Annotated in this window: 48 protein-coding genes and 2 pseudogenes (1 of these 50 running past the window's edge); 21 read left to right on the forward strand and 29 right to left on the reverse strand. The window is 53.6% G+C overall.

Annotation, left to right across the window (positions count from 1 at the left end):
* Together ABWV33_RS00005 and ABWV33_RS00010 are read right to left on the reverse strand one after the other, a co-directional pair.
* The coding region (locus tag ABWV33_RS00005; RefSeq protein ID WP_353328423.1) for a hypothetical protein at positions 1-889 on the reverse strand (889 nt) is incomplete at its 3' end.
* A 1964-nt stretch (positions 890-2853) separates the two neighbouring features.
* A pseudogene (locus tag ABWV33_RS00010) lies at positions 2854-3579 on the reverse strand (site-specific integrase); the annotation flags it as partial.
* Between the two features lie 396 nt (positions 3580-3975).
* Between ABWV33_RS00010 and ABWV33_RS00015 the strand changes: the two are divergent.
* Complete coding sequence (locus ABWV33_RS00015) at positions 3976-5634, forward strand: AMP-binding protein (RefSeq protein ID WP_353328425.1); 1659 nt, start codon at positions 3976-3978, stop codon at positions 5632-5634.
* Positions 5635-5888: 254 nt separating this feature from the next.
* Here ABWV33_RS00015 and ABWV33_RS00020 read toward each other — a convergent pair whose 3' ends face one another.
* Entirely contained in the window at positions 5889-6074 is a 186-nt protein-coding gene (locus ABWV33_RS00020) for a hypothetical protein (RefSeq protein ID WP_353328427.1), read from the reverse strand.
* 593 nt (positions 6075-6667) lie between these two features.
* On the opposite strand from ABWV33_RS00020, the pseudogene ABWV33_RS00025 reads away from it, so the two are divergent.
* Positions 6668-6966, forward strand: a pseudogene (locus ABWV33_RS00025) (transposase); the annotation flags it as partial.
* Positions 6967-7048: 82 nt separating this feature from the next.
* Here the strand turns inward: ABWV33_RS00025 and ABWV33_RS00030 are convergent.
* Genes ABWV33_RS00030 through ABWV33_RS00045 form a run of 4 tightly spaced genes read right to left on the reverse strand, consistent with a single transcriptional unit; the run spans position 7049 to position 12106 of the window.
* Positions 7049-8197, reverse strand: a complete 1149-nt coding sequence (locus ABWV33_RS00030) for an acetyl-CoA acetyltransferase (RefSeq protein WP_353328429.1) — start codon at positions 8195-8197, stop codon at positions 7049-7051.
* Positions 8198-8208: 11 nt separating this feature from the next.
* On the reverse strand, positions 8209-8619 hold the full coding sequence (locus tag ABWV33_RS00035; protein WP_353328431.1) for a Zn-ribbon domain-containing OB-fold protein: 411 nt from the start codon (positions 8617-8619) through the stop codon (positions 8209-8211).
* A gap of 17 nt (positions 8620-8636) precedes the next feature.
* Entirely contained in the window at positions 8637-10265 is a 1629-nt protein-coding gene (locus ABWV33_RS00040; protein WP_353328433.1) for an acyl-CoA dehydrogenase family protein, read from the reverse strand.
* Positions 10262-12106: a feruloyl-CoA synthase gene (locus ABWV33_RS00045; RefSeq protein WP_353328435.1), complete on the reverse strand. Its 1845-nt coding sequence runs from the start codon at positions 12104-12106 to the stop codon at positions 10262-10264. The genes ABWV33_RS00040 and ABWV33_RS00045 overlap by 4 nt, the downstream gene beginning before the upstream one ends.
* 206 nt (positions 12107-12312) lie before the next feature.
* Here ABWV33_RS00045 and ABWV33_RS00050 point away from each other — a divergent pair, with 206 nt between their 5' ends.
* Both ABWV33_RS00050 and ABWV33_RS00055 read left to right on the forward strand, forming a co-directional pair.
* Positions 12313-13074 carry an SDR family NAD(P)-dependent oxidoreductase gene (locus ABWV33_RS00050; RefSeq protein ID WP_353328437.1) on the forward strand — a complete coding sequence of 254 codons (762 nt, stop codon included), beginning with the start codon at positions 12313-12315 and terminating at the stop codon, positions 13072-13074.
* A gap of 11 nt (positions 13075-13085) precedes the next feature.
* The gene (locus ABWV33_RS00055) at positions 13086-13856 is read left to right on the forward strand and encodes a crotonase/enoyl-CoA hydratase family protein (RefSeq protein WP_353328439.1); all 771 of its coding nucleotides are present in this window, start codon (positions 13086-13088) and stop codon (positions 13854-13856) included.
* A 272-nt stretch (positions 13857-14128) separates the two neighbouring features.
* Here ABWV33_RS00055 and ABWV33_RS00060 read toward each other — a convergent pair whose 3' ends face one another.
* Positions 14129-14935, reverse strand: a complete 807-nt coding sequence (locus ABWV33_RS00060; protein ID WP_353328441.1) for a ferredoxin--NADP reductase — start codon at positions 14933-14935, stop codon at positions 14129-14131.
* Between the two features lie 17 nt (positions 14936-14952).
* Positions 14953-15285, reverse strand: coding sequence for a ferredoxin FdxA (gene fdxA / locus ABWV33_RS00065; RefSeq protein ID WP_353328443.1), 333 nt, complete (start codon positions 15283-15285; stop codon positions 14953-14955).
* A gap of 166 nt (positions 15286-15451) precedes the next feature.
* Here fdxA and ABWV33_RS00070 point away from each other — a divergent pair, with 166 nt between their 5' ends.
* Together ABWV33_RS00070 and ABWV33_RS00075 are read left to right on the forward strand one after the other, a co-directional pair.
* Positions 15452-16618 carry an amidohydrolase family protein gene (locus ABWV33_RS00070; protein WP_113822706.1) on the forward strand — a complete coding sequence of 389 codons (1167 nt, stop codon included), beginning with the start codon at positions 15452-15454 and terminating at the stop codon, positions 16616-16618.
* Positions 16619-16691: 73 nt separating this feature from the next.
* Complete coding sequence (locus ABWV33_RS00075; protein ID WP_353328445.1) at positions 16692-17804, forward strand: CaiB/BaiF CoA transferase family protein; 1113 nt, start codon at positions 16692-16694, stop codon at positions 17802-17804.
* Here ABWV33_RS00075 and ABWV33_RS00080 read toward each other — a convergent pair.
* From ABWV33_RS00080 to ABWV33_RS00130, 11 genes are all read right to left on the reverse strand, one after another.
* Positions 17799-18236 carry a MarR family winged helix-turn-helix transcriptional regulator gene (locus ABWV33_RS00080; RefSeq protein WP_113822708.1) on the reverse strand — a complete coding sequence of 146 codons (438 nt, stop codon included), beginning with the start codon at positions 18234-18236 and terminating at the stop codon, positions 17799-17801. The two genes, ABWV33_RS00075 and ABWV33_RS00080, sit on opposite strands and share 6 nt — an antisense overlap.
* A gap of 94 nt (positions 18237-18330) precedes the next feature.
* Positions 18331-19032 (reverse strand): ABC transporter ATP-binding protein, encoded by a 702-nt coding sequence (locus tag ABWV33_RS00085; protein ID WP_353328447.1) that lies wholly within the window; start codon positions 19030-19032, stop codon positions 18331-18333.
* On the reverse strand, positions 19025-19798 hold the full coding sequence (locus tag ABWV33_RS00090; RefSeq protein ID WP_353328449.1) for an ABC transporter ATP-binding protein: 774 nt from the start codon (positions 19796-19798) through the stop codon (positions 19025-19027). Before ABWV33_RS00090 ends, ABWV33_RS00085 begins: the two co-directional genes overlap by 8 nt.
* Positions 19795-21651, reverse strand: a complete 1857-nt coding sequence (locus ABWV33_RS00095; protein WP_353328451.1) for an ABC transporter permease — start codon at positions 21649-21651, stop codon at positions 19795-19797. Before ABWV33_RS00095 ends, ABWV33_RS00090 begins: the two co-directional genes overlap by 4 nt.
* 80 nt (positions 21652-21731) lie before the next feature.
* Positions 21732-22946, reverse strand: a complete 1215-nt coding sequence (locus ABWV33_RS00100; protein WP_353328453.1) for an ABC transporter substrate-binding protein — start codon at positions 22944-22946, stop codon at positions 21732-21734.
* 97 nt (positions 22947-23043) lie between these two features.
* The gene (locus tag ABWV33_RS00105) at positions 23044-23628 is read right to left on the reverse strand and encodes an amino acid synthesis family protein (RefSeq protein WP_113822713.1); all 585 of its coding nucleotides are present in this window, start codon (positions 23626-23628) and stop codon (positions 23044-23046) included.
* Positions 23625-24206, reverse strand: a complete 582-nt coding sequence (locus tag ABWV33_RS00110; protein WP_353328455.1) for an amino acid synthesis family protein — start codon at positions 24204-24206, stop codon at positions 23625-23627. Before ABWV33_RS00110 ends, ABWV33_RS00105 begins: the two co-directional genes overlap by 4 nt.
* Positions 24199-25062, reverse strand: a complete 864-nt coding sequence (locus ABWV33_RS00115; protein ID WP_353328457.1) for a UPF0280 family protein — start codon at positions 25060-25062, stop codon at positions 24199-24201. Before ABWV33_RS00115 ends, ABWV33_RS00110 begins: the two co-directional genes overlap by 8 nt.
* Positions 25059-26543 (reverse strand): 6-hydroxynicotinate reductase, encoded by a 1485-nt coding sequence (locus tag ABWV33_RS00120; RefSeq protein WP_353328459.1) that lies wholly within the window; start codon positions 26541-26543, stop codon positions 25059-25061. The genes ABWV33_RS00115 and ABWV33_RS00120 overlap by 4 nt, the downstream gene beginning before the upstream one ends.
* The gene (locus tag ABWV33_RS00125; RefSeq protein WP_502930885.1) at positions 26533-29280 is read right to left on the reverse strand and encodes a molybdopterin-dependent oxidoreductase; all 2748 of its coding nucleotides are present in this window, start codon (positions 29278-29280) and stop codon (positions 26533-26535) included. Before ABWV33_RS00125 ends, ABWV33_RS00120 begins: the two co-directional genes overlap by 11 nt.
* A complete protein-coding gene (locus ABWV33_RS00130; protein WP_353328463.1) occupies positions 29273-30094 on the reverse strand; it encodes an FAD binding domain-containing protein in 822 nt (273 codons plus the stop codon). Before ABWV33_RS00130 ends, ABWV33_RS00125 begins: the two co-directional genes overlap by 8 nt.
* Before the next feature lie 443 nt (positions 30095-30537).
* On the opposite strand from ABWV33_RS00130, the gene ABWV33_RS00135 reads away from it, so the two are divergent.
* The 5 genes from ABWV33_RS00135 to ABWV33_RS00155 all read left to right on the forward strand — a co-directional run bounded on the left by ABWV33_RS00135 (position 30538) and on the right by ABWV33_RS00155 (position 35594).
* Positions 30538-31785: a branched-chain amino acid ABC transporter substrate-binding protein gene (locus tag ABWV33_RS00135; protein ID WP_113822719.1), complete on the forward strand. Its 1248-nt coding sequence runs from the start codon at positions 30538-30540 to the stop codon at positions 31783-31785.
* Between the two features lie 102 nt (positions 31786-31887).
* Positions 31888-32844 carry a branched-chain amino acid ABC transporter permease gene (locus ABWV33_RS00140; protein WP_113822720.1) on the forward strand — a complete coding sequence of 319 codons (957 nt, stop codon included), beginning with the start codon at positions 31888-31890 and terminating at the stop codon, positions 32842-32844.
* On the forward strand, positions 32841-34130 hold the full coding sequence (locus ABWV33_RS00145) for a branched-chain amino acid ABC transporter permease (protein WP_353328466.1): 1290 nt from the start codon (positions 32841-32843) through the stop codon (positions 34128-34130). Before ABWV33_RS00140 ends, ABWV33_RS00145 begins: the two co-directional genes overlap by 4 nt.
* The gene (locus ABWV33_RS00150) at positions 34127-34891 is read left to right on the forward strand and encodes an ABC transporter ATP-binding protein (protein WP_113822722.1); all 765 of its coding nucleotides are present in this window, start codon (positions 34127-34129) and stop codon (positions 34889-34891) included. The genes ABWV33_RS00145 and ABWV33_RS00150 overlap by 4 nt, the downstream gene beginning before the upstream one ends.
* Before the next feature lies 1 nt (position 34892).
* Entirely contained in the window at positions 34893-35594 is a 702-nt protein-coding gene (locus ABWV33_RS00155; RefSeq protein WP_113822723.1) for an ABC transporter ATP-binding protein, read from the forward strand.
* A 48-nt stretch (positions 35595-35642) separates the two neighbouring features.
* Here the strand turns inward: ABWV33_RS00155 and ABWV33_RS00160 are convergent, their stop codons facing one another.
* Complete coding sequence (locus ABWV33_RS00160; RefSeq protein ID WP_353328468.1) at positions 35643-36230, reverse strand: TetR/AcrR family transcriptional regulator; 588 nt, start codon at positions 36228-36230, stop codon at positions 35643-35645.
* A gap of 91 nt (positions 36231-36321) precedes the next feature.
* A complete protein-coding gene (locus tag ABWV33_RS00165; RefSeq protein ID WP_353328470.1) occupies positions 36322-37056 on the reverse strand; it encodes a TetR/AcrR family transcriptional regulator in 735 nt (244 codons plus the stop codon).
* A 451-nt stretch (positions 37057-37507) separates the two neighbouring features.
* On the opposite strand from ABWV33_RS00165, the gene ABWV33_RS00170 reads away from it, so the two are divergent.
* The 9 genes from ABWV33_RS00170 (at position 37508) to ABWV33_RS00210 (ending at position 48366) form a co-directional block, all read left to right on the forward strand.
* Entirely contained in the window at positions 37508-38641 is a 1134-nt protein-coding gene (locus ABWV33_RS00170) for an LLM class flavin-dependent oxidoreductase (protein WP_353328472.1), read from the forward strand.
* A 53-nt stretch (positions 38642-38694) separates the two neighbouring features.
* Complete coding sequence (locus tag ABWV33_RS00175; RefSeq protein WP_353328474.1) at positions 38695-39192, forward strand: flavin reductase family protein; 498 nt, start codon at positions 38695-38697, stop codon at positions 39190-39192.
* A gap of 18 nt (positions 39193-39210) precedes the next feature.
* On the forward strand, positions 39211-39588 hold the full coding sequence (locus tag ABWV33_RS00180; RefSeq protein ID WP_113822728.1) for a nuclear transport factor 2 family protein: 378 nt from the start codon (positions 39211-39213) through the stop codon (positions 39586-39588).
* Between the two features lie 27 nt (positions 39589-39615).
* Positions 39616-41004, forward strand: coding sequence for an amidase family protein (locus ABWV33_RS00185; RefSeq protein ID WP_353328476.1), 1389 nt, complete (start codon positions 39616-39618; stop codon positions 41002-41004).
* Positions 41005-41079: 75 nt separating this feature from the next.
* Positions 41080-42723: a long-chain-fatty-acid--CoA ligase gene (locus tag ABWV33_RS00190; RefSeq protein WP_353328477.1), complete on the forward strand. Its 1644-nt coding sequence runs from the start codon at positions 41080-41082 to the stop codon at positions 42721-42723.
* A 69-nt stretch (positions 42724-42792) separates the two neighbouring features.
* Positions 42793-43974 carry an acetyl-CoA C-acyltransferase gene (locus ABWV33_RS00195; protein WP_353328479.1) on the forward strand — a complete coding sequence of 394 codons (1182 nt, stop codon included), beginning with the start codon at positions 42793-42795 and terminating at the stop codon, positions 43972-43974.
* A complete protein-coding gene (locus tag ABWV33_RS00200) occupies positions 43975-46272 on the forward strand; it encodes a 3-hydroxyacyl-CoA dehydrogenase/enoyl-CoA hydratase family protein (protein WP_353328480.1) in 2298 nt (765 codons plus the stop codon).
* A gap of 11 nt (positions 46273-46283) precedes the next feature.
* Complete coding sequence (locus ABWV33_RS00205) at positions 46284-48053, forward strand: acyl-CoA dehydrogenase family protein (RefSeq protein WP_353328482.1); 1770 nt, start codon at positions 46284-46286, stop codon at positions 48051-48053.
* A 133-nt stretch (positions 48054-48186) separates the two neighbouring features.
* Entirely contained in the window at positions 48187-48366 is a 180-nt protein-coding gene (locus ABWV33_RS00210) for a hypothetical protein (protein WP_113822734.1), read from the forward strand.
* 4 nt (positions 48367-48370) lie between these two features.
* On the opposite strand, the gene ABWV33_RS00215 is transcribed toward ABWV33_RS00210, so the two are convergent.
* The 7 genes from ABWV33_RS00215 to ABWV33_RS00245 form a co-directional block, all read right to left on the reverse strand.
* Positions 48371-49621, reverse strand: a complete 1251-nt coding sequence (locus tag ABWV33_RS00215; RefSeq protein WP_353328483.1) for an Hsp70 family protein — start codon at positions 49619-49621, stop codon at positions 48371-48373.
* A 186-nt stretch (positions 49622-49807) separates the two neighbouring features.
* Positions 49808-51196 carry a DUF1501 domain-containing protein gene (locus ABWV33_RS00220; protein WP_353328485.1) on the reverse strand — a complete coding sequence of 463 codons (1389 nt, stop codon included), beginning with the start codon at positions 51194-51196 and terminating at the stop codon, positions 49808-49810.
* Positions 51197-51199: 3 nt separating this feature from the next.
* Positions 51200-52972, reverse strand: a complete 1773-nt coding sequence (locus ABWV33_RS00225) for a DUF1800 family protein (protein ID WP_353328486.1) — start codon at positions 52970-52972, stop codon at positions 51200-51202.
* Between the two features lie 185 nt (positions 52973-53157).
* Entirely contained in the window at positions 53158-53589 is a 432-nt protein-coding gene (locus ABWV33_RS00230) for a DUF2141 domain-containing protein (protein WP_164620278.1), read from the reverse strand.
* A gap of 34 nt (positions 53590-53623) precedes the next feature.
* Positions 53624-53932: a hypothetical protein gene (locus ABWV33_RS00235; protein WP_353328488.1), complete on the reverse strand. Its 309-nt coding sequence runs from the start codon at positions 53930-53932 to the stop codon at positions 53624-53626.
* A gap of 9 nt (positions 53933-53941) precedes the next feature.
* Complete coding sequence (locus tag ABWV33_RS00240; RefSeq protein WP_353328490.1) at positions 53942-55375, reverse strand: coniferyl aldehyde dehydrogenase; 1434 nt, start codon at positions 55373-55375, stop codon at positions 53942-53944.
* A 65-nt stretch (positions 55376-55440) separates the two neighbouring features.
* The gene (locus ABWV33_RS00245) at positions 55441-56871 is read right to left on the reverse strand and encodes an MFS transporter (RefSeq protein WP_353328491.1); all 1431 of its coding nucleotides are present in this window, start codon (positions 56869-56871) and stop codon (positions 55441-55443) included.
* Between the two features lie 182 nt (positions 56872-57053).
* On the opposite strand from ABWV33_RS00245, the gene ABWV33_RS00250 reads away from it, so the two are divergent.
* Positions 57054-57671: the 5' portion of an aromatic ring-hydroxylating oxygenase subunit alpha gene (locus ABWV33_RS00250; protein WP_353328493.1), read on the forward strand. It continues 573 nt past the right edge of the window; the window shows 618 of its 1191 coding nt (coding positions 1-618); the start codon lies at positions 57054-57056; its stop codon lies off the right edge, out of view.

The raw sequence follows: 57671 nt of genomic DNA on the forward strand, positions 1-57671 counted from the left end.
TTGGGAAATCAAGAGCTTCAGTTTCACCGGTATTGGAAACAACCTCTATAGTTCCAGAAAGTGGACCACTCGCAATATCCGTACGGGACGCTGTCGAGAAATCGGTCGGGAAGGACAATGTAAGAGCCTGAAATTCCGCGTAGGATCCGATGAAGATCAGAGTATTGGTTCCGTCCGGCTGTGCGACGAGCCCACCGTGACTGGCAATTGCCCCAATTGGCAGGCCCGAAACTTCGATCCGTATCTCGGAAACCGAGGAAGCAGAACTAGCTGTATCAAAGCGAATCTCAATTTGATCAGCGGGGCGGATACTGGTGATCGCGTCCGTTTCTGCCGTAACCAGCTGGCCTTTTAGAACAATCTGTAGGCCAGCGGGCGGCGTCCCATCGTCCTTATCTCCAGCGTAGCGACGTTCTAACTCATCTCCGAATTCATAGTCCGTTGGCGGAAGCAATGGGTTGATTTCGAGACCGAGAAGCGGGTCGCCGACGACCAGTTCCAGATCATCTGCAGACCCCTGATGTGGGGTCCCAAGACTGAGGATGAAATGAAGTGGAACCCTAGGCACATCGCTGAGCGTGGTCCATTCGTTTTCTGGTGTTGCCACGTTCCAGAGACGACTGAAAGGAACAAGGGCCATCCCAGTATCGACCAGCAGCGAGGTTTCAGTAGCATTTGGAAAGACGATCAGCGTGCCATCAGGTTGCACTAGGATCAGGTAACCATCTAACAGCAGTGGGTATTCAACAATAGCTCCTTCCGGAAGTTTGACAGAAGCGAGTAGGTTGGTGTCGACAACGAGAATGTTGGGTGCCCCGGTCTCGAGCATATGCCGGAGAACAGCTTGGGAAAGCTGTTCGGTGGTGAGTTGATCCTGACTAGTCGACATATGCTGATAACCTTAGAACAGATAGGAAGCCGTTAACCTGTGATAATCTTAGCCGGAGTATTGCGCGGATCAACAAATAAGCCAACTGCGATGTGTGGTTTCAAACACAGTGTTCTTGGCTTTCCATTGGCTATCTTGAACCTTCCCGAGACTGTTGCATTAAGCGTTTCGCTTGGTCACTTTACGACTTTTGAGGTTGATCATGCCGCGCAAATGGCCGTTCAACCGCCATTGTTTTCCGCACAACTTCAATCCTTTTTGTTGTGCGTTGATACCTGCGCTAACCTCTGTCTTATCTGGAAGTTGTAGATTTGCTTGCTGAATGCGGTAACACCGTTGACCGATCCACCGGGGTTTGCTGGGTTCAAAAGTTCAGTCCCGATTTGACCAAACGAACCGAGAAACACCTGCACCGGACGAGTATAGATTGGCACGCAAGCGAGGCCTAGATCGGTGTTGGTGGGAAGTAAGTGGTGCTACTTTTGACGCGCGATCGATGCGAAAGAGTAGATGGTTGATTTCCACCTGACCGCGCGGCGGGATACGAAGGCTGCAAGAGCTTTTCTTAACAAGGCTATCGAACGCGTTCGGCCCTAACAGCCCGTCACGATCTGCACGGTCAAGGCATACACCTATCGCAGCGTCATTCGTGCGATCAGTCAGCGGTTAAAGCTGCATTCCGAAAGCTTCCGGTACATCAACCGAAAATGGTGCAACAACTGAATGGAAAACGACCACGCCTCTATGGGACGGCTCCTCGGACACCGACAGAGCTTCCGTTCCTTGCGGAATGCAAAAGGTACCCTTAACAGCATAGAGACAATCCGCACGATCAAACGCGGACACGTCCATCAAACCCTACCAGGCATCAGCGGCGAGCTCTAGTTCATCGCTTGGTGTACGAAGCGGATGCATAAACAAGAAGCGGTATTTGACGTAAGTTCAGTTGCTCGAGTACAAGGCAGTAGCCCCTTTTGGCTTGACGCCACTTGGCAAGCTTCCGGCGTTCTTCCAAGCTCAGGTAAGGGTAGCAGCGTGCCATCCGCATCCCCAGTGCAACGTCCTGTTTTGATGGGAATTTGCGCTTCGGATGTGGTTCTATCATGGCTACATTTCGGAGCCGTCTATTCATCATAATGTTAATTTTAGGAATTGTAGGGAGACCGGATGATGCAACATTGCATTCCGCGAAAACCACGGTTGCTCAGCCAACTTAGTAACCCTGCATGAGCATCTGAACAGGGATGGTGATTTTCTCGAAATCACTGTCTAGGTTGCCAATGGGTGCATTTGGAATACCGATGGGAACTGGTGCCAGTAATTGTTCATCATGACACCCAGTTCGCCTTCCACTTCAAGTTCAGGTTTGAGTGGGTAGCGGGCTTTGCTACGCTCGATTTCGGCAGAAGAGTCGGGGCAAAGTGCGTGTTCAGATCGCACAGAAGATCGGTTTGAACGTCATGAACGTAGCCGTTGCCCGAAGATTTCGGAAAAACAACATACTCGGACTTTAAAACTGGGTGAAACCATCAAGCGGCAACCTGCACTCCCTCTTCCGCTGCTCTGGAGAGGTTCACCTTCACTACCGGTGCAGAATAATAACTCTGGCGAGGCCGCTCTTCTCCATTTCAAGACTTTTCGAAATCGAAGGAGCCGAGCATTTGTTGGACATCAAGCTGCTTCGTCCGGAAGAGCAAACCGATGCTTCGATTATCTTACCCATACCCAAACACGAGAAATCTTAGAACTGCAATTACCACCCCGCCCGATCGGCGAAGTAGAATTTCCTATCATTTGGTGCCTTACTCGACGAATTCAAAGTCTCCGAGTTTCCAGCTTTTGTTGAAACTTGGCTACAGTGGGCCTTAGAGCGGCATCATCAACTTAAAGCTTCTACACGGAGCGGTTTTCACCCAGTTGTAATCTAGGGTAACTGCATCTCGAGCGTAGTTTCTATGGTAGGTTCAGCGGACAGGCGCTGTGATGGGGCTGGGGGTCAAGGTCCCGCGGAACCGGTTTCGGCGGCGTTGATAGCGGCGGGTCATCTCAGCCGAAGCGGGCCCGAGTTGTTTCTGGACATGGTGTTCGTCAACTAATGCCGATTAGACGAGGCCCCGCGCGCAGGGAATGGCCCGAGAACAGGGCGAGCCGGTTTTCTCGGATAGTTCCGGTTGAATGCCGCGTTTTAGAATGGTTTGCTGAATGAAGCGGGCAATGTGTTTGTCACTTAATCGTGCTTCCAAGGCCTTTTTTCCGTCCCGCGATGTGCGCACAAAGACTGGACTGACATCAATCTTTACGAAGTGCACCTATTGTTCGAGAGCATGGATTGGGCAGATTGGCTTCGAAGGTTGGCGCCCAATCTCTACTGAAGGCCATCCAATCTTAGCGTTCAAGGTGAGAATTTCGCTATCGTCGAAGATATCGATCTATCCACCGGATTTTGGGGGGACATTCTTGCCGACATCCAAGCTGACGATCTGGGAACGGTGCAAACCGCCTCCGTATCCCAGAAGCAGGATCGCTTTCTTTTACCCCGGCGGGCGGGCATGTTTGTGTCGGACCCGGGCCAACACGATTGCGATTTGCCGGTTTTGATGATTAAGGGAGAACCAGCACTGCGCGTGTTTCCAGCCGAGCCCGAAGAGGTGACGGTCTTTCGTCGATAGCGATAGGGTAGGGAATCCGTCCCCTTCAACCACCACCACCAGCATCAGCGTGCAAAGTGCTTCCTATCTGCGGCATGGCGTGGGGGTGAACATGCTGGCCGACTGACTGGCGCTGAAAGCGGTCACACCAACATCAAAACGGGAAAGTCGTTTGGCAAGAGAGGTAGATACGCGCTGCAAAAGGAAACAGGGTATCTCGGATACACCAAGGCTGACCTTTAAGTGGGCAAAAATCGATTAAGTAGGCAAAAATCGATTTTGGGTAACAATGTCGGCTCAGAGCCCAGAGCGGGCTTTGCCTATGAGAGCAACCGGTCCACTTTCTGGCGCGCCGGTGCTTGGGTAATCTCTAACGTGGAATTTCAATCCGTTTAGGTGCAAGGTAATTGCGGATTGCAATTGCAGGAGATGATTTCAATGGCATCGCATTTTGGCACTGGAAGTTCCCCCGACTACTCCAAAGCGGTGGATAGCTTCGATCTGGACGCCGAAAGGTCCCTGTTGTCCGGCAGTTTCAGCGACGGGATCAACGCATGCGTGGAATGCTGCGATGCTCATTTGCAAGGCGCTTCCCTAGCTTTGGACTGGATTAGGCTGGACGGGCATCATGAGACTCGCAGCTTCGCCAAGTTGCGCGATGAAGCTTCCCGCTTCGCTAACCTGCTCAAGAAACAGGGCATTCAACCGGGCGACATCGTGGCGGGACTGTTGCCGCGCACCCCTGATCTAGTGGCGGTTGTGCTGGGCGCGTTCCGCGCTGGTGCGGCTTATCAGCCTTTATTTACAGCCTTTGGCCCCAAGGCTATCCAGGACCGTTTGACTATGAGCGGCGCGAAGCTGGTTGTGACCGACCTTGCCAACCGCGAAAAGCTCAAGGATGTGAAAGGTTACCCGCCTGTCGCATTGATTGCGGATACCTCACAAGAGCTTGTTACAGGCGACATTGATTTCCGCCGGATAATGGCCGCTCAATCAACTGAGTTTGTCCCAGTTTTGCGAAACGGCGATGATCTGATGCTCATGATGGCCACCTCTGGAACTACAGGGCCCGCCAAGGGTGTGCCTATCCCGCTAAAAGCCTTGCCTGCCTTTCGATCCTACATGGTCGAAGGTATCGACCTACGGCCTGAGGATGTTTTTTGGAACATTGCCGACCCTGGCTGGGCCTATGGGCTCTACTATGCAGTGATCGGTCCATTGCTACTGGGTCATGCAACCACTCTGGTCGAAGGGCCATTCACGGTGGACAGCACTTATGATGTGATTTCAAGGTTGAGCGTAACTAACTTTGCTGGTGCGCCCACTGCGTTTCGACTAATTATCGCCTCCGGAACCGAACGTGCAGTTCAGCTGCGTGATCAACTCCGCTGTATCAGTAGCGCGGGCGAGCCGCTGAACCCCGAAGTCATCCGTTGGTTTGAGGCAGAACTGAATGCACCGATCAAGGATCACTACGGGCAGACCGAAACGGGCATGCTAGTTAATAACCATCACGGGCTCGAACACCCCGTGCGCCCGGGATCGGCAGGTTATGTCATGCCGGGATACAGAGTCGAGGTTTTGGCCGAGGATGGCAGCATTGCCAATCTCGATGAACCGGGCCAACTGGCCGTGAAAATCGCGGAATCGCCTCTCATGTTTTTCGGTGGTTATCTGAACAAGGGCAAAAACTCGATCGAGAACGGTTACTATCTTACTGGGGACACGGTGGAGCGGGATGAGCACGGGTGCATAACTTTCGTAGGACGTAACGACGACGTTATCACCTCTTCGGGCTATCGCATCGGACCGTTTGATGTAGAAAGCGCCCTAATCGAGCATCCCGCAGTGACAGAGGCTGCGGTTGTTGGCGTGCCGGATAAAGAACGGACCGAAATCGTGAAAGCGGTGATCGTTCTAGCAGAGGGCAGAGAGGGCAATGAAGAGCTTGCCGCGGAACTAAAGGAATATGTCAAACAGCGCCTCTCGGCACACGCATACCCTCGGATTTGCGAATTCGTGACCGAACTACCGAAAACACCCAGCGGGAAAATCCAACGGTTCCTGCTGCGAAAAGCGAGTGTTGGTGCTACTTGATCCGGCTTCTCGAAGTCGAATGCGTCATTCAAATTCTGGAGGGCGGAGAACGGTCGCTCAATCCGCTGAGCGGTCATCCAGAACGAAAAAATGCTGCACCTATTATCAATGTCCGATGTTTGCGCTGCATCGCCGCGAGTTCGTACCCAGCCGTAAGCTTGACGGGGTGACTTTGCAAAGGTCGCTCTCTGCGCATTGCTGCCGTTGAAGCGCTCCGTAATGAAGGGTCTCAATTTGCCCTATTGAGCAGATTGTTAAGTCAGGCCGTATTTCGCGCGCGCTTTTGCGATCCGATCGATTGCGATTTGATGCTCAGACACAAGTTGTGACAACGTTTCCACATGGTTTTCCATCACGTCGTCGAAGCCCTTAAACGAAATTTCGGCAATGGCAGCGTGGGCGGATGAAAGCCCAACCAGTTGTGCATCCAACTCGAGCATTTTCGCTGCTCGGTTGCGTCGTGGACGTTCACCAATATATCCGCAGGCATTTTGTGGAGAAGCGTTGCAAAGTCCCGCATGGCTGCCATCAAACGCGAACTAACTATGATTTGATTAACCAAATAGTCAGGTTTCAGCGAATGACCACAAACCCAGCCACGACCAATGGAAGAGTGATTGCGACGTAGTCAGCTATCACTGCATGTTTATACATTGCATGTGCAAGCAGAGGCATATCATCCGCTCGCAAGGGTAACTCAATAACGGAAATGATCCGGACTGAGATTGTGAATTATTGGTCATTGGTCACGTATCGCCCTGTGTGGTATAGCCGAGTAAATAGAACCATGATCCCCGGAAACTATTTCGGAAAGCCAATTCTCCAAAGGGCTTGATTTGGCTTAATGGCTACTAGGATCAGGACACATTGATTTAAGGTCCGTTGCATGGTTCAAGGTTCCAAAAATGACGCGATGACATGTTTTATCCTATGGGTTTGAGCGACGCACCGGAGGCGTGTCTTGCATCATATGCTTGAAGGTCCAAATCAAAGCGCATCGAATATCGACTAGCATGGGCATTAAAAAGAGGGGCGGGCTTTGTTCGGCTACCTGCCGCACTTTGACAGATTGCTCGCGGACCGCGGCTATGATGCTAGTTTGTTTCCGGGAAGCCTTGCAAGACAAGGGGAAGCGCACTTGAATACCCAGAGGAAGACGGGGCAAAACGCGAGTGAAGTATGTCAAGCGCTGCTAAAAGCGACGTAACCGCATCGAGAAGGTATTTGGCCGTCTCAAAGATTGCCGGCGTATAAGGACCATATATGACCGATGCTCAGAAGGTCTTCCTCTCAGCTATCGCTCTCATCGCAATCGTCATTTACTGGTTTTGAAACTCGATGGGTTCGACCCCTAAGGATCTGGGCGGCAAGATCGTACTTTTTGCGATGACTCACTGCCCAGATGGTTAATGTCTTAAAGGGTGGCGTCACTGCCTAGCACGGTAGTAAACTCATTTGAGAATGTCCCACCGTTCCCGTGTGCTATGGCAATATTGGCGTCCTTGATTTGACGTTCGCCACCGGCACCTCGCAATTGGGTTGCTGCTTCGATCAAGCAGAACAGGCCATACATGCCGGGGTGTACACAGCTTAGCCCGCCCCCATTGGTGTTCACGGGCAAAGATCCCCCCGGAGCAATGTGCCCTTCAGCGACAAAAGCGCCTGCTTCGCCCTTTTTCACAAAACCCATGTCTTCAAGGAACAGAAGGGTATTGATCGTAAAGGCGTCATAGAGCTCAACAACGTCGACGTCTTTGGTGGTAACCCCAGCCATCTCAAATGCTCGCTTTGAGCTTTCGGTTGCGCATGTCGTTGTCAATGAGCCCGTTTGGCTGATTTCGCGGTGTGAGATGGCATTGCCGCCGCCTAGGAAATAGGCGGGCTTTTGCTGGTAATCTTGGGCGCGTTCCGCAGATGTAACAATGATGGCTGCGCCGCCGTCTGACATCAGGCAGCAATCCAATACGGTGAGGGGATCTGCCACTTTGGGGGAGGCGAGGTATTCTTCCATCGTCAAGTCCGCACGCATTGTTGCATCCGGATTGAGTTGTGCCCATTTGCGCGCCGAAATTGCGACGTGACCCAAGTGCTCTTTGGGGACGTTGAATTCGTGCATATAGCGCTGTGCGGTAAAAGCATAACCGGGTACGGGAACCATTGGCTCATATGCCCGTTCCCATTGTGGTGTTTCGATGATGCCGTTCAAATTCCGCGATGATTTCGCGTTCGAGCCATAGCAGATCAGAACGTTTTTGCAGAGACCGGACTGAATCGCCATGGTGGCCTCGAGCAGGTAAGACATGAACGACGAACCGCCCACCATGTCAGAGTTTGCCCAAGTGGGTTTAATACCCAGATACTCAGCGATCGAAAGGGTGGGGAAGAAGTGGTAAAATGTACCGCCGCAGATCCCGTCGATTTCTGACAAGTTCATGCCGGCGTCAGCTAAAGCGTTTTGTGTCGCCTTCGCCAAAAGCTCAAGCGGAGAGGTGTTGGGTGACTTGCCTAGACCGTAATAGCCGGTGCCTACAATTGCGGATTTGCCGCGTAATGGATGTGACATGTAGAGGTTCCTTACGCAGGTTTGAAGAATACAGCAGGTTCACCGGATTTGGCGTTCGGGCCAAAGTCGGGAACTGTGACAACGGCCTGAACTTGCATGCCGATTTGGATCGCCTCGTTGTCCACATCTAGGATACGGCTGAAAATACGGGGACCTTCGGCGAGATCGATCAACACGTTATTGTAATCGCCACCGTATTTGGCAGGACGGCGAATGATGGTGCTGGCGTAAACGGTTCCGGCACCAGAGGCTTCGACCCATTGCAGATCATCTGCGCCTGTCGTTGGGGCAATTGCTCGTGGATAGAAGACATATGCGCCAGTGCTGGCAGAGCGTTGAATTAAGAATTTCCCATCTGTCAAACCGGTGCGAAACGTCGCGTCGGCTTGTGGGCTTGCTTCGGGGGGGACAAAGTCAGTCATGACATTTTCCTTTCTGATTAAAGAGCGAATATTTCTGCAGCATGAGTTGGTTCTGAGACCTCGACCCGTCGACGTAACAAGCTTGCTTCAGGCAAAAGCCGCGCGCGCACATGAGAGGCTGCAGCCCGTAAAAGGGCAGGCTCAGGGGCATGATCCGCAACGGTTTCAAGATCGGCCCAAACCCGGCCGAAATAGACCAAACCAGTCAAACGCATGTAATCTGTAACAGCAGGCCCGATATCGGTGCCGTTCTGCATGGCTGTTGTGGATGCACGCCAATCTTCGATTGCATCTGCCAGTTCCATCGAGGTCGGGCCCGTTGAAACCAGTTCTGCAAAGGCATCGGCGGCGGCGCCGTTGTTTGTGCGAATGGCACGACGGGCAAGCCCAGTTGCGAGAACGCCATTGGTTCCTTCGTATATTGCCATGATCCGGGCATCGCGCATGATTTGCTCGACCCGGTATTCTTTACAAAAGCCATAGCCGCCGTGGATTTGTACGGCTTGGCTGGAGACGATGTTGACTGCATCTGTTGCAAAGGCTTTGCAGGTTGGGGTGAGGATGTCCAAAAGCCCTTGATCGGCCCCTAGGTCCATATCGACGAATGTCCGATAGACCATGGCACGGCACCCCATGGTGTGGGCATAGATATCGAGAAGCATCCGCTGAACGTCGCCATGTTGCGTGATCATGGCGGTTTCGCCGGCTGTTGTGCCTTGGCGTCGTGCCGAGGCGTGACTGCGCGACCGCTGAAAGGCTGCATCCATTTGTCCAACAGCTTGCAGTGAGACATCCAGCCGTTCAGCGTTCATCATCGTGAACATCGCGGCCAAACCTTGACCAATAGTGCCCAATAATTCTGCCCGCGCACCGTCAAAGGCCATCTGGCAGGTGGGGGAGCCATGCATCCCCATCTTTTCTTCGATCCGTACCGTTTGAACGGTGTTGCGTGTGCCATCAGGTAAGGTCGCGGGGCAGGCAAAAAGGCTCAGCCCGCGCACGCCCGCAGGGGCGTCTGGGGTTCGTGCAAGCACCAGATGCAGCACATTGTCGGTGTAATCATGATCCCCACCAGAAATGAAAATCTTGGCGCCGCTCAGGGCATATCCATCTTCGTCACGGGTCGCGATTGTCTTGATGAGGCCAAGATCCGATCCTGCATCAGGTTCTGTCAGGCACATCGATGCCATCCATTCCCCCGAGATCAACTGCGGCAGGTACCGGGCCTTTTGGTCGTCACTGCCGCATGCGGTTAGGGTTCGGATACAGCCCTGTGCAAGGCTAAGTACCATTTCGTATGAGATGCAGGCGCCTGCCAACATGTCAGCCAAAACTGCGCCAAAGATATGGGGCAATTCTTGCCCCCCAAAATCTTCGGGGGCGGTAAGGCCGGTCCAACCCGCCTGCCGGTAGCGATCATAAGCGGCAACCATTTCTGGGGGCATTTTGACCCGGCCGTCTTCCAGTTTTGCACCAACCTCATCCCCAATCAGATCAAGGGGCGAGATTTCGGCGTTGATGAATTTGCCCAAAGCGGGGATCAAATCATCTGCCAGATCGTCGCTCCAATCGGGCAGGCGATCCGGTCGGCCGATGTGCTTCAGAACAAAGGCGATTTCTGCTTCTGAGGCAGTATAGTCGATCATGTGTGAACCTCCCCAGGAAGGATTACTGCAGCGGAACCTTTGTAGAGGCCAGCAATACTGTCTGCCCGAAGCTCCAAGGCAAGCCGTTGATTGATATACCCTTTGTCGGTGATCTCATTTTTCTCAACTGAGGGGGTATCGCCTTGGATCAGGACGCGTTTTACACGCGTGGCGCTGCCCGTTTGGGATTTGTTGTAAGCGGCCAACTGTTCAGAAACATATGCACGCACGGCCGGGTCAGCGGCATAGCTTGCAAGCGTATCAACACGACCTGCACGAGTTTTGCATTCATCCGCGTTTAGGAACAAAAGTGCTCCGATTTCGCTCTTGTCATGGCCGGTGATCACCGCGTCTGACACCAACGGTTTCAGTGCCTCCAGCAAGGCCAAACGCAGATTGCCCACGGCGACCCAGGTTCCTGTCATCAGTTTGAAGTTTTCGGACGTGCGCCCGTCAAAAACAATGCCTTCAGAGGGGTCTTCGGGGTTCTGGAGACGTCCGGCATCGCCAATCAAGTAATACCCCTCGTCGTCAAAGGCCTCGCTCGTTTTTGCAGGGTTGTTAAGGTAGCCGGGGGTCACGTGTGGTCCGCGCACACGCATTTCCAATTTGCCACCGTTGGGAACAAATTTGATTTCATTTCCGGGAGTCGGCAAACCCACCACATCCGCGCTGGCAATGGGAAAGTGGACGCAGGTGATCATCATCGCCTCGGTCGCGCCCCAAGCAGAGACAAACGGGATTTTATCGCCACGTTCGTTTACGCCCAATTCTTCGAGCCCCTCCCACAGGTGATCTGGCAAACCAGCGCCTGAGAAAAAGATCAACTGAAGCCGGGCAAAGAAGGCACGGCGCAGCTCAGGGTCATCCCGCAGGAGGGGAAGCATCATGTCAAAGCCACGCGGGACATTAAAAAAAAGAGTGGGCGAGATTTCGCGAATATTGCGCAGAGTTTTTTCAATCTCACCAGGCACGGGTTTGCCGTCATCAATATAAAACGAGCCGCCGTTCCACAGGATTTGATTGAAGTTGAAGTTGCCGCCAAATGTGTGGTTCCACGGCAACCAGTCGACGATCACAGGTGGGTCTGTCTTCAGGAACGGCCAGATCTGAACCAACGCTTGCTGGTTAGCCAGCATCATACGTTGTGTCACAATCACGCCCTTGGGTAGGCCTGTGGAGCCTGAGGTAAACAGGATTTTGCCTACGGTGTCATGTCCCACAGCTTGGCGCGCTTGGCTGACGGCTTCGGACGACTTGGTTCGCAAGGCGGTATCATAGCTCAACGCGCCGTTGTCGGAGAACAATTTAATGTTTTCGCCTGCCAAATATGTAAACGCGTGGTCAAACGCGAGGGCATCATCGGCATAGGCCATGCCGGGGTTTGTCGTTTCGACGATGTGGCGCAGTTTGGTCAGTTCGCCGTCGTAGAGAGAATAGGGGACCGAAACGGGAACCACCGGAATGCCAACGTGCATTGCTGCTAGCATCAGGACGCCGTGGCGGACGGAGTTACCAGACAGGATCAACAGCGGACGGTCCGGACCTAGCCCCTGAAGAAGTAAGAAGGCGGCAAGGGACTGAACCTGTTCGTACGTTTCAGAAAATGTGACGCCTTGCCACTGATCATCAGCCCCGCGTTGCATCAGAAAGGGTCGATCTGGCGCGGCCTCCGCCCAGTGGTCCAGCAGGTCCGATAGGCAGTCGTGTGGCAGGTCCAAGGGCAGGGGGCTTTCCAAGGTGAACGCTCCGTCGCCCAAATCATGACGCCTAACTTTGGCGGGGGCAAATTTGGCGGTGGGCTCTATCCCTGTTTTGGTCTGGTGAACATCTTTGTTCATCGTTTTCTCCCTGGCGTCGTTCTTCGGAATCATCATTCGCGAACCGGTTTTGGTAGAAATAGACTACCCAAGAGATTGTTAGTGTGCAAATGTATTATCGAACGTTCACTTAATTTACTACTTGAGTAGGTTGCCGAAGCGTTTGGGGCAAGAGGAGAGGAACTTTCCGCTGCGTAGCGACGGGTTTGGCAACAAGGAGAAACAAAATGAAGATCGAGAATGCATCAGCAATTGTGACCGGCGGGGCTTCGGGCTTAGGGTTTGCGACTGCACAAATGCTGGCGTCGCGCGGGGCTAAAGTGGCTTTGTTTGACCTGTCTGGTGCGCAATTGGATGCTGCAGCCAAAGATCTAGGTGCCGTAGCTGCGCCTTGTGATGTGACCTGCCCAGAAGCCGTCGCCGAGGCGTTGAACACGGCAATCGAAGCAAATGGATTACCACGCATTGTCGTGAATTGTGCAGGTGTCACACATGGGGAACGGATCGTTGGTCGCACCGGGGCTGCGCCGCTCGAGGGGTTTTCACGGACGGTTCAGGTGAATCTGATTGGAACATTCAACGTTCTGCGATTGGCCGCTGAAAAAATGTCCCAAGCCGAACCCCAAAACGATAATGAGCGCGGCGTGATTATCAACACCTCATCCGCGGCCGCATTCGAAGGCCAGATTGGGCAGGCGGCCTATGCAGCGTCCAAAGGGGGGGTGGCCAGTCTGACCCTACCGGCGGCACGGGAATTAGCGCGATCTGGCATTCGGGTCCTGGCCATTGCACCGGGGATTTTTTCGACTCCGATGATGGAAACCCTCCCCCAAGAGATCCAGGATAGTCTGGGTGCTAAGGTTCCTTTTCCATCGCGTCTTGGCAAACCCGGCGAATTCGCCCAGCTTGCAGGACATATGATCGAGAACACGATGCTAAATGGTGAATGCGTGCGTTTGGACGGCGCCATCCGGCTTGAGCCCAAGTAAGGAAGATTGCGATGGAATATACCAACATAACGAGCGAAACAGATGGCAATGTCGGTATTCTGACATTGAACCGTCCTGCCAAGTTCAATGCCATCAACCATGGGCTGCTTTACGAGATTGAGCACTACTTTGACAATCTGCCCGACGCGATTGGGGCGGTTGTTATGCGCAGCTCTGGCGAACATTTCTGTGCCGGGCTTGATTTGCTGGAGCATTCCATGCGGGATGCAGCTGGGGCTATGCATGAATGCCGTCTTTGGCATCGGATTTTCGACAAGATCGAATATGGGCGTGTTCCTGTCGTGGCTGCAATGAATGGCGGTGTCTTGGGCGGCGGGATGGAGTTGGCGATGACTGCTCATATCCGGGTAAGTCAGCAAGATACGTTTTATGAGCTTCCTGAAGGGCGTCGCGCCATTTTTGTTGGTGGCGGGGCCACGGTTCGGATTGGCCGGATCATCGGTGCCGGACGTATGATGGAAATGATGCTGACCGGACGCCGCTATAAAGCTGACGATGGATTAAGCCTTGGTCTTGCGCATTACGTTGAACCAAACGGAACGATTTTTGACAAAGCGATGGAGCTCGCGCGGCGCGTAACTGAGAATGCGCCGCTTTCAAACTATATGATGATGCAGGCCATCACCCGGATCAACGACATGTCAGCCAGCGATGGGCTTTTTACTGAAAGCCTGGCTGCAGCGATTGCACAATCGTCCCCCGAAGCGCGCGCGGGGATGGAGGCATTTTTGGCGAAGACGGGCAAACGGGACAATCAATAACCCAAACGGCAACGAACAAGAGGGGGTGGTACAGACATCTGTACCAGCCCTTTTTGCATTGCGCGCTAGGGGCGCAGATCCATTTGAGCAGGTGATAGCAGGGATAGAGCGGGGAAAGCGTTTTGGAGGATCGGCTTTCCCCTGACGCGATCCGAAAAAATGAGGGAGCTTCGGATCGGTATGTCGTATCTTGGCAGGCCGGGGTCTGAAGGTGAGAGCGAGGAGATCAGACCCCGGTGCCATCTCTGGGGCAGGTGGGCCGCCCCGGAAATTCAGTCAACAAAAGCGCGTTCGACTACAAAGGTGGCGGGTTTGTTGTTCGCACCTTCGATCAACCCAAACCCTTCGAGGGAGGCTTTGGTGTCGCGCAGCATGTCCATGGAGCCGCAGATCATGCCCCGATCTACTTCTGGCGATATAGGCGGAATGCCAAGATCGTCGAAAACTTTACCACTGGCCATCAAATCTGTGATCCGACCTTTGAAAGGGTAATCTTCGCGAGTGGTTGTACAGTAGTGGCGCAAGTTCTGGGCCATTTCTCCGACCAGAGGGTCTTCTTTCAAGGCTTTGACAAGCTGCTTGCCATAATCCAACTCTGCCACTTCTCGGCAAGTGTGGGTTAGGATGACCTCGTCGAATTTCTCATATGTTTCGGGGTCGCGGATCAGAGAAGCAAACGGGGCGATGCCAGTGCCTGTTGAAAACATCCACAACCGTTTACCCGGCAGTAGCGCGTCATTAACCAGCGTTCCCGTGGGCTTCTTGCGCATCAAAACGGTGTCTCCGACTTTGATTTTTTGTAGGTGTTCTGTCAGCGGGCCATTGGGGACTTTGATGGAGTAAAATTCGATTTCTTCGTCCCAACTGGGCGAGGCGATAGAATAGGCACGAAAAACCGGCTTTTCCGCATTTGGGAGCCCAATCATCACAAACTCACCGGAGCGGAACCGGAATGTCGACGGGCGAGTAATCCGAAATTTAAATAGACGGTTAGTGAAATGTTCAACAGATGTCACGGTTTGAGCGAACACGCCTGCAGGGGCAGGGAAGTCAGTTTTGGGGGAGCTATCTAGCGGCATTGGTGTCTCCTTGTCGATTATGCGGCGGCAGGGGTTAAGGACAACAGAGCGAGTTTCCCGTCTTTGCCATTCCAGTCGTCGGCATCAGGCATCGGATCTTTTTTCTCAACGATGACGGGCCAGAGTTCGGCGTATTTTTGATTGAGCTCAACCCAAGGCTCCATTCCAGCCTCTGTATCGGGACGAATGGCATCAGCCGGGCATTCGGGTTCACAAACGCCGCAGTCAATGCATTCGTCAGGGTGGATGACCAGAGTGTTTTCACCTTCGTAGAAGCAATCGACAGGGCAGACCTCGACGCAGTCAGTGAATTTGCAGTTGATGCAATTGTCGGTCACGACGTAGGTCATACAGGCTCTCCATTCATTTGTATACTAATGATTATTCGGAATTGCCAAACTCTGTCAATATGTATTTTTGGCGTTCGATCTTTGGAGATCAAATGCTTGACGCGTTCTGATGATACATTAGTATGCAAACGATAATTTGCGCGAACTTTCGCAACCGGAGGAAACGATGACTGGAAAGCTTGTCATAAAAAACATTGGGTTGTTGTTGTCAGGGAAGATGGAGCAACCGATTCTAGATGGCGACTGCCTGATTGCCCTAGACGGCAAAATTGCTGAATGGGGGTATGAAAAGGATCTGGATTGTGAACACGCAGATACCGTTGTCGATGCACATGGGGTTGCGCTGGCTCCGGGTTTGATCGACAGCCACATTCACCCTGTGGTCGGGGATTACACTCCGCGCCAACAGCAATTGCATTGGATTGATTCCACGCTGCATGGTGGGGTGACAACACTGATTTCAGCGGGCGAAGTACACATGCCGGGCCGCCCTAAGGATATCGTTGGTCTGAAGGCGATGGCGATTGCTGCGCAGCGTTGGTACGAAAACTTCCGCCCTTCGGGCATGAAAGTTCATGCCGGTGCCCCCGTGATTGAACACGGTATGGTCGAGGAAGACTTCAAAGAAATGGCTGACGCCGGTGTTAAGCTCTTGGGCGAGGTTGGCCTTGGGACTGTCAAAGATGGTAAGACAGCCAAGCAGATGGTTGATTGGGCCCGCAAATATGGCATTCAATCTACCATTCACACCGGGGGGCCATCGATCCCGGGTTCGGGTTTGATTGATGCTGATATGGTTCTGGAAACAGGGACAGACGTGATCGGGCATATCAACGGCGGGCATTCGGCCCTTCCGGATGACCAGATCATGTGCTTATGCGAAAGCTGTACCGCAGGGTTGGAAATCGTGCACAACGGCAACGAGCGCGCCGCTTTGCTGACATTAAATACAGCGCGTGAACTCAAGCAAATGGATCGCATTATTTTGGGCACAGATGGCCCGGCCGGGTCCGGCGTTCAGCCCCTCGGGATTATGCGGATGGTTGCGATGCTGTCGTCGCTTGGGGATGTCCCGGCGGAAATCGCGTTTTGCTTTGCCAACGGAAACACATCCCGTCAGCGCGAACTTGATACAGGCTTGATCGAAGTTGGGATGTGTGCCGATTTCGTATTGATGGATCAGGCCCAGCACGCGCCAGGTAAAAACATGCTTGAGTCAGTGCAGCTGGGCAATTTGCCCGGTGTTGGCATGACCATTATTGATGGTGCTGTGACTAGCCACCGCAGCCGCAACACGCCCCCGGCAACACGCTTGCCCGAAGTCGTTAGCTAAAACCCAGAAACTCCCCAAGACTGTTCCCCAGCTGCCCTTAAGGCGCTGGGGGTTTTTTTGAAAGGCACGCATGATGAGCACACCGTTGCAGGGTCTGAAGGTGATCGAACTGGCGCGGATATTAGCAGGTCCGTGGATCGGTCAAACTTTGGCAGATTTAGGCGCTGACGTACTTAAGGTGGAAAGTCCTGATGGCGATGATACCCGCAAGTGGGGCCCCCCGTTCATTGAGCGTGAAGGGGAGAAGACCGCCGCCTATTTCCACGCGGCCAATCGCGGCAAAGACAGTATTGCCCTGGACTTTGGCGACGCAGGGGATCGGGCAAAACTGGTGGGCCTGATCTGCGACGCAGATGTGTTGATCGAGAATTTTAAGGTTGGCGGGCTCAAGAAATTTGGCCTCGATTACGAGAGTATGAAGCAGATCAATCCGCGTCTGGTCTATTGCTCTGTGACAGGGTTTGGTCAGGATGGACCTTACGCGCATCGGGCGGGCTACGATTTCCTGATCCAGGGCATGAGCGGTGTTATGGATCTGACGGGGGATCCGAACGGGGAGCCGCAGAAAATTGGTGTGGCTTTTGCAGATATTTTTACGGGGCTATATGGGGTCATTGGAATTCAGGCAGCCCTTGCTGAGAGGGACCGGTCGGGAATGGGGCAGCACGTTGACCTGAGCTTGCTGGATTGTATGACTGGGGTGTTAGCGAACCAAGGGATGAATTTCTTGGCCTCTGGAGAGTGTCCGAAACGTCTTGGCAATTCGCATCCAAATATCGTGCCTTATCAGGTGTTTCCCGTGAAGGATGGGCACATCATCATTGCGTGTGGCAATGACCGGCAATATGGCACCCTTTGTGATATTCTAAATGTGTCCGAACTGGTTAAGGACCCGCGTTTCTTAAGCAATGCGGATCGAGTGGTACATCGCGCTGAATTGACGGACATTTTGACCAAAGCGTGTTTGCTCTGGATCAAGGAGGATCTGCTTGAGGCGCTGGAAAAAGGGGCTGTACCGGGTGGGCCAATCAATTCCGTGGCCGAAGCTTTGAGTGATCCTCAAATCAAGTATCGGGATATGCAGATCGCCCCCGAGGAGGTGCCCGGATTACGTACGCCGATAACCTTTTCGCGGTCAGAGCTCAGCTTGGCCAAAGCATCGCCGCAAAAGCCGACGAGATCATGATATCTTTCGCAGGATCTTGATAAGGTTACGTTGTTCGGCGGCGGTTAAGGGCTTTAAGGTTTCGGCAGTAATGGCGTGCCCAACCTCTGCCATTTGCCTGACCATCTCCTCTCCCTCTGGGGAGAGTGAGATCAGCGTCCGACGTTTGTCGTTTGGATCTGATTCTGCGAGGGTCAACCCCTTTTGACGCAGACGGTCCACTACGCCCTTGATAGTGGCCACATCCATCGCAGCCAAACGCCCCAAGTGATTTTGTGAACACTGTCCTTGCTCTGAGATACGGAGCAGGGCACCAAATTGCGTGGGTGTCAGCCCATTTAGAGTGCGCGACTGAAAAATCGTAGCATGCCTTTGGCTGGCCAACCGCAGCAGATAACCCACCTGATCGTCTAATTGATAGGCGTTCTCATTCTGCTCTGCTGCATCTGTCATTATCGTACCCACTGCTTTTTGATCATTTGCAGTATAACAACTAAGGGTATGCGAACAACGGTAAAACCGGGCCGTTTCGGCCCGGTTTTTTTGATTACACCGCGAGGTATTTCTGTGAGATCTCAGGATGCTGATCGAGATGATCAAACGACCCATCATAGCAAACCTGACCCTTTTCAATGATGTAGGCCCTATCAGACACCAATCTCGCAAAGTGAAGGTTCTGTTCCGAGATCAACACAGAAAGCCCCTCACGTTTCAACTCTGCGATGATATTGGCCATCTGTTCTACAATGACAGGAGCGATCCCTTCGGATGGTTCATCCAGCAAGACCACCTTTGGATTGCCCATCAACGTGCGGGCAATAGTTAGCATCTGTTGCTCGCCACCCGACAATTGCTTTCCCAGGTTTTTGCGCCGTTCCAACAGGTTGGGAAAGAGCTCGTAGAGATGCTCCAACGTCCATTCAGGCGCGTCTTTGCGCTTGTCACGACGGCCGACCTCTAGGTTTTCTTCGATCGTGAGATCCCCGAAAATGCGCCGCTCTTCTGGAACATACCCAACACCGGCCCGGCAAATCAAATGGGATGGCTTGCCTAAAATATCAGACCCCTCATAGGTGATCTGACCCGTTTTCTGGCGCACCATGCCCATGATGGATTTCATGGTGGTCGATTTGCCTGCCCCGTTGCGCCCTAAGACAGCAACCACTTCGTTTTTCTCGAGGGACAGCGAGACGCCGTTCAGAATTTGCGCGCGCCCATATCGAGCGTTCAGGTTTGCGACTTCAAGCATGGGCCAACTCCTCTTCGAATAGGGTGCCGCCGCCCAAATAGACCTCTTGCACTGTCGCGTTCGCGCGGATCTCTTCGCCAGTACCCTCCGCGATCAATTCCCCCCGGTTCAGCACCAGAATGCGGTGGGAATGGGCAAAAACCACATCCATGTCATGTTCGGTGAACACCACGCTGACCCCTTCACGTTCGACGATTTCGGCAGTTAGGGCCATCAAAGCGATACGTTCAGAGGGTGCCATACCTGCCGTTGGTTCATCCATCAAAAGCAATGCAGGTTCATGCGCCAGTGCAATGGCAAGTTCCAGACGTTTCAGATCGCCATAGGCCAGTTCCGAGCAAGCTCGCTGGGCCTGTTCGCTCATGTTGACCAGATCGAGCAGAGCCATCGCCTCGTCGACATACAATCGCGTGGCACGTGAAAATAAATCGAACACCCGTCGATGATATGAGATCAACGCCATTTGGATGTTCTCCAACACGGTCATCGACAAGAAGGTTTCAGTGATCTGAAAGGTCCGGCCAACTCCCATCCGCCAGATTTTGCGCGGTGGTGTTCCCAGCAATTCCTTGCCGTTCAACTTGACTGAACCAGTATTGGGTTTCAGATACCCATTCAACATGTTGAAGCAGGTCGTTTTACCCGCGCCATTAGGCCCAATCAGAGCAAGGAATTCCCCCTTGCCAACGTCGAAGTTCACATCTTGAACAGCTTTGATCCCGCCAAAGCTTTTGGCCAAATTGCGAACTGATAGAACAGGGCTCATGCTGCGTCTCCTTTCTTGGTCGGCATGACAGCACGCAGTAGTCTTTGAACGCCACCAGCAATGCCATCAGGGGCCAGCAAAACAACAACCAAAATGATCCCGCCAAAGATAAAGCGCCAATATTCGAGCCGGGTAACCCAGTCCTCGATCATGACAAAGGCCACGGCACCAAAGATTGGGCCGGCCAGCGCATGAATACCACCGAGCAGCACCATGATTAGGCCATCAATACTTTGCGCGATTCCAAGGCTGTCTGGGAAAACAGATCCTTTGGAAAAAGCAAAGATTACACCGGCCAGCCCCGCAAGGGCACCTGCCAAGGTAAAGCCCATCCATTGATGGAACTTGGTGTCGACGCCAATCGCTTCGGCACGGGTTTTGCTGTCACGGATGCCACGCAATGTATAGCCGAACGGCGAGTGGGCGACGCGGCGCAGGAACCATATGCCACCGATGCACAGAACAAAGGCAATATAGAAATATACTTGATCCGAACTGGCCCATTTCGCGGGCCATACGCCCAAGATACCATCGTCACCACCAGTGAAATCCTGCCATTGGAAGGTTACGCCCCATAGGATTTGCGCGGCAGCCATTGTGAGCATGGCCAAGTAGACGCCAGATAAACGGACGCAGAACCATCCAAAGAACAAAGCAGCCGCTGCCGCAGCAATGGGGCCGAAAATCATGGCTGGGATCATGCTAAATCCAAGCAGTTTTACGGAGAGTGCAGCAGCATACGCTCCTACACCAAAGTAAGCAGCATGTCCAAAGCTGACCATGCCCCCGATACCCATCATAAAATGTAATGAGACCGCGAAGAGCGTTGCCACCATGACGTCAACAAGCAGGATAGTGGTGAATTCCGCTACAACAACTGGGCTGAGCGCAAGCATCGCCACCGCTGCAAACAGGATCATCGAGGCTTGATTGCTCATCAATCTGAGAGGTTGGTCGGGCTCCTCTGTTCCGCCATGCTCACTTCCGGGTTTACCGAACAAGCCATAAGGACGCACGATCAACACAACCGCCATAACGATAAACGGAAGAACAATCGAAATTTGTGGGAAGATAAGGATGGCAAAGGCGTTCAGGACCGAAATCAACACGGCCGCCACGAAGGCGCCTGTTACACTGCCCATCCCTCCAATTACCACAACAACAAAGGCTTCGCCAATGATCGACAGATCCATTTGCAGCGATGCTGCCTCGCGCGGTATTTGCAAGGCGCCACCAAGACCGGCAAGGAATGCCCCAAGGACAAAAGCAGCAGAAAAGAGCCATGCCTGGTTTACGCCAAGAGCAGCGACCATTTCGCGATCCTGTGTTGCGGCGCGCACCAGAACACCCCAGCGCGTTTTATGAAACAAAAACCATATACCCAGCAAAACAGCAGGCCCAATACAGATTAGTGCAAGATCATATTCGGGAATGGGTTCACCCATGATGCGGACGGCCCGATCCAATCCAGGCGCACGTGGCCCCAAAAGATCCTCAGCCCCCCAAATGGCGAGGGTGCCATCTTGAAAGATCAGCACGACGCCGAATGTCGCAACCAGTTGGAACAATTCGGGTGCGCGATAAATGCGGCGCAGAATGGTCAGTTCAATCAACAGACCGACAACACCGACGATAAGGGCGGCAGCGATGACGCTGAACCAGAACCCAAAAATGCCCGCATTTAGGGTCGTGACGAGCGTATAGGCCAAGTATGCACCGACCATATAGAACGAGCCATGAGCAAAGTTCACGATCCTGGTCACACCAAAGATAATTGAAAGCCCCGATGCGATCAGGAACAGCGACGAGGCATTGGCAAGCCCCGTCAGCAACTGCGCGAAGTAAAAGCCCATGAATTCCCCTCCCGGCTTTTGAATTTGAATGTCATAGGGCGATTGCCCGCCCTTTGACGTTTCGTGAGTGGTAGATTTCGTTAGTCAGCTGGGCGCAGTTTCGCGGCTTCTTCTTCTGACGGCAGATAGCTGGACCCATCGGCATAGTTCCAATCAACCAGCTTAGGTTGGCCATCTACGAGAGAGGTTTTTCCTACATAGGCGCCCATCGTGGATTGGTGGTCTGCGGCGCGGAACATGAATGGACCGGTCGGGCTGTCTGCTACCTCTAGCCCCTCCATTGCTGCCAGCAGGGCAGCTGTGTCGGTGGAGCCGGCTTTGGTAAGCGCTGCCGCAATCGACAGGATCGAGTTGTAGCCAACGATCGAGCCTGTCTTGGGCTCTTCGCCAAACATGTCAATATAAGCCTTGGCAAAGGCGGCGTGGCTATCGGTTGTGATGTCCGTGCCGGGGTATCCGGTGACAATCCAACCTTCGGGGGTTTCGTTGCCCAGCGGCTGCAGATACTCAGGTTCGCCGGTCAGCAAAGACGCAACTGCTCGGTCTTCAAAGAGGAAGCGCAACGACCCTTCGCGAACAAACTTTGCCAAATCGCCGCCAAATGTCACGTTAAAGATCGCGTCGGGCTTGGACGCTTCGAGCGCGCGCACTGTTGAACCTGCATCGATCTTGAACACAGGTGGCCACTGTTCGGTTACGAATTCAACGTCAGGGCGCAGGCGGCTGAGTTCGGATTTGAAGGCTTTTACAGCATCTTGACCGTAGGCATAGTTGGGCGCGATCGTGGCCCATTTAACGGCGTCGAGTTTGGCAGCCTGTTCCGCCAGCATTGCTGCTTGCATGTGGGTCGAGGGGCGCAAGCGATATGTGTACTTATTGCCTTTTGACCAAACAATTGCGTCGGACAGTGGTTCAGATGCGAGAAAGAGCACTTCTTTTTGTTTCGCAAAATCTGCGACTGCCAGGCCGATGTTGGACAAGAACGTGCCAAAGATCAGTGCTGCACCTTCTTTGGAGACAAGTTCCTCGGCGATGCGGATTGCTGTTGCTGGATCACCGGTATCATCGCGGCTGATAACTTTGAGCTGCTTGCCGTCGATGCCGCCCGCAGCATTGATTTGTTCGACGGCCAGCTGCCAGCCCTTTTTATAGGGCTCTGTAAAAGCGGGGAGCCGGGTGTAGCTGTTAACCTCGCCAATAACGATCTCGTCAGCTGCCATGGCAACTTGTGGGGCAAAGCCCACCAAGGGCAATGTAGCGAGCGCCCCCAATACGGTGCGTCTGATTAATGACATGTATTTTCCTCCAGTTAGATCATTTATTCTGTTCGCAAGGCCGGTTGTGCCCGGCTTCTTGGTGATTGTCAGCAAGTGATTGACCTTACGTAATCCTTTAGCGCAGTCCGTCTGTCCCTTTGGCGTCCGAATGGGTCAGACCACCTACACGGGGCAAGGGGCGCCCGCTGTCGGTAACCGCAACCGCAACCATGATTTCATTGGCGCGCGGGGAGTCGTTCAGGCGCACTTCGATCCCGTCAAAATGACTGCGCACATAGGCGGCATCCTTGTGGCCCAAAGGCACATCCAGAACCTGACCGGGGCTACCCATCTTTTTCGACGACGGAACCAAGGCGGCGCCCTTTTCAACTTCTTTGCGCAGGGGCGCGCCGAGCTTTGGGTGTAATATGGCTGCCGCGTGCTCTAGCTCACCGTTTTCGCCCACCATGGCGGACTTGCCATAGCTTTCGGCTTGATCTGGTGTGATCCCCAAGGCCTCGACGCACCGTTTTCCTAAGATCGTGCCTAACTCGGCTCCGATATCCATCAGAGCGGTCAGGTCCTCTTGGTAGGTGCCAGCAAACGGGTTAGCGATGACCGCCACAGCCACGGCTTTGCGCGTGGCGGGCACAATTGCGCGCCCAGCTTCGATATGTGTTTCTTCGACATTTACAGCGATTTTGCGAATGTTCATGGTCATCTCAAACCGTCCTCCCCTTTGATTTCTGATGCGGGCAAACCTCCCGATCGGGAATGGATGCGTTCGCCGGTGCTCATCACAAGAGCAAAGGCCAACTCGTCGGCACGAGGGGCGTCGTTGCAGCCCACTTCCATGCTGTCGAAATGGGATCGCACGTAAGATGCGTTGACGTGGGTAATTGGCACATCAAGCCGCGCCCCTACGCCGCCCACCTTTTTTGATGACGGAACAATGGCATTGGCGTTGCCCAAAAGTTGGCGCATGGCATAGCCACCGGGGGCGTGCCAAAGGGCACCATGCTCTAGCTCACCGGCTTCACCAACCAGTGCCCCCTTGCCGTATCCTTGGATGTTTTCTGGGCCGCCAAGCATATCAAGCAATTTCTGCGCCATTTCCAAGCCAAGCGGCTTTAGATCTTCCATGAAACCTTGGATTTCAGGTTCAAAACGCCCGGCAAATGGGTTCTTGATAATTGCCAATACTGCAGCTCTACGCTGAGGCGTTTCCGGGGCAGGGCCCCCTTCGTGAAAGATCTCTTCATACGAGGCGACGGTTTTTCTGAGAATGACGTCAGGCATTTAGCAAAGTCCTGTTGGGTTGGTGTTCGGTGAAACCGGAATGTCCTGATTGGCGGATTTCGCCCTGCAGGGAAAGCGAAGCGGCGCGGATCAAATCGGCGTCGCGCATTTTTTCGGCGTCGATCTGACCGCTTTGCAGCGCATGGTGAATATCTGTGCGTGAAAGCGCCCCACATTGAACTGTGACAAGCTGCTGACCAAGGTCACTATCGTCCTGAATATCAGACGCTGGACGGCGGCTGATTGCTGGATGATCGGGGAGATTGACAGCATTGGCGATCAAAGTTGCGGCTACATCCGCAGTGGCCGCAGTTTGAGCAAGGACCGTGACGCTGTCAGCAATGCCAAGGGACAAGCTGCGCCCACCGACCCCCGACGTGGCGATTCCAGAAATACCGTCTTCGGCATTTATCAGAACCCGCCCTAAATCGTGCCCCTCGACCGAGGCCATAGCCATGGAAAAGCTCTGCCCCGGTTCCAAGTGTATCGCGATGTCCCCCCCGTTGTTGACATATGCACGTTGCACATCAGTGGCTGACGTGATGGCATTTAAGATCGTATCAGCCACGGCACCTGCGACCGCCGCCATTGGGGTGACGAATTGGGCGCAATGTGGGCGAACCGCACTTTGCATGTGTTGTGCGATGGCCTCCCCTGCTCGAGGGCTGGCTTCGGTCATCGGGGATTTGAGAAGGCGAAGGTTCCCAACCAACTCCTCCAACACGGTCTCAAACCGGGCTTGTGCCGCTGCAAATGCCCTAACTCGATCTCCATCTGCCCCGATGATCAGATCAATCGGCCCGTGCTGCAAATGCAGCCGAGTTCCACAGGAGAGAAGGGCGGAAACAGGTCTCATTTAGACCAACGATAATTTGTGTGCGCCATAGGATCAGGCTGGTTGTCGAACTGTGCAACCTTGCGAGTGCCGTCTGATACCACGTCTTGAACCAACCTGATTTCATCCATATGGCCACCCAATGTGCCATAGTCGCTGACCCGCATGGTGAATTCGATCGGGGCCACCAACGCGGGAGTTGGAACGTACCCGAACGAGCCTGTCGGCATGTCCAACACATCCACCATCACGGTAATGCCACCTCCGGGCCAGACATAGGCTTCGGCCCCACCACAAGACACAAACGTGAGTGAATCTTTGACGGATTTGGTGAGTTTGACGGGGTTTTCCGTAACGCCAGCGCGCAAACTGCCACCGGCACCGCCCATGAACAGGACTGAACAGACCGACGGTTCACAGTTTTCCGCAATCAGGTCAGCTGATGCTTTCAGCTTTTCCGGGATTTCTGCGGGTTGCGGCGTCAGCGTCTCGTCGAGTTCGAAATATGCGTACTGCTCACCGGTGGTTGATACCATCAATAGGCGCATGCCTTCTTTGGCAAACTTTGGATTGAAATCGCCTAGGATTTTGAGTGGATCTTCGATATCGGTGCCGCCCCAGCCGGTGCCAGGCTCCGCGACTTGGAAATACCGTCCGGGCGTTGATCGACGACCGTTGATTTTGATTCCGGTCGCGGGCACGTCCAACAATTTGCCGGCCTGATGCTCTGATAGAACGCCGGTGATGTGGTCATCGACCACCACTATGTCGTCCACGTGACCCACCCATTGTGTGGCGAACATGCCAATTGTAGCAGACCCGCAGCCAACCCGCATCAACTTCTCTTCGACGCCATTGATGATCGGGGCTTTGCCGGCTTGAACCACAACCGTGGTTTCGTGCTCAGGCTCACCGATCACCATTTCCACGGCTTCTTGATTGCAAAGTTTCAACAGTGCATCACAGGTGATGCGGCCCTCTTTCTTGGTCCCGCCGGTCAAATGCTCGACGCCGCCGAGGCTGAGCATTTTGGATCCGTACTCTGAGGTCATGACGTGACCGATCGGCTCTCCGTTAACGCGAACAACGTCGCGCTCGTGGCCCAGATGACGGTCGGTGTCGATTTTGATCTTTACACCGCAGTAGGAAAAGATCCCTTCGGTCACAACGGTGACCATATCGACGCCCTGAATTTCTTGGCTGACGATGAAGGGGGCAGGTTTGTAATCGGGATATGTGGTGCCAGCGCCAACCGCGGTAACAAACGGACGATTGCCCTGAACGATATTCCCATCCCAGTCATCGGGCCCTTTGCCGTCCTTAAGGAATGGCACGAGTTTTTGGCCCGAGCTTTCAATGATGGTCAAAGCGTCAAGGCGTACCAAATCTCCGCCATGGTTGGCGTACCGATCACAGGCTCCTATTTTACCGTCAGCGATATAGCACATGACCGGGCAGGCATCGCAGCGGATCTTTTCAGGTTTAGCGGTTTCATTTGCCATTGTTCTTGTCCTTGATTGCGGCGCGCACTCGGGATGGCGTAGCGGGAACTTGAGTCAACCGGACACCGCAAGCGTTCTTTATCGCGTTAAGAATTGCGGGCGCCGTCGGGATGAGGACATGTTCCCCCAACCCTTTGGCGCCATAAGGGCCATGCGCGTCCGGTTCTTCGATGATGACTGTTTCAACAGGGGGCATATCGCCCATTGTTGGGATAAGGTAATCGTGCAGGTTTTCAGTGCGGCCGGGAATGTACTCTTCCATTAAAGTCATGCCGAGTCCCTGTGCGATGCCCCCTTGAACCTGACCTTCGACCAACATCGGATTGATCGCTTTTCCTACATCGTGAGCGGCGACAAACTTGAGTGGTTTGACTGTTCCAAGCTTGGTATCAATTTCGACCACAACCAAATGCGCGGCATATCCAAATTGGGCATAGGGAATGCCCTGACCATTTTCATCCAATGGCTTGGTGGGTGGGTCATAGGTTTCCTGTGACAGCAAAACATACCCTTCATCATCGGCGCTTAGGGTCGCTAGATCGATGGTGTGAGCCGTGTCCTGGTCTGTGATCTTGATCTGCCCGGCGCTGATATCCAAAGTGGCATCCGCACCAGCATTCACCTGTGCTAGGATTTGCGTGCGCATTGCGTTGCCGCTCAGGCGCGCGGCGCTGCCTGAAACATAAGTTTGACGCGAAGCCGAGGTTTTCCCGGCATCGGGCGTCACGTCGGTATCAGGCCCGACGATTTTCAGCTGGTGAACCGGGATTCCCAACGCCGTCGCATAAATCTGGCTGATGACGGTATTTGCGCCTTGACCAATATCCATGGCCCCTTGGTGCAAGACAACGGTACCGTCTTTGCGGATGCCGGATTTGATGGTTGACGGGTTTGGCAAAGACGTGTTGCCGCATCCATACCATCCACCCGCAAGCCCGACGCCGCGCTTGAAGGTACCGTTTTCCGCGTTGAACGCAGTTGCATCCGTGCGTTCGCTATCCCAAGCGGATTTCAGCGCCTCAAAGCAGGACTTGATCCCGACGCCCTGTTCAAACACCTGTCCGCAGACGGTCGGAACATGGTTTTCCAAAGAATTGCGAATTCGGAATTCCAGCGGATCTATGCCCAGCTTGTCGGCCAGTTCATCAAAAAGGCTTTCTTGTGCGATGGCTGACTGTGGCACGCCAAATCCACGGAACGCGCCAGCCGGGGGGCAATGGGTATGAATGCCCTGAGATTCTGCCCGGTAATCCGTGATTTGATAAGGGCCTGAGGCATGGACTGGGACGCGGTTCGCCACAGTCGGTCCCCAACTGGCATAGGCCCCTGTGTTGAAGTAGCCAAAGAAATCAAAGCCTTTGATCTTGCCCTCTTTGGTGGCGCCGATCCGCAACGTGATGTCGGACGGGTGTCGTTTGGTGGTCGACTGCATCGATTCCGTGCGCGAGTAGGTGAGCCGTACCGGCTTGCCGGTTTTGAGTGCGCCCAATGCGAGGAAGGGCTGTACACTCAGGTCAAGTTTTGAGCCAAATCCACCGCCCACACCTGTTGGAATGATGCGGATTAGTTCGCGCGGCATTCCAAGAATAATTTCCATAGCGTCCAGATCCATCACCGGCGCTTGGGTGCAGGCATGGATTTCGACCCGGCCATTGACGATTTCTGCAAACCCAGCCTCGGGCTCGATATAGCCGTGCTCAACAAAGCCGCTGCGGAAATTGCCCTCCACTGTGACATCTGCATCCGCTAAAGCGGCTTTGGCGTCGCCGCATTGGACAAACCCGCCGCACATCACATTGCCTGCGCGGTCGGCGTGCAATTGGGCTGCATTTTCAGCCATGGCCTCGTGCACAGTTTGGCTGGCTGGGCGTTCCTCCCATGTGACCGGGAATTGAGACGGGTCAAAGGCGCGAACGGCCTCTGGCGTGCCAACAATCGCTGCTACGGCTTCACCGCGGAAACGGGTTTCGTCTTCGGCAAAAACAGGTTGGTCTGCAAAATCTGGAATGACCCCAAAGACGTTGCGACCGGGGATGTCCGCACTAGTCAGCACAGCTTCGATGCCGGGGGATTGAGCAAACGCGTCTAGGTCGCCAAATTGAAATCCTGCGCGCGGGAAGGGGGATCGGATGACCAAGACTTCCAGCGTACCTTGCGGTGCAACATCGTCGCCGAACGCTTCGGTACCGGCGACTTTGCCAGCACCATCCAAGCGGCGGATCCCTTCACCGGCGTGACCCATGGTCAGGTCGGGAATGTCTGTGGAGCCAGCGGCAATCACAGCATCAATAATCTTTCGATAGCCTGTGCAGCGACACAATACTCCGCCCAAGGCATCCTGAACCTGTGTTTCTGAAGGGGTGCTTTCTTCGCGAAGCAGTGCCACGGCCGACACTATCATGCCGGGGGTGCAAATCCCGCATTGCGCGGCACCATGGTTTTGGAAGCTTTCGGCCAAACGCAATGCATCCAAATCCGTTTTTGCAAGCCCGCCCAGTGTTTCGACACTGCGTCCTGCTGCTTGATGTGCTGGCATTAAGCAAGCGCAAACAGGGGCGCCATCGACCAGCACAGTACAGGCTCCACAATCGCCTGCGTTACAGCCGATTTTTACATCGCGCGCACCAACACGTTCGCGCAGGGTTTCTGATAGACGTTCGCCTGCGTATGGCTCGACGCTCACGGTCGAGCCGTTCAAGGTGAATTGGGTAGTCATGACATTTACCTGCTCATTCATGGGCTTGCGCTGCTTTTGTGATCGTCCGCAAACACTGCTCTGCCACGGCCTCTAGACGGAATTCAGCACTGCCGCGCACGTCCGCGATGGGCGAGAGCGTTGAGAAATGCGAATCATTCAGAGTGATTTCCCCGAGAGTTTTGCCGATTAAATCTGCTTCGAGTTGCAACAGGCGCTGGGCGACAGGAGAACAAGCCCCAATTGCAACACGCGCGTGGTTGATGCGTCCTTGTGGATCAAACCCGATCACAGCCGCCGTCATCGTAATTGAAATGACCAGATAACGCCGTGATCCGAGTTTTTCGAAGGCGCCTACGGCCGTATGGGGCACATTGGGTAGCAAAAACCCGGTGACCATTTCATCGCTGGCCAGTGCGACGTCTCGAACGCCAGTTATGAATTCATTAAGCGGTATGACCCGTTTACCACGGACCGATTGCAACTCAGCCTGTGCATCTAAGGTCAGCAGCGGCGGGACGCCATCTGCGGCGGGTGAGGCGTTGCATACATTGCCTGCAACCGTCCCTGCATTTTGAATTTGCAAACTGCCGACCTCGCGGGCGGCGGCCTGCAGTCCGTCAAAACAAGGTGGTAGCTTGGTGCGAAAAATGTCGCTCCAACTGGTGGTTGCGCCGATGCGCCAAGTGTCCCCGTCACATGAAATTCCCGAGAGTTCGGGTATCCGAGAAATGTCCAAAAGGTCAGTTTTTATCGGACCTTGATTCTGGCTTGGGAAGTAGTCTGTGCCGCCTGCAACGATTTTGATCTCTTTAGCGGCAATGTGGTCAAGAGCCTCATTTAGGGCGGTAGGCATAAAGTGATGCAAGGTTCGAGTTCCTGTTGGGCGATATGTATTGTTGTTTGTATGCTAATGATATTGCGGGATTCGGAAATTTGTCAATCCAAAGTTTGACGCTGCGAAACTGTTGATAATAATAGGCAAAAGATCAGTGTGTTTTTGTGGAGAATATTTCTTGAATTGCTGCAGTTGCGCAGTTTTTACTTCGCAAGTGCAGCATTGCTGACTTTTCAAAAGCGAACGTGATCGTCGGGCGTCAGAGGAGCGGATCTGAATTGTAGGGAGGGGGCCCGGAGAAATTAGCCGCGTTTAACGATGGCGACTTTTTGAAGAAATTCGTTGACACACTAACGAAAAAACAAAAATATAATGAGCGATCACTAACCCACTTGTTAGCACGATCATGCCAGCGGATGGGAATCCCTGTGCGAACGAAATAACCCTTAGGGAGGGAAGAAATGAACAAGTTCAAAACTTTGCTGGTTGGTGCTGTTGTAGCCAGTTTGGCGGCCACTGCTGCTATGGCGCAGGAAAAAGTTCGAATCGCCTTTATTGATCCGCTGTCAGGCCCGTTTGCCTCGACAGGGAATCAAGGCCTGTCAATTTACCGCCACGCTGTGGATGAATTGGTTAACAAAAAAGGTGCCTTGCTGAACGGTGCGGCTGAGTTTGAAATCGTACCTTTCGATAACAAGATCAGCGCAAAGGAATCGTTGATCCAGCTGCAGGTTGCTATCGACCAAGGCATTCGTTTTATTGCACAGGGCGCGTCTTCGGGTGTTGCTAACGCTATTACCGACGCGGTTAAAAAGCACAATAAACGTAACCCTGATAAGCAGGTAATCTTCCTGAACCACTCAGCGGTTGATCCTGCTCTGACAAACGACAAATGTAACTTCTGGCATTTCCGTTTCGATGCGAACGCAGACATCAAAATGGACGCTCTGACAGACGATATCGCAAACAATCCTGACATCAAAAAAGTGTATGTTATCGGTCAGGACTACTCGTTTGGTAAAGCTGTGGCGGCGGCGGCTGTTCGGTTCTTGAAAGAAAAGCGTCCTGACATCGAAATCGTTGGCAACGAGCTCCACCCAATCGGTAAGGTCAAAGACTTCACGCCTTATGCGCGCAAAGTTATTGCAGCCGAAGCTGATGCTGTCATCACGGGCAACTGGGGCGGTGATATGGTTGGCTTGGGTAAAGCAATCATGGGTGCTGGCTTCACGAAGCCAATCTATACATACTATGGCGCGACATCGGGCATTACCGCCAACTTTGGTGACCAAGGTGATGGTATTGTGAAATTGGCGGGTGCTGGGCAAGTGAACCCTCCACTGTCCGCAGAGGCAGAAGCCTTTACTACCAGCTACTATGAAAAGTTCCCTGAGCTGGATCTAGGTCAACCACAGATGGCCAACGTTGCGCCAATGCTTGCTGTGGCAATCAACGAAGTGGGTAACGCAGATGACGTGAAAGCCATTGCTTATGCTCTGGAAGGCATGGAATTCGATGGCGTGCTGACTGGCAAGACGATCATGCGTGAAAGTGACCACCAAGCCATTCAGACACTGACGGTTCAAGGCCAGACAAGCGAAGGCTTGACCTTTGATTATGACAAGTCTGGTCATGGTATGGTTGCGGAAACCATCGTTGAATTGGCGTCCTTGAATTCGGCTACAACCTGCAAGATGAAGCGTCCGTAACGCTTCGTCACTGCGAAATATGTTGCCAATTCGTCCTGTCAGAGGTTCTCTGGCAGGACAACACTACAAATAATAAAATCTCAAACAGGGAGCCGACAAACGATGGCATTGTTCCTCGTTAACATTTTGGATGGCTTGGTCACCGGGCTTTTGCTCTTTATGCTTTGCAGTGGCCTTACGCTGATCTTCTCAATGATGGGCGTGCTGAACTTTGCTCACGCCAGTTTTTACATGCTGGGGGCGTACTTCGCTTACCAGATTAGCACTGTCACCGGGTTCTGGATGGGCCTCTTGGTTGCGCCAGTGATCGTTGGTGTCATCGGGGCATTGATCGAACGATACGGCTTGAGGCGAGTACATAAATATGGGCATGTTCCCGAACTGATCTTTACCTTTGGTCTGGCGTTGCTGATCGAAGAAGTGGTTCAGTTCTTTTGGGGGAAAAGCCAGATGGCGTATTCGGAGCCTCTCGCTCTGGATTTTGCTGCGTTTTCTATCGCCGGAAACTCCTTTCCTGCCTACAAAGTCTTTATGATTTTCATGGCGATGGGGTTGTTCTTGGTCTTGCTCTATATCCTGACAAAGACCCGGATTGGTATGACTATTCAAGCGGCGCTCAGTTATCCTGAAACCGTGCAGAACCTTGGACATAACGTGCCCTTGGTATTCATGTGCGTGTTTGGCGTAGGCACAGCAATGGCTGGCTTGGCTGGAGTGATCGCTGGGCCTGTTCTAGGAACCTTCCCGGGCATGGCATTGCAACTTGGCTCGATTGTGTTCGTGACGATCGTGATCGGTGGCCTCGGATCGCTCTGGGGTGCGCTCGTTGCATCTTTGATCATTGGATGGCTGCAAACGTTTGCTGCGGCATACAATGTTGCGATGGAAGATATCCTGACCGCCATCGGCTTTACCAAACCTGAAAATATCTGGGACCATCCCCTGCAAGATCTCTGGACCCTCACCTTGCCGCAAATCGGGCCGATTCTGCCTTATCTGTTGATGGTGTTTGTTCTGGTGTTACGTCCGCAGGGTCTGATGGGGAAACGTGAATCATGACCATCGCCAGCAAAACACCACTCACAGCCGGAACAAAACGGCTGATTTCTCTTTCGACTGTTCTGCCTTGGGCGTTCGCGGCACTATTTCTGTTGATCCTGCCAGTTGTATTCCAGACCAGCTCGGCTTTGACCATCATGAACCAGATGGCGATCACAATTGTCTTTGCTCTCAGCTACAATATGTTGCTGGGGCAGGGCGGCATGCTGTCTTTTGGTCACGCTGTTTACATGGGTATCGGCGGGTTCTTTGCCATGCATGTGTTGAACATGGTTGAGTACCAAGGTCTTTGGCTGCCTCTGCCATTGTTGCCGATCATTGGTGGCATGTTTGGCATGCTCTTTGCCTTTATCATTGGTTCGTTTTCAACACGCCGCGCCGGGACAGTCTTTGCGATGATCTCTCTGGGTGTCGGGGAGTTGATCGCCGCGTGTTCCATTATCATCGTTGTCTTCTTCGGTGGTGAAGAAGGGATTTCAGGCGACCGTACTATGGGGCCAGAGTTCTTTGGCATGGATTTCGCGTCGCAGTCTGAGGTGTACTACCTGACTGTTGTCTGGCTGATGATTGCTGCGATTCTGATGTACCTGTTTTCCCGTACTCCGATTGGTCGGATCGCAAATGCAGTGCGTGACAATGAAGAGCGGGCAGAGTTCTTGGGCTACTCTCAGCGCAATGTACGGTGGATTTCTTTCATCGTGTCAGGCTTCTTTGCCGGTGTCGCCGGGTCACTATTTGCGGTGAACTTCGAAATCCTGACCGAGGAAAACCTGAACCTTGCAACCTCTGGATCCATCTTGCTGATCACCTTTTTGGGCGGTGTTGGATTTTTCATCGGCCCAATCATTGGGGCAATTGTGTTTACGTTGCTGCAGACGGTTTTGGGTCTCTACACCGAGATCTGGTCGCTTTATCTGGGTATCTTGTTCGTTGCCTCGGTAATGTTCTTTCCGGGTGGGTTTGCTGGCGTCATAGCTATGCATCGCCGCCCGTTGAGTTTAGGTAAACTGCACTTACTCACGGTGCCGTACCTCAAAGTTGCGATACCTGCAGTGACAAGTATTCTGTCGCTAGCTGCCGTTCTGGAAATCTTGTTTCACAAGCGGCATGGCTTCGCCGGAGACGGTGAGATGTCTCTGTATGGGATCACTTTTGATAGCCACGGGTATCAGGCGCTGGGCTTGGCGATCGTAATCGCTGCTATCTCGTTGTTCCTTGTCTCTCGTATCACGCCAGAGATCAAAGCGGCTTGGGATGAAGCCAATCATGCAGGAGACGACCAATGACGGCGCCGGCACTTGAACTGCGAGACCTAAGCAAAAGCTTCGGACTCGCTAAAATTATCCAGGGCGTTGACCTCAAGGTTGCCAAAGGGGAGCGGCACGCGATTATCGGACCTAATGGGGCTGGTAAGTCCACTTTGTTTAACTTGATCACTGGTAAATATGCTCCAACCTCTGGCGGTGTTTATCTTCACGGTGAAAACGTTAGCGGGTTGAAGCCTTTCGAAATCAACCGCCGGGGTCTGAGTCGATCATTCCAGATCACGAATATCTTTCCAAACATGACCGTGTTTGAAAATATTCGGTGTGGCCTGCTCTGGACCATGGGATACAAATATTCGTTCTGGCACATGATTTCTGGCCAGCAAGATGTGACTGAAAAAGCCGAAGAAATCCTGGAACAGATCAATCTGACGTCTCGTCGGGATTTGTTGGCGGGCACCTTGGCCTATGCAGAACAGCGCGCGCTCGAGATCGGCATTACGATTGCTGGTGGTGCGGATATCATTCTGCTGGATGAACCCTGCGCCGGTATGAGCCATTCGGAAACGGCATTGATCGTGGATCTAATCCGTAAAGTTACCGAGGATAAGACTCTGATGATCGTTGAGCACGACATGGGCGTGATTTTCGATTTGGCTGATAAGATTTCAGTGCTTGTATATGGCGAAATCATTGAATCGGACGTGCCAGATGCTGTGCGCGCATCGGTCAAGGTCAAAGAGGCCTATCTGGGTACCACGCTGGAAGATGAGGGGGTGTAAGATGCTCAAGGTAAATGATCTGCACGCCTACTATGGCAAAAGCCACATCTTGCAGGGGGTTAATCTCGAAGTAGGTGAAGGTGAAATTGTTTCGCTTTTGGGGCGCAACGGGGTCGGGCGTTCGACCACCTGCAAAGCCATCATGGGGGAGGTTTCGCCTCAAGGGTCCGTTGAATTCCGAGGTGAAGAACTGGCTGGCAAGCGCAGCTTTGAAATCGCAAAGAGAGGGATTGGGTATGTACCTGAAAACCGGGATATCTTTCCTGGCTTGACCACACGGCAGAATTTGATCCTTGGATTGAAGCCGGGTCAAAAAGATGGGGATGGGCGGTGGTGTATGGAGGACATGTTTAACATGTTCCCCAACCTTCGGACACGTGCCGATGTCGATGCGTCAGTTATGTCGGGCGGTGAAAAGCAGATGCTCACCGTCTGCCGCGCGCTGATGGGTGATCCCGATTTCATCATGATTGATGAACCTACGGAAGGGCTGGCGCCCAAGATCGTGGAACAGGTTGGGGATCTTCTTTTGCAGATTGCGGAACGTGGTGTTTCGATTTTGCTGGTGGAGCAAAAACTGACGATTGCGATGCGTGTCACCAATCGTGTTTACGTGATGGGGCATGGGCACATGGTGTTCGAAGGAACGCCGGATGATCTGAAAAACAACAATGAGATCCGCCAGGAATGGCTGGAAGTTTAAGCTTGCGGGTGGTCCGGTATGAATTGGGCCGCCCAACTCCTCACAGGGTCATGCTGCTTGCAACGTGTTCGCAAGTCGCAGCGCTGCAAAATAGGCCGAGTATGCCCATTCGACGGGCGGGTTGAGCGGGTTCAGAGAGTCCTGCGTTAAATACAGACCTACGATACCTTGCCCGACAATTTGACAATCCGCATTGCTGGATCTTGGGTAATTTTGCGCCATCACCTCACTTGCCATATCGTAGAGTTTTTGCATGACGCGGATCAATTCCAGACGCAGTCCAGGATAGCTTTCACTGGCTTGGGCCAATGACTGGAAGACTATGTTAAGGCGGGGATCCGTAACGCTCTCACGGCTAAAGAGAGTATCAATAAAATCTTTTGCCGAAGGGTAATCTACCAGAGCTTCTTTCATTCTCCCGGTCAGGGCTTCGATCTCGGCTAGTACGTGTTCGGCCAAGGCCTTGACCATATCATCCCGATTTCCAAGATGATGACGGATCAAAGGGCGCTTCAATCCTGCTTCTGCGGCTATGCGCTCAAGCGTGGCGCCTTCGATGCCGTACTTAGCCGCGCAGGTCAGAAAAGCATCAAGGACTTCGGCTTTACGCTGTTTCTGAACGGAGGGACGGCCCATTTCGTTACCCTTTCACACGGTTACCGGCCAGACAGTAGGTCGCGTGAAAGATGCTGTCAATGAAGGGGTAATCGTATGAATATAAACAAGATTAGGATTCTGACATTTCAGCTTTTAACCCGGACAAAATGAAACTGTGCAGGCTGTCTTTGATTTCCTGAGTAGGGAAATGTCCGATACTCCAATGACGCAATGCCCAAGAGGTGCATAGGAAGTAAACAAGGTTAGCCAGAAGCTCTGTATTGACCGGTTTGAAGACGCCTTGTTCGACACCTTCTTCGATTATGACCTGCCAGCGTTTCATAAATGCACGTTCGGTATCAAAGACCTTTAATTTGTTTTCGGCATTCAGGGATCGGGTTTCAGAATACACAAGGTTTATATATTTCCGGTTTTCACCGATATAATCGATGTAGCGATCTACGGCTTTGATCAGGTTCTCTTCGGGTGTTCCTGAAAGGAATTCTTCGTTGTCAAAGAAGGTGAACATGCCCTGCATGTTGACGGTCATGATCAAGTAGAGAATGTCGTCTTTGTCTTTGATGTATTTGTACATCAACGGCACCGACAACCCGGCCTCGCGCGCAATTTCCCGCATGGTTGCATTGCCAAAACCGTGGCGTGCGATGACTTTACATGCGCCCTCAAAAATCTGAAGACGACGGGTTTCAGCAGTGCTGGACAGGGTCTCTTTGGTTACGGCTTCTGTAGGTTTTGCAGCAGGTGTTACAGGGGGCTCGGCTGGCACAATGACACGGAATACACAGAGTGCTTCGGCAATATTCCGTTTCTTGGAGGAGTCTCCACCAAGTTGAGAGAGTACCACGCGGCACACATGTTGATCCGCCGATTTAGAGGACAGCCTGGTGGGTTTTGCCACTAACGATTCTGAATTGAGTGTCCCCAAAGTTGAAAGGGAGCTCGACACCAACTCAAGAACACCGGTTGTTTCTCGTTCCAGCTCGCTTCGAGCTGCATCAATTGCGAGCGCTGCGCAGGCGCCATCTTGGGTTTTTTGTTCAATAAATTCAGATATTTGCTCTGATGAATAAGAGTGCATAGTCACCCACGGTCCCTGTCTGTTCTTCCGCTACGATGCGGGGGGTGGACGGACTTGTCCAGATTGAAGCGGACCTGCAAGGCCCAAAAGTAGTGTTTGCTCACTAAATTGACGGGAGGTCACGTCGCTTATGCAGTGCATATCAGCAAAAAATATTTGACGTCACTGAATTTTTGAGAAAATATTAGTGAACGTTCATTAATAAAGGAATCGTGCCATGAAGTTTAAGATTCTCGCCATCCCCTTCGCACGACAGCATGGCGAAGACGTTCAACTTGCCGGGCGCGATCCGGGGCGTTTCAATAAGATGATGCACACGTTGCGGGATCAGATGGTTCTGGCCGAAGAGTTGGGATACGAAGGGTTCTGCCTGACCGAGCACCACATGCAGGTCGAAGGCATCGAATGTACGACGAACCCGCTTTTCTGGAACATGTACATCGCGCAACACACCACGAATTTCAAAGTGGGTCAGTTGGGTATGAACTTGACCGCGATGAACCCGATCAAAACCGCTGAAGACATCGCGATGCTGGACCACATGACCGGTGGCCGGGTGTTTGCGGGTTTCTCACGCGGGAATACGCCTCGCTGGACCGCGACAATGGGTCAGCACTTGGACATCACCTCGACTGAATCCGACAAATCCGAAGCTGATCAACGAAACCGCCGCGCCATGTATGAAAACTGGCGCCTGATCAAGTCGCTGTGGACGGATGACTTGACCAGCCACAATGGCGAGTTCTGGGATTTCCCGTCAAATGTCGAATGGGAATTCAATCCAACGAAACTGTGGGGTGGGGACAGCCCGGTTGACGAAAACAAGATCCTGCGCAAATCCGGTATCGTGCCGCGTCCGCTACAACAGCCACATCCCAAGGTGTACGCGCCATTCTCATATTCGATGGAAACGGCCAAGTTCTGGGCTTCTGAAGGGGCCAAGATGGTGTCCTTTGTAACTGCGGACAAAGAAGAGTTCATGCCAGTTATTTTGGACAATTGTTTGGAGGCGGCTCATGCCAACGGCCTGACGCACACCACAAATAATGATGTGCTGACACTGGGTGCGCATCTGATGATGGGAAAAACCCCCGAGAAAGCAAAACAGTATCGCGGCATGTTCGATACCCTATGGAAATCAGCCTATGATGCTCCACCCTATCACGTGCCACTCGGCCGGATCTGGGACGGCTCGCGCCAGCAGGTTGTGGATCAGGTCTGCGAATTGGCCGAACGCTACCAGATTGACGAATTCTTTGTCTGGCACCACGTCAACTATTTCGGTGACGAGTTGGAGCAAGAGGCGCTGATCGAGTTTTCCGAAGGCGTTATCAAACAAGTCAACGGCTAGGGCCGACGCCGGGCCGCTACAGGCCTGGCACTCATTCCAGAGGACGTCTGATCATGACAGGTAATACGCAAGAACTGTTCAAGCAGGGGATGCAACTACTGGCGGCATCGACCACCATTATCACCTCAGAACATGAAGGTGCACGGGCGGGCATGGCGGCTACGGCTGTGACATCTTTGGCAGCAGATCCCCCGTCTTTGCTAGTCTGTACCAACCGAACCGCGCGGACCTTTGAGTACATCATGGGATCGGGGAAATTTGCAGTGAACGTTGTGCCTGATAGTTTGCTCGATGTTGTCGGGGCGTTTTCTTCGAAGGAAGACAAGGAAAAACAGTTCCAGATGGCGGGTACATGGGGCTGCTCAGAAAATGGTCTACCAATTCTGAAAGAGGCGGTCGCGTCTTTCGAATGTACGGTCAGCGATTGGACCGATGCGCACACCCATCGCGTATTCTTTGGCCTCGTGAATGCGGTGCACCTGAATCCCGAAGCCTCGGCTTTGATTTACGCCCAACGCTGCTTTTTCAAACTAGCGCCAGTTGCGGCGTAACTAATCCCGGAGGACAAAATGGCGGATATCGCGAAAATCGAGATCATGATGCAGGACTATATCAATGGTCTGCATACTGGTGATCAGGCTGCAATCGACGCGCAGTTCTTGCCAGAATGCGATCTGTGCTGCGCCAATGAGGATGGCAGCTACATCCACATGACTCTGCAGCAGTACAAAGATCTGGTTGCGGGCCGCAAAAGCCCCAAGGAACTGGGCTATCCGGTCTATGGCCATGTGGTGCATATCGACCAATCCGGCCCTAACACGGCCTTTGTAAAGGTCGATTGCGCTGTGCAGCCGAAGTATTTCATCGACTACCTGTCATTGGTCAAAACTAACGGCGTCTGGAAAATCGCGTCCAAGGTTTACTACGTCAAGAAGTACCAGGAATAACAATCCTCTAGCGTAACAGAGATTATCATGACCGGCCCGATCCATACCTTGTCTGCTATTGAATTGACCGATGCGTTTCGCCGTCGCGACCTGTCCCCTGTTGAGTTGCTGGACGCAACACTTGCGCGGATCGAAGAGGTTAATCCGAAGATCAACGCGATTTACCACATCGACCGAGTTGGGGCCGCACAACAGGCTGAGGCCTCTGAACGTCGTTGGCGCGAGGGCGCGCCCTGTGGTTTGCTCGATGGGGTGGTGACCACGATCAAGGATGCGCTTGAGACCAACGGTATGCCGGCCCATCGCGGGTCGGCGGCTGGCAGTGGGGTGGTCCACTCCTCCGACCACCCCACTGTCGCAAGGATGCGCGACGCCGGCAGTGTGATCCTGGGGAAGAATACCATGTGCGATTATGGCATTCTGGCTGCGGGCGTCAGTTCGTACCATGGGGTCACACGCAACCCATGGGATCTGAGCCGTACCACCGGGGCGTCCTCTTCCGGGGCAGCGGCCAGTGTGTGTGCCGGGATAGAGCCGCTGTCAATCGGGACCGATATCGTGGGTTCTATCCGATTACCAGCGTCCTATTGCGGCTTGGCGGGGCATAAACCCTCGTATGGGCGGGTACCTTATGCCTTTCAGGGCAGCCCGGTTTTAGTGGCAGGTCCGTTGGCACGATCCTTCACCGATGTCGCCCTGCATATGAATGTGCTGACCGGCGTAGATGCGCGAGATTTTTCGGCGTTGCCTCGCGAGGATGTGGATTATGTGGCCGAGCTTTCGCGGTTTGACCCGACGGGCAAGCGCGCATTGGTGATCTCCGAGCTGGGCATTGGGGAGCCTGTAAGCGAGGACGTGGCAAACGCCACCTTGCGCGCTGGCGAGGCACTGCGGGGGTTGGGCGTGTCGGTTGATCGTTTGAAAACGCCTCCGTTTGAGCGCGGCGAATGGGCCTCGGCCGAGCTGTTTTATATGGCGCGCACCCTTAGCGAACTGAGCCAGAACCCAGAGGTGGATCAACGCAAGACGCCCGTTATTTTCGATTGGACCCGCCGTGCGCTAAATCTAAGTGCCACAGACCATCATGCCAATTTTGTTGCGACCCAACTGCTACGTGAACGAGCGCTGAACCTGATTTCAGGGTATGATTTTGTGATCTTGCCTTCGACACCGACAACCGCCTTTCAGGCCGAACTGCCAGGGTCGGATCCGGACCAGATATTTGAAAGTTGGGCGAACACCTTTTTGTTTAATCTGACAGAGCAACCCGCATCCAGCGTGCCGGTCGGGCTGGACCGCGCGGGTTTGCCCATCGGGGTGCAAATCGTTGGACAGCGATATGACGATGTGGGCGTGTTGGGATTGTCATTCGCATTGGAGCAGGTCGTAGAACGGCTGAACGCACCACAACTCTGAACTCACCAAAATAGAAATTCTAACATCGCTGCCGGGCATGAGAGCGCCCAGCGGGGCAATTCTGGAGGAAAACTCATGGCGAAACAGACCATGCCGGGCCAAATCATGACCATGCCGCTAACGGTGACGAGCATCTTTCGTCACGCCATGCGCGCGCACCCCGAAGCCGAGATCGTCTGGCGGAATTCTGACATGTCGATTGATCGCCACAGCTTTGCTGATATGGGGCGCCGAACGCAGCAGCTTGCGCATGCTCTGACTGAAATGGGCGTTGGCGCGGGGGATCGCGTAGCCACGCTGGCTTGGAATAATGCTCAACACTTAGAGCTGTATTACGCCTTGGCGTGTCTTGGAGCGATTTGTCATACCATCAACCCGCGTCTGCACCCTGACCAGATCGCTTTTATTGTGAACGATGCGCAGGATACGCACCTGTTCTTTGACACGACTTTTGCGCCGCTGGTTGATGCGGTGTCGAGCCGTTGCCCAACGGTTCAGGGGTGGTTTAGCCTGACAGACTCAGATCGTGTGCCTGATATGAAAACCCGGTTCTCTGACTACGAAAGCTTGATCGCGGGTAAGCCGGACACTTTTGATTGGCCTGAATTGGATGAAAACGCAGCGATGGCGCTGTGTTATACCTCGGGCACAACGGGTAACCCCAAGGGTGTGCTCTATTCCCATCGCGGCACCGTGTTGCACGCTATGGGGGTGTCTGGTGGGGATTGGTTGGCGCTTAGCTCGCGGGATGCGACGTTGCCGGTGGTGCCAATGTTCCACGCCTGCGCCTGGGGTATTCCTTACGCGGCACTGATGAATGGAACCAAGCTGGTGCTGCCCGGACCGGGAATGGACCCGGCACCCTTGCAAGAGCTGATGGATTGTGAAGAGGTCACCATGATTTCAGGAGTTCCGACCGTTTGGCTGGGGCTGTTCGAACATTTGGATCAAAACCGTGCCCGTCTGAAAACCGTGGAACGTGCCATGATGGGCGGTTCCGCCGCGCCGCTGTCTTTGATCGAACAGATCGAAAAAGAACACGGTATCGAAGTCGTGCACGGGTGGGGCATGACCGAGCTATCGCCCGTTGGCACGCTTGCGGTTCTCAAGCGCGGCGAAGACAAGCTGCCGCTCGATGAACGTCTGCAGATCAAAACCAAACAGGGCCGCGCGCTGTATGGTGTCGAAATGCGCATCGTTGACGACGCCGGCGTGTTGCTGCCACACGATGGTCAAGCCGCTGGTATGTTGCAAGTGCGCGGTCATTGGGTCGCCTCCAGCTATTACAATGGGGCAGGGGCGGATGCCTTTACCGATGACGGCTGGTTCTCAACCGGTGATGTTGCGGCCATTGACCCCAAGGGATACCTGCGCCTGACCGATCGCACCAAGGATGTGATAAAATCGGGTGGCGAATGGATTTCCTCCATCGATTTGGAAAACATCGCCATGAGCCATCCTGACGTGCTGGAGGCGGCTTGTATCGCAGCCAAACACCGCAAATGGGATGAACGGCCTCTAATCGTTGCAGTGAAACGCGAAGGTACAGATGTGACCCGCGAAGACGTGTTGGCACTGTATGACGGGCAGATCGCCAAGTGGTGGACCCCGGATGACGTGGTGTTCCAAGCCGAACTGCCACACACCGCAACAGGTAAGGTGTCCAAGCTGCATCTGCGTGACCAATATGCGGACTACAAGCTCCCAACCGACAACTGATCATTGGAGGGGGCGGTCACCGTCCCCTTTACTCTCCCCTTCCTTTTCTTCTTCCAAAGGTCTCTTCCCATGCGTTCTGTTGTTATCGTTTCCACCGCCCGTACCGCCATTGGCAAAGCTTTTCGTGGGGGGTTCAACGACACCCATCCCGCTGTCTATGGCGGCCATGCTGTGGCCGAAGCCGTCAAACGCGCAGGTGTTGATCCGGCCGAAATCGAAGATGTGATCATCGGCAACGCCGTGCCTGAGGGCGCCAATGGTGGCAACTTAGGTCGTCAGGTTGCATTGCGTGCGGGTCTGCCCGTTACCGCGTCTGGCGTAACCATCAACCGGTTCTGTTCCTCGGGTCTCGAAGCACTGGCGCGGGCCTGTTCGCGGGTGATCGTTGATGGCGTTCCAGTCGCTGTTGGTGGTGGTGCGGAAAGCATTTCGCTGGTGATGAAAAACACCAACCAGAACCGTCTGGAAGAGGCATGGCTGAAAGAGAACGTGCGCGGCATCTATGATCCGATGATCAAAACCGCTGATCTGGTGGCCGAGCGTTATGGCATCACCCGCGAAGCACAGGATGCCTTTGCCCTGCAATCGCAGCAACGCACTGCAGCGGCGCAGTCGGCTGGCAAATTTGATGACGAAATTGTTCCCATCACAGTGACCAAGCTGAACACCAACCGGGAAACTGGCGAAGTAACCTCCGAAGAAGTTACCCTGACACAGGACGAATGCAACCGCCCGTCGACCACATTGGAAAGCCTGCAGGGTCTGAACCCGGTTATGGGCGAAGGCAAGTGGATCACAGCTGGTAACGCATCGCAGCTGTCTGATGGTGGTTCTGCGCAGGTTGTGATGGACGAAAAGCTGGCCGAACAGCGTGGGCTTGAGCCGCTGGGCCGCTATGTCGGTTACGTTGTGGCTGGTTGCGAACCCGATGAGATGGGCATCGGTCCGGTCTTTGCTGTGCCAAAGCTGCTGGAACGTAACGGGCTGAAAATGGATGATATCGGTCTTTGGGAACTGAACGAGGCGTTTGCGAGCCAAGCGCTGTACTGCCAGCAAAAACTGGGCATCCCAAGCGAGATCCTCAACGTTAACGGCGGCGCGATTTCCGTGGGTCACCCCTATGGCATGTCCGGCACACGTATGGTCGGCCACGCGCTAATCGAAGGTAAGAAACGCGGCGCCAAATACGTTGTCGCTACCATGTGCATCGGCGGCGGTATGGGTGCCGCTGGCCTGTTCGAGGTGCTGTAAATGTCCGAAATTAACAAAGTGGCGGTTATCGGTTCTGGCGTTATGGGGGCAGGCATTGCGGCCCATTTTTCCAACGCCGGAGCACAAGTGGTTTTGCTCGATATCGTACCCAAAGACGCCGAGGATCGCTCGATGCTCGCCAAGGGGGCGATTGAGCGCATGACCAAAGGTCGGGCACCGCAATTGGCGGACCCGGCCTACGCCTCACGTCTCAGCGCGGGCAATTTGAACGATGATTTGGAACAATTGCGCGACTGCGATTGGGTGGTCGAGGTGGTGCTGGAAGATCTGGCGATCAAGCACGCATTGTACAGCAAAATCGCGCCGTATCTGCGCGATGACGCGATCCTCAGCTCGAATACATCAACCATTCCTTTGGTGGAATTAACCGCGCAGATGGATGAGGGGCTGCGCAAGCGGTTCGTGATCGTGCATTTCTTTAACCCGCCGCGCTACATGCGTCTGGTTGAACTGGTTACTGGCCCGGATACGGATCCCGCCACCACTGAACGTGCGCGTGCCTTTAGCGACAAACGTTTGGGTAAAACCGTTGTGCCCTGCAACGACCGTCCCGGTTTCATTGCGAACCGATTGGGTGGTCTGTGGATGAACGCCGCAACACGCGAAGCTGTCGCCCGTGGCATCACGGTTGAAGAGGCCGACACCGTTCTTGCGCGCCCCTTTGGTGTACCGGGCACAGGTGTCTTTGCGCTGATGGATCTGATCGGTGTTGACCTGATGGGCAAATCCCGCCTGTCGATGCGCAACCTGCTCGAGACCGACGATCCGCAACAAACCCGCACCGAAGGGTTGGAGCTGTTTGATCAGATGGCAGCAAAAGGTTTTGCCGGGCGCAAGGTTGGAGCCGGGTTTTATAAACGCAGCAAGGATGCAAGCGGTAAGCCTGTTGCCGAGGCTGTTGATCTGGCAACACTGGACTACCGAACCCAAACCAAGGGGCCGGAACTGGCCAAATCCTTTGGCATGGATTTCATTGATCAAGCCGGGGATCGGCTGGCAGACTATGCTTGGTCTGTGATGGGGCCAACCCTGTCTTATGCAGCCTATTGCGTGCCCGAGATCACCGCTAATCCAGCTGATATCGATGCTGCGATGGAGCTGGGTTATAACTGGCGTATGGGTCCGTTCAAGCTGATCGACAAGATCGGCGTCGATAAGATTGTCGCGCGTTTGCAGGCCGAAGGACACGACGTGCCGCCATTGCTGGCGCTGGCTGCGGATCGTGGCGGAATTTATTCGGGCAAAGGCTTGGATCGCAAAGTTTTGCTGCCCTCGGGTGAACAGGCCGACGTACCACGCGGGCCGGGCGTGATCTTTGCCTCTGATCTGACTGACGTGCCTGTTTTTGGAACCGACGCCGTTACACTGCGCGATATGGGCGATGACGTAGCCCTGTTGACTATCACTGCACCGAATGCTGCGCTGGATGATCCAGTCATGACCGGTGTGTCCGACGCGCTTGATGTGGTCGGACGTGATTTTAAGGCGATGGTCATCGGCTCGGACGGCAATCATTTCTCTGTGGGGGCCAACCTGAAAAAGGCTCTGGATCGCGCCGACGCTGGGGACTTGGATCTGGTCGCAGATCAACTTGCCATCGGGCAAGCCACCATGCGCAAGATCAAATATGCGCCGTTCCCCGTGGTCTCTGCCGCTTGCGGTCTGGCCTTAGGTGGTGGATGCGAGATCTTGATGCATTCAGATCGTGTCATGGCAGCACTCGAAAGCAACATCGGCCTGGTTGAGGCGAACGTGGGTCTGTTGCCCGCATGGGGTGGGACCACGGCGCTATTGCTCCGGAAAACTGCAGAACTTGGCGATCCAATCAAGGGGGCAGAGGCCGCGTTTGATGTGATTGCTGCGGCGTTGATGGCTGGCTCTGCGCCAATGGCCCAACATGCGGGATATCTGCGCCTCACGGATGGTGTGGTGATGAATCGCGATCGCCTGCTGTCCGAGGCCAAAGCAGCGGCAATGACGTTGGCCACGGGGTACTCCGCTCCGACAAAGGCTGAAATCACGTTAGATGCCGAGGCGATCACCAAGGCCTTGGAACCGCGTTTGATCGCATTAGCCAAAGCCACGGCTGACGCGCCCTATACGGTCGAAATCGCACGTGAAACGGCACATGTTCTGGCCGGCGGTGAGGGCGGTACCCTAACCGAAGAAGCGCTGCACGCGCTTGAGGCCCAAGGCATGATGCGCCTGATCCGGCAGGACAAAACAGTTGATCGGATGCGTCATACCATGGCCACCGGGAAGCCCCTGAAAAACTGACGGAGGAAACGATGGACTATCACCTTCCCCTACGGGATTTGACTTTTCTTCTTGATGAAGTTCTGGATCTGGACCAAACGCTGGCGTTGCCAGGGTATGAACATTGCGACAAAGATACCTTCTTTGCCGTGGTTGATGCGATCAACGGGTTTGTGCGCGACAACCTAGCGACCTGTAACGAAGCTGGCGATCGTCCGGGCGCAAAACTGGACGATGGGCAGGTCTATGCTGCGCCGGGCTTTGCTGACGCCTACAAAGTGTTCTGCGAAGACGGCTGGAACGCGCTGGCGCTTGAAGAAGAGTACGGCGGGCAGCAATTGCCTTTTGTCCTGCACGCCGCGCTGCGTGAAGGGATGGCAGGGTCAAACCTGGCTTTTGCCTTGATTCACGAGCTGAACTTTGGCGTGGTTGAGGCGCTGATGGCCCATGGGTCTGATCACCAGAAATCGGTCTATTGTCCGCAATTGACCAGCGGGAATTGGGCAGGGACCATGAACCTGACGGAACCCCATTGTGGGACCGATCTGGGACTGATCCGAACCAAAGCCGTTGCCAATGATGACGGATCTTATGCAATCACTGGCAACAAGATCTTTATCACTTGGGGTGATCATGACATGTCGGAAAATGTCGCACACCTTATTTTGGCACGGGTTGAGGGCGCGCAGCCCGGTCCCCGTGGCTTGTCGCTGTTTCTGGCCCCGAAATACATGCTGGATGAAGAGAACAACACGACAAGCACCCGAAACTCGATCACGATTTCCGGGATCGAAGACAAAATGGGTATCCACGGATCACCGACCTGCGCCATCTCGTTCGAAGACACCAAAGCGTGGATTGTCGGCGAAGAAGGCAAAGGTCTGGCAGCTATGTTTGTTATGATGAATGCCGCGCGCCTGTCGGTTGGCCAGCAGGGGTTGGGCATTGCCGAAGCTGCAATTCAGACGGCGACCACATATGCGCATGAACGCCTTCAAGGGCGAGCTGAAGGCGAACATTGGAACCCTGAGGGGCCAGCCGATCCTTTGATGGTCCATGCGGACGTTCGCCGTCGATTGCTTACGGCGCAGGGCGAAATGGATGCCGCGCGTGCGTTGGCTTATTTCGGCGCTGGGCTGTTGGACGAAGCGCACCGAGCCGCAACGTTCGAGGCGCGTGGCGAAGCCAATACTCAGCTATCTATGTTGACGCCTGTTCTGAAATCCTACCTCTCTGAGTTGGGGTCGCGGATGGCCAATGAAGCGGTACAGATGCACGGCGGACATGGGTTTATCAAAGACTATGGCGTTGAACAGTTAGTGCGCGATGTGCGCATTACCGAAATTTACGAAGGCACCAGTGCGGTCCAAGCGCGGGATCTGGTCACGCGCAAAGTGCGCGGAGACGGCGGCGTAGTCGTAAAAGGGTTTGTCGCCGAGATGTTGGCCGAGGCCGACGCATTAGGCGACGATCTGGCGGATGTAAATATAGCTCTGCGTGATGCAGCTGCACGATTGGCACGGAGTACCGATTGGGTACTTAGCGCGGCCTCTGGGGATGTTCTGTCAGGCGCCTGTGACTATCTTGAGGTGACGGCCCTAAGCTTGAGCGCCTGGATGTCGGCGCGCATCGCCCGGACCGCCAGCGCCGGAGCGGGTCAGCAATCATCGGACTATTATGCGGACCGGGTGGATGCGGCACGTGCGTTCCTTGCGCGGGCTTTGCCAAGGGCGATCAGTCACGAAATAATCATGCAGGCCGGGGAACCGGGGCAGATTTTTCGCGCCGACCGCTGCCTCTGAAACAGGCCATCACATACAAACCCGGGCGCTTTTCGAGCAAGGGCGCCCGGCCCCCCGAACTTTGCTAGCCTTGCGATGCAGCTTCGTTTCAGGCATCAGCGCGCATACCTCAACAGATCGTAAGGGCCTGAACATGGACTATACCAAATCCGGAGCGCCCAAAAAGGGCAGCAACAAACCGCGCCACAAAGAACACAATGCCAAAGGGTCGTCGAAAAACCCCTATGGCAAGTCAGAAAGCAAAGCCGACCTGCTGGCGCGCATGAAGGCCGCGGCAGAAGCGAACAAGAAACCAACCGTAGAAGAAGGTTAGGGCCTTAGTGCCCGGCAGCAATCGCCAATCCATCTGCGACTGCAGTAAACACCTCGGAAAACTCGTGTTGCGCCTCGGGAAACGTGTCTTTCATGGTATTGGTAACAAATGACATCAGGCTTGACCCACCGACGTAGATGACTCGGTCCACACGTGCAGGCGCGCAATCTGCCATCGCCAGCGTTTCAAGGGCACCGGTTTGGATTGAGTCGGAAAAGCTGCGCAACAAATGATCCAGCATGATGGGATAGAGCTCGGCTGAGAGGCCGCGTTCAACAATGCTCAGATCGATCTCAGCCCGGGTTTCGGTGCCGGAATTGGCCGCGATCTTGCCCCGTTCAACGGCAAAGGCAATATCGTGGCCCAGTTCGGATTCGAGCACATCGACAAAGCGTTTCAGCTTTTCCGGTTCTTGGGACATTTTATGCATATCAGCGACGGTTCGACGACTGGTTGCCGTGTAAAGAAACGGAATTTTCTCCCACGTCGCCAAATCGTTGAAGATGGCGTTGGGGGTGGTCATCGTACCGGGGCCGTGCAAATTGCGCAATTCGCTGCCCTTACCCAGTAATGGCATCACGCGGTCGATGCTGACGGCGCGGTCAAAATCGGTTCCCCCGATCCGTATGCCATGGTTGGCAAGGATATTGACGCTGCCTCCCTGCGCTTGGAACAGAGAAAAATCGGATGTCCCGCCGCCGATGTCTACGATCAACCCAAGCGATTTGCTCTGATCAAGGGCACCACTTGCAATCGCCGCAGCTTCGGGCTCTGCCATAAACGCGACGTCCTTGAAACCGGCAGCCAAATAGCAGGCGAGCAGATCTTCCTCGGCTTTTGCGTCCCGCGCCGCATCGTTTAGATGAAAGTGAACCGGACGTCCGGACAAAACGCGTTCAAACACCAATCCTGTTTCGGCTTCTGCCCGTGTTTTCAGCTGTTTCAGGAAGCGTGCAATAATGTCTACAAAGGTGACGCGCTCATTCAGGATCTGGCGTTTTTCATGCATCAGTGAGGTCCCCAGAACCCGTTTCAACGCACGCATATAGCGCCCTTCAAGCCCATCAATCAGTGCTGTGTTCGCGGCCCCACCAATAAGCGTCTTGCGCGTGTCGAAATCAAAGAAAAAGGCAGTGGGTAACGTGCGTTCCCCGGCCTCAACCTCGATTAAGTGGGGTTTTCCATCGCGCAGCATACCCGCGGCAGAATTGGAGGTTCCAAAGTCAATTCCCAATGCCAGACTTTGTGTCGTCATGCCCACTTCCTCGCGATCACCAATCAAAGAAAGCAGCCGGATTAGGCGCTGGGTCGTTTAAGGTCAAGCCTGTTTGAACGGCTTCTGCTGCGCAGTCGCCAAAGTGGGGCCCAAACCGCCACAAGGAATGCGAAATCGAAAAAAGGAACACACCAATTCGGCGTCAGGCGTGCCCCTTTGGATGATTTATGAGAAAAGCCCCAGCCGGGCGCCACTGGATAAATTTGTGAACCGTTTCAGGTTGGGGAATAGCCCATCCAAGGCATCGGACTGAACACCAAACCATAAGGACAGATCAGCATACAATTGATCCGTCGACGTCGTTGGGATCAGGACCCCGTCACCGATGTCTTGTAGGTTGTCATTGCCTAACCCCAGGCTTGGGTATTCGCCGTAAACACGGCCCCCTTTGACAGGTGCGCCCATGACGATCGTGTTGCCGCCCCAGCCGTGATCCGTGCCATTGCCGTTTGACGTCAATGTGCGTCCGAAATCAGAGCCGGTAAATGTCACAACCTTTTCGTCGAGCCCCATGTCGCCAAGGGCGGTCTGAAATTCCCCCAGTGCACGCGACAGAATGCCCAGCATTTGACCCTGATTGTTCAAAAGCTCATCATGGTGATCCCACCCGATATAGCGAATGAAAAAAGTCTGCTGTTGCAGGCCCAAGGCCTCAGAAGCTTTTATGGTGCGAGCCACCATGCGCAACTGTTGACTTAGATCCGTGGTTGAGAAGTGCCCCGGTACAGAAATTCCGCGCGTCGCCTCTTGGAACACTTCATGCTTGGCTTGGGCTTGCCGTGTCAGGTCCAGATAGGTTTCCATAAATGGATCGTCTCTGTGGTCTTCGTTCATCAATTTGGTAAAGCTGTTCAACAAGGCGTCATTCAGGTCACTGCGCTCTTCTTTGACATACAACCCTACGGATCCATCGGCGGTGATGGAATAGGGTAGGTTTTGATGCCCGTTTTGTTGAATGTTATGACCTGCAAGCGAGATGTTCATCGGGATGTCATGTGCAGACAGACTAGGCTGCAGCTCATCTGCGAAATGACCAAACCAACCATCGTTCTGGCGCAAGTCAGGGCGCGATGTCTGCCAGTGCTTGAACTGATCCGCGTGGCTCAGCAAACCAAGTGGAAGTTGCGCAGACCCGTCATAAAACTGAGCCTTTTGAATGCGCTCGACCAAGGGCCCAACGTTGGCAACAAAGGCAAGCTTCTTGTCATTGTAGAGCTGCTGCACCTCAGGCATGGCACTGTGCAGGCCAAAGCTGCGCCCGTCGTCGTCCTCGGGGCCGTCTAGGGCTAAGAGGTTGCGTCGCTTGTGCGCCAAATTGCCCCGCGTTTTGGCGTATTGTTTATAAAAGACACCCGTGTTTGGCACCAACATATTGTAGCTGTCGTTGCCGCCATCCAACATGATAAAGACCAACGCTTTGCGCTGTGGTGTGATCAAGGTGCCTTTGGCTGCAGCATTGGCAAGACCCGGCAAGCCGACGCTCATCGCAGTGCCTGCGGCAGCCAGACCTGTGGATTGCAAGAATGCGCGGCGTGTGAAGGGGGAATTGAACATGGCTCAGGCCTCCTGAACAGTGAATTCGGGAGAGATGGAGATCATGAAAGCAATCGTTTGCACCACCCATTCCGGGTTGTTTGAAAACTGGCGGATTGCCTCTTTGATGCGCGCTTTAGCGGTGCCCGATGTGCGCCCCGTCAAAAGAATGCTAATACGATCAATCAGCGCATCTCGTTTGGCAGCAGACCCGACAGCGGCTATTTCGTCCGAGAAATCAAACCAAAGCGCATCATTTTCGTAAGACCAAAGCGTATCGGGATCCATTTCCATGACCATCTTCTGTTGTTCGGTTGATCCGATCTGGGTGCTGACCAAGGGCAGATACCCGCCAAAGAACCAATAATACATCTGGTTCACGTAAGAGACCGAAGTCGCCGCAGTGTGTAATTCGAACTCTGGCGCAACCAGGCCTGCGTTTTGAATTGGGCCATGAGGGGCAAAATCCGGTTTGTAAAAGTTGAAAACCGTCGGCGCCGAAAGCGGGTGCATTTGCAACGCCTCTTGCAAGTCGTCGCCAAGCACCCAATTGCGGCCGCTTTTGTTTTGCGCATTAAACGCCAAAAGCAACTGTGTGACCCGTTGAAGAGGGGATTTCAGGCGCTGAGATTGCACCCACTTTCCATCCGCTTTGCGCGCACTTGAAAGGCGGGTGTGGGCAACTTCGTTCTGCATTGGGTATGTCAGAATTACATGAATCGTTGCACCAATGTTGCCTTCTTTGCCAAACGCCTCTGCCACGGCCTGTACATAAGCGGGGCTGGGGTTCGAGGTGACCATGCGGTTGATCAGGTGTTTTGCGATGAACGGAGCGGTGGAAGGATGCGCAACCAATTGCTTGACCGCAGACCAGATTTCCTGTGGTCCCTTTTGGCCTCCGGGTAATGTCACTTGACCGTTCAGCAGTGATTTTGCGCCGCGATCATGATAGTTTTCATCGACAACCATTCCCTTGGTCGCGTCGATGAACGGCACTGTTTTATAGGCCTTTTCCACATCATCATCAAATCCAACAGGGTACCCGTTGTAGTCTTTGGCCCAGAAACTGTTGGTCCATTCGTATTGATACGCAGCTGGCAATAATCCGGTGAAAACGCGGGCCAACTCCTTGATGTCGCAGTTGTCATAAGTGGGGATCGGTTTGCCGGCAGCATCCAGTTTCTCGGTGCCGTCTGCATTCAGCTCAAACAGGCCAATAGAAAACAGCTGCATGATCTCACGGGCATAGTTTTCATCTGGATGGATGTTCTGCTGCTTGTCTGCTTTTTGATTCATCAGATGGGACAGATAGATCCCCATCATTGGGTGCATCGAAACTTCGTACAAAAGTTCGGTGTATTTGCCAAAAGCATGTTTGTAGAGCAGATCGTAAAAGCTGGCGAACCCGATTGAATCCAATTCGAGCGATGACTGATCCGAGATCACCAGAATTTCGCTCAGGGCTTGGGCGACACGCTGGCGTAATAGGTCATCCTTGCTGATGAGCGTGTGATCCCACCAGGCCATATGGAAATACCACTTGTAGGGTAGGGCGGGATTGTTGCCATCCCCGTCCAAGGCTGAGGCGCCATGTTCTGCAACCAATCGCTCGCGAAAGTCTTTCCAGATGGAGCGGGTGGCATCTTCAAATTTGCGGCCGTTCTTTGGCTGATGCCGTAATTGTTGGTCCAGCCAAGTGAGAATGCCGGTCTGACTGACTGAATTTAGCAGGGCCTGATCGGCGCCCAATGTGGCTTGCATCAGAAACCGGCTGGTTTCTCCAGAAGTGTTGATCATGGGGCTGTCGCTTTTGAGTTGCTTGAAACGAGGGCTTTATCGGGGCGACAGGAAGGGGCGGAAAATCAATTTACTGTCGTAATTGACAAGTTAATATGATTGCCGCATCCTGCAAGGTAAGAAACAAAAAAACACCCCGCAGCTCGGCGGGATGTTGCTGGTTGTTTTGGTTCTGCACAGGTGAACTAGGGGGCGTAATTCATCGCCATTTCGGCGGTGTTTTCGCCCGTATATTCGACAGAGGCCTCTTCAAACGTTGGAACAGAGGTCGCGCCCGCGCCATTGCTGTATCCCCAGCCTTCGAGTGGCACGGCGCCTTTCATTTCCATCTGACCGTTTTCGTTGGCGTCGTGGTGCAACATGATTGCATAGGTGCCTGGCTCAAGACCCTTAAGGGTGCCTGTAACGGTGCCTTCGGTAGCTGGAATTTTCACATAGCTCACCATTTTGGCGAACATGTTGCCCTCAAACGCGGTTTTGTCGTTGAATGCCAACACGTGGATCGCCCCACCTGATGCATCAACGTTGTTGATTGTAACCGGCATGTCGGCATAGGCCGCTGAGGCGCTAAGGACCGCAGCGATGAGGCTGCTAGTTAGAACTTTTGCATGTACCATAATCAATCTTTCTGAGTTGTAAGAGGGGAGCAGGTCAGAAACCGTAAGGATTTACACCAACCAATTGAGTGATATCGAAGTAGACGCCAAACAAACGCCAAGCCAAATCTTGAACGACATAATAGGTCCCTAGGCTGAACCACATCACAGTGACCGTCCAAAACAGCGGTGGGTTCTCCTGCACGTTTACGATGTCACCAATAAAGGCTTCGCCCGCGACAAAGGACGTATAAGACCACCATAGGAAGAGAGATCCCCAGATCCAGTAATGGCCGAACAGCGTTGCAAAAATCAGCGCAATCACAGTGAGCCACGTGATAGGGTGGTTCGTTAAGTGCTTCATATTATGTCCTTATTTCTTCAACATGGGCGCGATGGCCTTTTTGAACTTGTTGCCAAATGGGGCGCGCAGGGGTTTGAACGGTGAATCCATGTTGATCTGCTTGTAGACAGCTTTTTCGTGGCTAAAGAGTTTGAAGCCATGGTGCCCGTGATAAGATCCCATGCCCGATGGACCAACGCCGCCAAAGGGTAGGCTGTGCTGGGTGGAATGCATAATCGTGTCATTGATGCAGGCCCCGCCAGAGGTCGTGTTTTCCAGAACCGTTTCTTGGTCCTGCGCATCCGCGCTGAACACATACAATGCAAGCGGGCGTGGGCGCGCGTTTACAAAAGCGATGGCCTGATCCAGCGTGTCATAGGGAACAACGGGCAGGATTGGGCCAAAGATTTCGTCTGTCATCACATCTAGATCGGCGGACGGGTCAACGATGATAGTCGGGGCCATAACCTTTTCATTGATCGCGCTCAAATCCTCCCCAGCGGGGTTTACTTCGATCACTTCGGCACCGCTGTCGCGGGCCTGTGTGACGAGTGCTTTCAGGCGATCAAGTTGACGATCTGATACGATGTGGGTGTAGTCGGGGTTGTTTTGTAGCGTTTGATAGGCGGCTGCGATTTTACCCTGCACCGCGTCTACAAAGGCGCGTAGGTTTTCGCGCGGGACCAAGGCGTAATCTGGGGCCAAGCAAACTTGACCCGTATTAAATAACTTGCCTGCTGCGATCCGTGCCGCCGCTGTGTCCTGGTTGGCGTTGTCTGTGACAATGGCAGGGGATTTGCCGCCCAACTCCAACGTTACAGGGACAAGATTGTCAGCTGCTGCGTGCAGGATGTGTTTCCCGATCGAGGTCGCACCAGTGAATAGCAAGTGATCGAAAGGCAGCTTGGTAAAGGCTACCCCTGTTTCGACGCCACCAGTTATGACGACGGCCTCGTGCGGGGAAAAACTCTGCTCGATCAGGGTTTTCATTAGATTAGAGGTGGCCGGCGTGAATTCGGACGGTTTCAGCATAACAGAATTGCCGGCTGCAAACGCCTCGCCCATGGGGCCAATTGCAAGATAGATCGGAAAATTCCACGGCGCGACAATCCCGATCACACCAAGGGGCTGATATTCAATCCGTGCTTTGCCGCCAAACATGTTGAGCGGGAAATCGACCTTGGCTTTGGACGGCTTCATCCATTGTGCCAAATGGCTTTTGGCATGTTTCAGTTCTGTTAGAGTGCCGCCAATATCCGCGATCAGGGTCTCGGCCCTGCTGCGATTGCCAAAATCGGTCGAAATGGCATCTGCAAGCGCGTCTTTGTTGTCTGCGATCAGGTCGATCAGACGATTGATGCGGTCGATACGATCTTTCGCGGTGGGCACTTTCAAGGAATGCGCGCGCTGGGTTTCCAGAAGGGCCTGCATATCGGCTGCGAGGGTCGGGTCGTGATGAGTCATGAAATCATCTCCGTTGGTGTGGGGCAGGCGGGGTAACATGCGCCCCGCCCGTTGAATGTATGAGATTAAGTCGCTGCGCGAGACGTGTTCTGCACCAGGTTCTCGAATTGCTGTTTGTCGATACGGTAAAAGAACAGCGCGATAATCGAGAGCACGTAAACCACCATCGTCAACAAGGTATAGTTGTAGCCAAGGCCGCTGATAATTTCGGGGGTCAGGTTTGATTGGTCCGGCGCGGTTGGAAACCCGATCAGACCTAGAAATGCGCCTGAAATAGCCAGCCCACCCGCGGTACCCGCCTTAAGAACAAAGGTGATAGAGGCAGTAATGATACCTTCGTTTTGATATCCAGAGTGATGCAAACCCACTTCGACGACATCTGCGGTCATAGACGTCATCAGTGAAGTCGTTGCCACGATCAAACCGACCTGCAAAACACCATGGATCAGCAATGCATACAGTAGCATTTCTGTTCCATTGGCTGGAAACAAATCGAAATGACGCAAGAGATAAGGACCGACGCCGACGATTGTTGAAAGCACCGACAGCTTGATCGCAGCGGATTTCTTATTGTCGCGATTGGAAACGGTTTTAATCATAAGCCCTGCAGCCAGCGCTCCGATGAGGTTGGCGAACAAGATGTACACGATCTGATCGTTGCTGAGTTCCCAGTAAAAGCTCATCAAATAGGTCCACAGCGCGGCTCCAATGCCGGCCCCGATGGCAAAAACAGCTGAAGAAATGAAGATGGCGCGCAGGCTTGGCAGACTGGCCGCAGCAAGAAACTGGGTAAAGAAACCGCCTGCATTTCCGTGTTCTGCATGGGCAATCTGTTGCATTTTGCTCTGATACCGGTTGAGCCCCAGCGCAGACATGAGAATTGCAATGCCGATGATCACGGCTCCGAACAATCCAGCTTGTTGGTAACCGGCTTGGTTCAAGATGCCATATGGCATGATGTCGGTTGGCACCAACCACACAACATACATTGCGATGACCATGATCTGACCCGCGATCCATGTGGCTGACACTTTGTATCCTGCTAGCAGGGTTCGCCCATTGTAGCTTGAGGTTAGTTCAGGAACCATTGCGTTATGAGGCACATCATAGAGCGTCATTGCTAACCGCAACGCGATTGTTGTGCCCAGCAGGAACCAGAACAGTTCCATCTGAGACGCCAGCGAAGAGGGTGGATTCCAAATCAGCCAGAACAGCGCTGAAACGGGGATGAGCGCCAGATAGATAAACGGATGCCGCTTACCCATGCGAGATTTCCAGTTGTCTGAAATATATCCAACCAACGGATCCGAAACCGCATCAAAGACAAGCGCAATGGACAGGGCAAGGCCAACCATTTCAGCGGGCAATCCAATGACCAGATTGTAATAGATCAGCAGGAAAAAGCTGAGCCCGTTTGAAAATACGCCATTCGCGATACCGCCCAGCCCATAGGCAAGCTGCATAGAACCGGGCGTGCCGGAGTTTATGGTTGTCATTGGTGCCTCCCTTTGCCTGTGGACCCACTCGTTGGTGGGTTTGGTAAGCTTTAGTTAGTGAACGTTCACATTTGCTTGAAGTGAAGCACATTGCACATTAGTTGTCAAAGATGATTGTTTGTCTAATGTGACTAACAACTGGCCAATCGCGCAATGTCGTATAGAATGAAGAGGAGATTTTCGTGACTTTAGATACCCATATGCCGGATCAAGCCACTCAGATATTACCACCTGAGGCTTACACTTCGCAGGACTGGTTTGACCGAGAAATGAAGGAGTTGTTCGCCAAAACTTGGGGATTTGCGGGTGTTGTCGGCGATGTTCCGAATCCGGGTGATTACATGACCGCAACGGTTGGAACATTCACCTTACTTGTGATTCGGGGGTCTGACGGCGAATTGCGCGCCTTTCACAATATCTGCCGTCACCGAGGGACGGAATTGGTTGATCGGGGATGCGGAAACACTGGGAAAACCATCGTTTGCCCGTACCACCGCTGGACCTTTGGGTTGGATGGAGCATTGCGTGGTGTTCCGGATCAGAGAGAGTTGTTTCCAAACTTTGACAAAAAGGCAAACGGCCTGCATCGCGCCTCGATTGGAGAGTTCAAAGGCCTGGTTTTTGTTAGCCCTGAACCTGATCTGAACTTAGAAGATTGGCTGGGCACGATCCCCGAGGTTGTTTGGCCACATGACTTGAACAACCCGGAACTTGCGCGCGCGCAGGACGTCATTGTGTACGAAATGGAGTGCAACTGGAAAGTGTTCTTTGAGAATGCCATCGACGGTTATCATCTGGCC

The organism is Phaeobacter sp. NW0010-22, from assembly GCF_040365955.1.
In the GTDB taxonomy this organism is placed as follows: Bacteria; Pseudomonadota; Alphaproteobacteria; order Rhodobacterales; family Rhodobacteraceae; genus OMPR01.

What these genes read in the sequence shown, in the direction of transcription:
- ABWV33_RS00245 (WP_353328491.1), bottom strand. Translation starts at nt 56,871, where the DNA reads ATGACAACCATAAACTCCGGCACGCCCGGTTCTATGCAGCTTGCCTAT.
- ABWV33_RS00075 (WP_353328445.1), top strand. Translation starts at nt 16,692, where the DNA reads ATGAGCACACCGTTGCAGGGTCTGAAGGTGATCGAACTGGCGCGGATA.
- ABWV33_RS00035 (WP_353328431.1), bottom strand. Translation starts at nt 8,619, where the DNA reads ATGACTGACTTTGTCCCCCCCGAAGCAAGCCCACAAGCCGACGCGACG.
- ABWV33_RS00225 (WP_353328486.1), bottom strand. Translation starts at nt 52,972, where the DNA reads ATGATCAACACTTCTGGAGAAACCAGCCGGTTTCTGATGCAAGCCACA.
- ABWV33_RS00160 (WP_353328468.1), bottom strand. Translation starts at nt 36,230, where the DNA reads ATGGGCCGTCCCTCCGTTCAGAAACAGCGTAAAGCCGAAGTCCTTGAT.
- ABWV33_RS00020 (WP_353328427.1), bottom strand. Translation starts at nt 6,074, where the DNA reads ATGCTCGAGTTGGATGCACAACTGGTTGGGCTTTCATCCGCCCACGCT.
- ABWV33_RS00220 (WP_353328485.1), bottom strand. Translation starts at nt 51,196, where the DNA reads ATGTTCAATTCCCCCTTCACACGCCGCGCATTCTTGCAATCCACAGGT.
- ABWV33_RS00115 (WP_353328457.1), bottom strand. Translation starts at nt 25,062, where the DNA reads ATGAGACCTGTTTCCGCCCTTCTCTCCTGTGGAACTCGGCTGCATTTG.
- ABWV33_RS00150 (WP_113822722.1), top strand. Translation starts at nt 34,127, where the DNA reads ATGACGGCGCCGGCACTTGAACTGCGAGACCTAAGCAAAAGCTTCGGA.
- ABWV33_RS00120 (WP_353328459.1), bottom strand. Translation starts at nt 26,543, where the DNA reads ATGGCAAATGAAACCGCTAAACCTGAAAAGATCCGCTGCGATGCCTGC.
- ABWV33_RS00205 (WP_353328482.1), top strand. Translation starts at nt 46,284, where the DNA reads ATGGACTATCACCTTCCCCTACGGGATTTGACTTTTCTTCTTGATGAA.
- ABWV33_RS00230 (WP_164620278.1), bottom strand. Translation starts at nt 53,589, where the DNA reads ATGGTACATGCAAAAGTTCTAACTAGCAGCCTCATCGCTGCGGTCCTT.
- ABWV33_RS00130 (WP_353328463.1), bottom strand. Translation starts at nt 30,094, where the DNA reads ATGCCTACCGCCCTAAATGAGGCTCTTGACCACATTGCCGCTAAAGAG.
- ABWV33_RS00190 (WP_353328477.1), top strand. Translation starts at nt 41,080, where the DNA reads ATGGCGAAACAGACCATGCCGGGCCAAATCATGACCATGCCGCTAACG.
- ABWV33_RS00030 (WP_353328429.1), bottom strand. Translation starts at nt 8,197, where the DNA reads ATGTCACATCCATTACGCGGCAAATCCGCAATTGTAGGCACCGGCTAT.
- ABWV33_RS00060 (WP_353328441.1), bottom strand. Translation starts at nt 14,935, where the DNA reads ATGCCGCTAGATAGCTCCCCCAAAACTGACTTCCCTGCCCCTGCAGGC.
- ABWV33_RS00070 (WP_113822706.1), top strand. Translation starts at nt 15,452, where the DNA reads ATGACTGGAAAGCTTGTCATAAAAAACATTGGGTTGTTGTTGTCAGGG.
- ABWV33_RS00200 (WP_353328480.1), top strand. Translation starts at nt 43,975, where the DNA reads ATGTCCGAAATTAACAAAGTGGCGGTTATCGGTTCTGGCGTTATGGGG.
- ABWV33_RS00105 (WP_113822713.1), bottom strand. Translation starts at nt 23,628, where the DNA reads ATGACCATGAACATTCGCAAAATCGCTGTAAATGTCGAAGAAACACAT.
- ABWV33_RS00045 (WP_353328435.1), bottom strand. Translation starts at nt 12,106, where the DNA reads ATGAACAAAGATGTTCACCAGACCAAAACAGGGATAGAGCCCACCGCC.
- ABWV33_RS00170 (WP_353328472.1), top strand. Translation starts at nt 37,508, where the DNA reads ATGAAGTTTAAGATTCTCGCCATCCCCTTCGCACGACAGCATGGCGAA.
- ABWV33_RS00235 (WP_353328488.1), bottom strand. Translation starts at nt 53,932, where the DNA reads ATGAAGCACTTAACGAACCACCCTATCACGTGGCTCACTGTGATTGCG.
- ABWV33_RS00195 (WP_353328479.1), top strand. Translation starts at nt 42,793, where the DNA reads ATGCGTTCTGTTGTTATCGTTTCCACCGCCCGTACCGCCATTGGCAAA.
- ABWV33_RS00180 (WP_113822728.1), top strand. Translation starts at nt 39,211, where the DNA reads ATGGCGGATATCGCGAAAATCGAGATCATGATGCAGGACTATATCAAT.
- ABWV33_RS00050 (WP_353328437.1), top strand. Translation starts at nt 12,313, where the DNA reads ATGAAGATCGAGAATGCATCAGCAATTGTGACCGGCGGGGCTTCGGGC.
- ABWV33_RS00055 (WP_353328439.1), top strand. Translation starts at nt 13,086, where the DNA reads ATGGAATATACCAACATAACGAGCGAAACAGATGGCAATGTCGGTATT.
- ABWV33_RS00110 (WP_353328455.1), bottom strand. Translation starts at nt 24,206, where the DNA reads ATGCCTGACGTCATTCTCAGAAAAACCGTCGCCTCGTATGAAGAGATC.
- fdxA (WP_353328443.1), bottom strand. Translation starts at nt 15,285, where the DNA reads ATGACCTACGTCGTGACCGACAATTGCATCAACTGCAAATTCACTGAC.
- ABWV33_RS00125 (WP_502930885.1), bottom strand. Translation starts at nt 29,280, where the DNA reads ATGAATGAGCAGGTAAATGTCATGACTACCCAATTCACCTTGAACGGC.
- ABWV33_RS00155 (WP_113822723.1), top strand. Translation starts at nt 34,893, where the DNA reads ATGCTCAAGGTAAATGATCTGCACGCCTACTATGGCAAAAGCCACATC.
- ABWV33_RS00145 (WP_353328466.1), top strand. Translation starts at nt 32,841, where the DNA reads ATGACCATCGCCAGCAAAACACCACTCACAGCCGGAACAAAACGGCTG.
- ABWV33_RS00210 (WP_113822734.1), top strand. Translation starts at nt 48,187, where the DNA reads ATGGACTATACCAAATCCGGAGCGCCCAAAAAGGGCAGCAACAAACCG.
- ABWV33_RS00100 (WP_353328453.1), bottom strand. Translation starts at nt 22,946, where the DNA reads ATGTCATTAATCAGACGCACCGTATTGGGGGCGCTCGCTACATTGCCC.
- ABWV33_RS00080 (WP_113822708.1), bottom strand. Translation starts at nt 18,236, where the DNA reads ATGACAGATGCAGCAGAGCAGAATGAGAACGCCTATCAATTAGACGAT.
- ABWV33_RS00085 (WP_353328447.1), bottom strand. Translation starts at nt 19,032, where the DNA reads ATGCTTGAAGTCGCAAACCTGAACGCTCGATATGGGCGCGCGCAAATT.
- ABWV33_RS00040 (WP_353328433.1), bottom strand. Translation starts at nt 10,265, where the DNA reads ATGATCGACTATACTGCCTCAGAAGCAGAAATCGCCTTTGTTCTGAAG.
- ABWV33_RS00135 (WP_113822719.1), top strand. Translation starts at nt 30,538, where the DNA reads ATGAACAAGTTCAAAACTTTGCTGGTTGGTGCTGTTGTAGCCAGTTTG.
- ABWV33_RS00175 (WP_353328474.1), top strand. Translation starts at nt 38,695, where the DNA reads ATGACAGGTAATACGCAAGAACTGTTCAAGCAGGGGATGCAACTACTG.
- ABWV33_RS00140 (WP_113822720.1), top strand. Translation starts at nt 31,888, where the DNA reads ATGGCATTGTTCCTCGTTAACATTTTGGATGGCTTGGTCACCGGGCTT.
- ABWV33_RS00185 (WP_353328476.1), top strand. Translation starts at nt 39,616, where the DNA reads ATGACCGGCCCGATCCATACCTTGTCTGCTATTGAATTGACCGATGCG.
- ABWV33_RS00215 (WP_353328483.1), bottom strand. Translation starts at nt 49,621, where the DNA reads ATGACGACACAAAGTCTGGCATTGGGAATTGACTTTGGAACCTCCAAT.
- ABWV33_RS00015 (WP_353328425.1), top strand. Translation starts at nt 3,976, where the DNA reads ATGGCATCGCATTTTGGCACTGGAAGTTCCCCCGACTACTCCAAAGCG.
- ABWV33_RS00095 (WP_353328451.1), bottom strand. Translation starts at nt 21,651, where the DNA reads ATGGGCTTTTACTTCGCGCAGTTGCTGACGGGGCTTGCCAATGCCTCG.
- ABWV33_RS00090 (WP_353328449.1), bottom strand. Translation starts at nt 19,798, where the DNA reads ATGAGCCCTGTTCTATCAGTTCGCAATTTGGCCAAAAGCTTTGGCGGG.
- ABWV33_RS00240 (WP_353328490.1), bottom strand. Translation starts at nt 55,375, where the DNA reads ATGACTCATCACGACCCGACCCTCGCAGCCGATATGCAGGCCCTTCTG.